Below are 57,503 nucleotides of genomic sequence, written 5' to 3' on the forward strand. Positions count from 1 at the left end.
GCTCAACATATCGGAAAAGGTCTTTAATGCCGGAAAGCGAAGCGGGAACTTGATGCCAAAAACGAATTGACGTATTTTGTCGGAGAAGGATTGCTGCATCTTGGTAGTTGTTGATTCAACCTAAAACTCCTTTAGATACCATCGCAATCTTTTTTTATTTACTTATTTTTATTTAATTTAGGCCATTCCCCAAAGCTGTAGGCGGGAGTGGACGGGTTGACACTTCGGCAAGCTCAGTGCATCGCGTGCAAACTTGGAGTTTTGTGTCCGCCTCAGGCGGATTCAGTACTGGTTGACCCGCCTCCACTGCGTTACGGACGGGTGTGCTCCCCTGTCTGCCGGCAGGCAGGGAAACCCGCCACTGTGCCAAGCGCCAAACCGTTGAGTGCAGTTGGTAATATATCTGACATTCCCCAAAGTTGTATTTTAGCATTTTTTGGGCCTATGGAAACGACAATAACCAGCAAAAATCTTGGTCACTTGGGAATGATGGCCAGCATGATAGACGAACTCGGCATAGGTAATAGATTCGGCGATTATCCAAGATACCCGCGACCGTCACCTTACGGTGGGCGAGGCCGTTAAAGCTATGATTATCAATGGTTCAGGTTTAGGTATAAAATTGATTAGAACTCACAAAGGCGTGGTTTCAAAAAATTTCCTCCGACCATGTTTTTAAACAAATTAGGTGCCTGATACTTAAATCATTAGTAAATTATTATTTTTTGATTTTTTACCTAAAAAAGATTATCATGCATAAAAAAATAAGATTATTAACCTGATGAGTGAACAGGCAAAAAATACTATTTCCGAATCGGAGGGGGTGTGGAATGTTAGGTATATATTTCAAAACCTTACGTGTACCTAAAAACCTCTTTTAGTTCTATTTCCCAATTTGGAAAGGCAGAAGAAACCAATACATCCTCTTCAGAATACACCGTCCGAGCCACAAAAACCCCCCGCCGGTTGCGGTCATACACCAGCACATTACGGTATTCCGGTTGTACCACCCAGTATTCCCGAACACCTACTTCTTCATAAATTGAGAACTTTTCCTTCATCTCGGTACGGGTATTGCCTGGCGACAAAATCTCAATCACCAGATCCGGCGCCCCCAAACAACCCCGATCGTCCAGTTTCTCAGGATCGCAAATCACACATAAATCCGGCTGCAATACGGTCATCACTTCCTGATCGCTCACGGCCTGCCGCCGAATCCGCTTAGACAGCCGAAAATCCGCCCGAAGCACCAACCGTACATCAAACGGCGCGGTATAAGCGCGGCATGTTGTATTTTTCAGGTATTGGTAAAAAATACCAGAGAGATTCATGGAAATGCTTTGGTGCATACGGTTGGGCGCGGGTGACATGCGGTACACATAGCCCCGCAACAATTCTACCCGCTCCTGAAAAGCCCACTTCAGATAATCGGCATAGGTGTATTGCCGCGAAAGGTCTAAGTCATTAATGTCTGTGAGCATCTATTTGATATTTAAATCTTTAGGTACATTCTAACAACAATTGTTCTACCGATTTTTTCAGGGAATTTAAGGGAGTATATCCTCGGGCGAGTACATACCCATTGGGTCCATCAATCCATACGACGGTAGGAAACCCATAAATGCCCATCTTCTTTACGGTTTCAAATTCGGCCTGTGTTTGTTGTAATACCGTTTCTTCTTGCATTTGGTTCACAAACTCATCTCCCATCAAACCCATCGTCTCTGCGAGGGAAACATACATTTCCCACTTGTCCGGATGTCTGCCATCGAAATAAACAGCCCGTTGAAGCGCGTGTGTAAACGGGACAATTTTAGAAGCCTCAAGGGCTTTAAGGGTCGTTAAGGCCAATCCTGGTTTTAATGAGTTTAGTTGCATATCGCCACCTCCCATCATGTCCTTCAGAAATGCCTCGCCGAACAAAACCCCCGTCACCTCCTCCACTTGCCGATAAGCGGTTTTAATAAAAGGTGCTTTTTCATTGATGGTACCCACACGATCGCCTAAAATCATACCGCCGGAAAGAACGTCAAAATCCACACGGCCCTGATAAGCCACAAACAAGGCTTGCATTACAGGCGAAAACCCATAACACCATCCACACAAGGCATCATAGACGTACAATATTTTGGGACGCATCTGGAAACGTACTTGGTTATAAATGGATTTTCCAAACATTCACCAGTCATTTTCTGGTTTGTTCCGAGCCGCAAAACGAACAGAACTGAACTTCAAACATAAACCCCTATTCCGTTTGTATCTTAACGGCTTCACCAAAACAATATACGAATGCTTGCTTCAACCGATACCTCCACTCCCGATAAAGGACTGGCATACAAATGGAAGGTACTTTGGTCGGTGATTTTTGGCCTATTTCTGGTTATCTTAGATCAAACCGTCGTCAATGTTGCTTTCCCTACCTTGCGTAATGAATTTAATGCCCCACTGGAAGACACACAATGGGTGCTGAGCATTTATGTCATGGCGATGGGAATTAGTACGCCCTTGGCTGGTTTTTTGGGGGATCGTTATGGTATGAAGCGGATCTACATTTGGGGCATCGCCTTGTTTGTCATCAGTTCGTTGCTCTGCGGGTTATCCGACTCACTGCCTCTATTAATTGCCGCACGCGCCTTACAAGGCATTGGGGGTGGCTTGGCCCTACCATTAGGATCTGCGCAACTCTTTCGCGCATTCCCACCACACGAACAAGGCTTGGCCCTTGGCCTGTTTGGTATTGCCCTAACCATGGCCCCCGCTTTAGGCCCTATCGTGGGCGGTTGGTTGGTGACGCACGACCTGTGGCGCTGGATATTCTACCTAAATGTGCCGATTGGCATTCTGGGGGTTGTGATTGCCTCGCGATGGCTTAAAGAAACCATACAGGAAAATGCTCCCAAATTAAGTATTCCCAGCCTTATTGCCTCGACGATTGGTTTTGGTGCGCTTTTATATGCCGCTTCCATTGCTGCCGATAAAGGCTGGGCCTCCACGACGGTACTGACGTGGCTTTTACTGGGTTTTGCAGGGCTTGGAGCGCTTTCCTATATCGAACTTAAAGTTTCACGAGAACCTTTATTGGATTTGCGCCTCTTTAAAAATCCAATCTTCTTACGAGCAACCATTATCGGCTACGTCGCAACAGTTGCACTCTTCGGTGCAGAATTCTTGATGCCAATCTATTTACAGGCCCTACGTGGGTACTCTGCATTGGATACTGGTATTTATCTGCTCCCGCTTGCCTTGACTGCTGGCCTGGTGACCGCCATTTCTGGACGCATTTATGACTACATAGGCCCCCGTCCACTGATTGTCGTCGGATATGGCATCATCATGCTTAATACTTGGCATCTGTCCCATATTCAGGTTGATACAACCATTCAGCACATCATGTGGCTCTTGGCCGAACGAGGGATTGGTATTGGTCTTACCGTACAAGCAACGTTTACTGCCGCACTCGGGGTTGCGCCCTTAGAAAAAGTCTCGCGAGCATCTTCACTTATCAATGCTTCCCGAAATGCCATACAAGCCATTGCCGTGGCAATTCTTGCCACCATTCTTGTTAGTGCTGTATCTCCTAAAGTGAAGAACATCCAAGACCAACTCATGCATGGTTCACCGTCGGCACAACAGGATGAGACCTTTAAAGGCGGTGTTTGTACCGAAATGCCTGCTGCGGGGAGCTTTGATGACCCCTTTGCCAACCCATTCGCCTCTGGATTGGGTAAAAAAATGCGTGACCTCCGAAAACAAGCCTGTACCGAAAACCTGCAAGGGCTTAGTGATGCCTACCGTATGACCTTCTATTTCTCCATTTTAGCCTTTATGCTCGGGTTTTTGCTGCCCGGATGGCCTGGAAAATGGACCGGACGGGATGGCATTCGCCCACCTACAGCCGCTTCACATTAGACTTTACCCAATCCCATCATGTACCTTTGTTTGTTTGAAGATGCTTTTTCGGATCATCTTCGCCCCGTATCCGAGACCCGTGCCGTGTATGACATCCGCTTAGGAAGCAGTACGTTGGCACAATACCTTCGCCGCCAATTTCCAGACCTGCATCCTGCCCTTCAGGTGCGACCCTACCTTGCGGGTACCATGACCGACTCCTATCCCGGTGTACCCGTAAACGAACCCCTTTTAGCGGGAACGTTATTTCTAAATGGACGCATTTCGTTCTTACCAGCCGAGGTGATCCAACGTCTCCGGAAAGCAGCCCAGCATGGAGAACCCAAACGGATTTTTATGCAGGATGGATTTGTGGTGGCCGCTTGGTTGCCTAATCCCTCCGATGTGGCTTTAGACCAAAATGCCCTAACGCCTTCGGCATTTCGTGACGCTCCTTTAGAAGCCGTGGAAGGGGTACATTTCCTAAATCGGCTGTGGCATCTATTGGTAGAATTGCCTGAATTTATTACAAGAGGGTTTGTGCAAGCGGGTAATTTTGGCAAGATTCACCCAGCAGCCATATTGGTAGAGCCCGACCATATCTTTGTTGCCGAAGGGGCCAAAGTACATGCAGGAGCCATTCTTGCAGCAGATACCGGACCGATATTTTTAGACCGTGGAGCCGAGGTGTGCGAAGGTGCAGTCGTTAAAGGCCCGTGCTATGTCGGACAACACTCCAGAATTAACATGACAGCGCGGATAGACACCACCGCAATAGGGCCGGGCTGTAAAATTGGCGGCGAAGTTCATGCCGCAACGTTCCAAGCAAATTCCAACAAGGCACACGACGGATATGTTGGTAACAGTTATATCGGACAATGGTGTAACATTGGTGCAGATTCTAATACATCTAACCTAAAAAACGACTACGGAAACATCCGGTTATACAATATCGCCCTACAGCGGTATGAACTTTCTGGACAACAATTTCTCGGAACCATCATGGGCGACCATACCAAATGTGGCATCAACACGATGTTCAATACAGGCACCGTGATTGGTACATGCTGCAACCTGTATGGTGGTGGGTATCAGCGAAATTACGTCTCTTCGTTTTCTTGGGGTAGCCCTGCCGAGATGTATATGCCTTATAAACTTGAAAAAGCCTTGCGTGTGGCAGAGGCGGTTTTTGCCCGCCGAAACAAACGAATGTCTCCTGCCGACCTACACATGCTGCAAACCATCTATCGGATGTACCACGACCTGGCAGCCGATGAAGACCAAGGCCAAAATTGAAGATGCATTTTTGCCAAATAGGACTATCATGAAAGTCTATCATGTCATCCTTTATTTTTTAGTCAGGGGTCAGGTTAAAAAATGTATCCTTGAGCCTAAAACGGCATCGTCCTCAACTTTGCGTGGACCAAGCATTCCTAATTAAACTTTTCCTGCAAACAAAAAGGGCAGAAGCCAAAAAGGGCAACCTTGCCCTTTTCGATAACGTTTGGTAAAAGAGAGTATCCGTTTTCCAAGGGGTTACCAAGTACCCAGCACAAGTTGAATCAAATGGCTATAACGCGGCACCAAGCCCGAAAGACGTCCTGTTTCGATACCATAATAAGCATAGTCTAAGGTCATACCGCCCAGATCCAATCCGCCTCCAAACGACGCATATCCTTGCCCAAAGCCACCCCGAACTTGCAAAAAGCCCAGCAACCGGACTTCCGCCCCAAAATACAGCTTCGATCCAAACGACTGTTGTACCATTGGAGACTGATACCCTTCCACATCTATGGCCGTAGAAACGCCCAACACCTTTGAAAAATTCCGGACATATCCTATTCCTAAACGGTAAGAGAGGCCAGAAGGACGGAGCGTGGCTTGCGCTATATTGCGGTTGAGTTCTGCGGCCTCTTCGTCTCCCTGTACCAATTTGGCATCCGCACTGCTAAAGTCAGACAAGTCGCCCGAAACAACATCATATACCGTAGCACCAACCCTAAGCCCCTGAATACGCTTAGGACGATATAACAAGCCGACATCTGCCGATAGCCCGCCTGCCGATAACGCATAAATGGGTTCATTGCTGGTAAAACCATCCAGCGATTTATCTTTAACCACCACCTGACGATAGGTGTATTTGGCATTGGCGCCTACGGAAAATTCAGGCGAAACGTCTATACTCGCTCCACCAATCCCTATTAAGTCCCCCTGTACAAGCAAGTTAACCTGTGGTACTCCGGCCCCCCCATCTGTAACCTGAACCAACCCTTTACCATCCGAGAAAATACCCATATTTAAGGCCGCTTTTTCCCCTAAACGGATTGCAAAGGCAGGCAAATACAGGTTGGATTCTGAATAGATGCCCCCATTTCGACGGAAGAGATCCAAGGCATCGTCATAAAGTGCTTCTTGCTCTTGATCCGAAAGCGTTTCGATTCCTTGGTCAATGGCTGGCTCAATCCGGTCTTTGTAGAAGGCGGCTATGTCTATCGTATTAATACCCGTTCCGGCCTTTAATCCCAAAATGGTAAAGCGCATCGCCTTTTTACCTAAGGCTTCGCGACCACCAGCCGGATTATAGAAAAAGGCGCTCTCCCGTTTAGGAAGGGCCACCCCCGCCCCACCCATCCCCAGATAGGCGGGCGATGCAACAAAAGAACGGGTATTTTGGGTAAAATTTTGTGCAAATAGATCATTGGTTGGCACAAACAAACAAAACAAGGCCAACAAATATGTTTTTTTCATGAGTATAGAGGATTTACATCCATTTAGCATACTTATAGCAATGGATAGAGTAGAGGAAATCACGAGACTTTTATGGAACCGGAACAGTACATGATGGCTGTACATCGCAGTAAAGACCAGATGTCTATGGCTGACAAGCAATATTCGATTGCAAAGCCTTATTCAGCGCATTATAACCATCTCTTGCAAGGGCAGAAAGCTCAGTGGACGTCGTAGAATTTAATAGGACAGAGCGGGTTTCTAATAGAAAAACAGCCATATCTAAACTATTCATAGATTTTTGGGTCTCGGCAAAAATCTTCTGACACCGCTCCTGTGCATTGGGACCTGTGCCATCATTGGTACAATACCCCAAGTACGTAACATTGGCTTTAGTACTGAAATTATACCAGATAGCACCATTTTGTTCAGCGAATTTTTTCATCTTATTAAATTCCTGAACCGTCACAACCAAACTATACAGCAAAAGGGCTTGTTCAATATTTGCTACTTTTTTACTCTTAAGTGCCGCAAGCAATGAAGCCTGCGCCATACGTGGATTGATATTGACAAATATGGGCGAGAGAATCACCTCCAAAACGCCAAAAAGGTCCTCTTTGGAAAGCTTCTGACTACTCAGGTAGCCATTCAAATCAAAGGGCGTCTTGCCGCCCCCCGGCTTATCGCTACAAAACTCCGCGATACGTAACTTCGAAAGTGGCAATCCACCAGTAAAGCTACCTCCCGGATCACCCGTACTCAGATAATCGGCCAGATTGCGTAAGTCAAAAACGTCTATATCTGCCGCGAGCAAGACGGCATTGGCGTGTTGTACACGGATTTCCCCGTTATCTGGTGCCAAAGACTGTGCTTTTTCCAATACTTTCTGTGCCTCCGCAGGAGTACCTTCCGCAATCAACTGTACTCCATCCGCCAAGAGTTTTTGCGGATCTTCGCTTTTTAAAATTTGCTCAACCTTTTCTTCTACGGTGATTTTACCCGAAAACAGGTTGTATTGGTCGCACCCGGATATGGTAAAGATTAAGGCGAACAACCAAATGACGTGGAAAGCAACTTTGTAAAACATAGCAGACAAATGTTTTAATTAAAAATATTTAGTATATATACAAAATCACATAAACCTATTTAAGATAAGTTTGCTCATGTAATTTCAGTACTAAAAGGTGGTGTATTGAGGTGCTAAAGCCTTAGAGGGAGGGTAATGGCTTTTCCAGCCGCCTTCAAGATGTGTTTGAGGCAACAAAATGAATATACCACTTTCTTGGTCAACCTGAACAGCATCAAAGCATTCTAACATAAAATTATCCTTGTTTCATTTTCGATAATTACACGATTCTTATACCACGCTGTTGGTACACGCTTGGATCAACAGCCATCACTTCTAATCCTAATTTTATCTTTTTAAAAATTTAAACAAATATTCACTCCTTCGATTGCCATGACCCAAATAATGTATTAAATTAGAATTGTAAGCGCTTACACTTTCCTTGACATTTAGTTTTTCACATAGATGAGACGTAATCTACTCCTTTTGGCCTTCCTCCTCAGTTCCCCATTCCAATCCTTTGCTCAAGATGTGCTCCTTCAGGGATTTTATTGGAACACCCATCCGGGCGACCTCTCCAAAAAAAATAGTGGCGGGGTTTGGTGGGATTCCCTCGCTACGGTAGCGCCCCAACTTGCCTCTGCTGGATTTAAAACGGTCTGGATTCCCTCGCCCGCCAAGGGATCCGGGGGGACTGCCGATATGGGCTATGGCATTAACGACTACTACGACTTGGGGAATTTTGGCAATAAAATTTCGGGAGCCTTTCGGACGCGGTTCGGAAACAAGGGCCAACTAATGACGATGATTTCTACCGTCAAAGGGAGTGGCCTGAAGGTGATGGTGGATGTGGTGTTGAACCACCGCTTTGGCGGAGACCCGACCCCTAAAACGCCTCACGTCTGTAATCCGCATCTAAATAGCGACCAGTTCACTATTTTTACCCCTGCCAGTGGGCGTTTCCCCGGAAGACCCGACCACTTCAACCCCACCTTCCCGCATTGCGATGTCAATGGCCCATACCACAACCCCATTTTTGGCCAAGACATCGGATACTTTGCCAACATAGACACTTCGCCCCCTCCTGGTGGCTGGTATTTTGGCCCACATAATGTTGGCACAGTTGCCGATTCCCTCATCACCTGGGGCCGCTGGCTCATGAATGATATTGGCTTCGATGAAATGCGGATTGATGCCGTAAAACACATCGAACCCGGTTTTTTGGCTCCTTTCTTGGTAGAAACCAAAAATGGCGAACAACCTTTTACCGTAGGCGAGTTCTACGATGGCGACAAGGATGCACTAAAGAACTATCTGAACGAGGTAAATACCTTTAATGGGGCTTATGGCTCCAAAGGCAAAAATGCCAAGCTCTCAATGTTTGACTTTAACATGTATTTTGGCCTAAAATCCCTCCTAAACGACGGGTCGGGAGGATATAATACGTGGAACCTCAATACCCTCGGACTCAACTTTAATGGCGTACATGGCGACAATGTGGTAACCTTTATCGAGAACCACGATTTTGACCGAGGCGGCTATAAAGCTGCCCCTGGCCCACAAGACCCAGGGTATAACCCCGACTGTTCTGGACCAGGCTTCTCGTGGTCGGGCAATACATGTCTCCAATATTTTACCCAACCAGATCACGACCCTGTTTTCCGCGACAAGCACATGGGGTACGCCTTTCTGATGTCGCTTCCGCCCCGTCCGATGGTTTTCTGGAAAGACTATTGGTGGTATGGCTTTAAAGACGAGATTGATTGGTTAATGAACCTCCGCCGCACCATGGCCACGGGTTTTGCAACCCCCGTAGCATCCCTTAATCCTTACTTCCCTAATACCGGAAACTACGACAGTAGTAACCACGGTGGTAATATGTTTGCTTTAAAGCGGGATGAAATGATGTTTACCTTGAACGACCGCGCAGACAAGCAAGGCGCTATTTGGGCAGATACCCCCTGGACGAATTTGGAACTAAAAGATTATTCCGATGCCTATATGTTTGAACAAACCTCCAGTTTTGGAGATAAACGTGCGTTTCTAAAGGCTAATGCCCGTAATTACGCATGGTATGCCCCAACCGGACGCTATCCACTACCCAACAATGAAGCCGCACCCAGTTTTACGGTTACAGCTACCGAGGGCGGAAAACTGCACTTTGTGGTACTTCGGGCCTCCGACTTGGCGCAGTTTGAAGTGGGTGGGAGCACCTTACAGGCAGGAGACGAAGTGGCCGTCCTTGGGACAAAAGATGCTTCAGGAAATTCAGGAATTGCCGGATTGGGACGTATCGGTCAAAGCGTGCGTTGGGACGGCGTACACGACTTGCTCATTGAGGTGCTGGGAAATGCCACCGACGACAACAACAATGGCCGTCTAAAAGCCGGAGATGACCTCCGCTTGGTCATCCGCAAACAAAGCAATGGTCAGAAATTTTTGACCCAATCCATCACTTGGTTGCCAGAGTCAACCGACTTTACCTTTAAAGCGAAACGCCCCCATTCTCGTGGGCCAAAATCTTTTGGATTAAAAGTGAACAATGGATCAGGGCAATACAGCATTGGGGGTATTTCCGTAATTTCGGGATTCTCCACCAGCATCGCCACCGCAAAAGAGGCACCACAGGCCATAGATACACAATTGGTGAAGGAAAAAGCCTTACTTTATCCGGCCTATCCTAACCCCTTTAATCCTACCACCACCCTATCGTTTGCACTTGCCACCACACAAAACGTAAGTGTTGAACTGTTTAATGCACTCGGACAACGGGTTCAAACGCTTTATAAGGGTAGTGTTTCTGCCGGAGAACGCCAGAATATACAGGTAAATGCCAGCAATTTGCCCTCCGGAACCTATATCGCACGTCTGGTAACAGCCGACGGTATGGTACGCGCACAATCCTTAATCCTTACGAAATAACCTTCGTAGAAGCCGGAAGTGCCCAAAAGGAAGGGAAAATGTGGGGCTTCCGGCTTTCTTATCTTGTAACCATTTAAGAATTTGCTTAATACATGAACAAGTTATTTACATTCATTTTTTTCTTGCCCGCTTTTGTCTTTTCCCAACCCGTTGTGGATGGTCAGGGAGGTGACCCTTGCTACAAGGTACAAGGTTCTTTTAGCGGGAGCAATGGCGCTTTCGGAGACTGGGGCGCAAAAGAAGTACAGGCTTGTACGCAAAACCAAACCTTGTATGTCTTTGTGAAAGGCGCTGTAAACCCCGCCAACTACCACGATGTTTTGGTCTTTATTAATACCAGCGACAAAACGGGCATTCCGGCAGGTGCAGCAGGTGAAATTCCAGCCGGAAACGATGGTCTTTCCCCTTTTAGTCAATACGCGTTCCCGATCACCAATCCCATTGAGACGGATCATGGCGTGCGGCTGACGGCTGATGCAGCCAATTTAAAAGGATATGTAAGTCATATCAATTATACGGGCACACCAAGTAATCTGGATGTCTATCTGGGTGAGGTAGCCTTTGGTGGTACGGCGGTTACCTATGCCGATATGTCATTTGCATACGTACAAGCCCCCAGCATGAGTGCCGCAACAGGGGGATTCGAGTTCTCGATTCCATACAGCAAACTTGGCGCGGGCGCGGGTGCACAATTCCAACTTTATGTGGTATATGGCAACGAGCAAGGGCAATACGCCATCGCGCCCGGTACCATCCAAACCCCACTCTTTAGCGGAACCGCCACCGCAACCGAGCGCGATGAACTACCCAATACTGCCGCGCTGGAGGTCTATCCCAACCCGTTTAACCCCGAAGCCACTGCCCGCTTTTCAGTGCCAATTACACAACCCGTCGAAGTAGCGCTCTACAATGCCTTGGGTCAGCGCCTCAAAACCCTCTATTCTGGAACCGCGCTTGCCGGGCAAATAATAGAGGCAAAATTACATGGCAACGACTTGCAAAGTGGCGTATATTACCTAAAGATGGCCGGAACCTCTGTTCTAAAAACCCGTGCGGTCTCGTTGCTTAAATAAACCAGTCCGCATTTACTTAATAAATCTAAACACATACTACCATGAAAAAACTCGTTACAACCTTGTGCATGATTTGCCTTTCATCAGTTGGTGTCTTTGCACAAGTCGGTTGGATTGGTAATCATTCTACTTCTACAACAACAGCTCCAGGTGGATCAAGTTTTAATGTGACCTTGAAGTTAGAAGTATGGAAAGGCGGTGTTACCGACCCCGCCGGGCAAGGTGCCGGCATTACCTGTAACGTCCATTGGAGCGGTGGGGTTGTGGTTGGTGGCAGTTGGCCCACGCCTACAACCGTTCCTGCAACTTATTCAGGGGACAATCCTAATAATGATATATACGAAGCGACCGTTACGGTAACAACAAACGGATACTACGAATTTACTGCCAATTGCACCTCTGATTCAATTGTAAAATGGGCTGGTGATTTTAGTACAGCAAATTTCGGTTTTACCATTTCGGGACTTCCTATTTCGTTGGCATCTTTTACCGGAACGGCAACGGAGAATGCAGCCACTCTCAACTGGGTTACGGTAAGCGAGCTAAACAGCGACCACTTTGATGTAGAACACTCGGCCAATGGCAGTGCGTGGAAAAAAGTGGGAACGGTACAAGCTGCTGGCAACAGCATTGACCTGCGCAACTACAGCTATACCGTAGAAGGACTACAAGTGGGCAAGCACAGCTTCCGCCTAAAAAGTGTGGACAAAAACGGGGATGCCCGCTATACGGCCTCGGTACAACTCAATGTGGAAGTACCCGGCCAATATGTCTTGTATCCCGCCTACCCAAACCCCTTCAATCCGGCAACCACCATCACTTTTGCAGTGGCTTCTCGTCAGGCCGTAAAAGCAGAAGTATTTAATGCCTTGGGTCAAAAAGTACGCACCCTCTTTAACGGAACACTTGAAGCCAATGTGCCACACAGCGCACAATTCGATGCCTCTGGCCTCCAAAGCGGTATGTACATTGTGCGCGTTACAGGAGCAAACTTCAAAGCCACCCAAAATGTTACGCTGCTGAAATAAGCGCCCTAAGAAGTCTTCCGGCTATTCTAAACCGGGGGTTGCGACGCGGCCTCCGGTTTTTTTGTGTGTATAACAACCAATGTAACCACACAGGCCTAATATAAATCGAAAAAGTCAACCACATCTGTGATTGACTTTTGGTGTTGGCGGTCCGGACGAGACTCGAACTCGCGACCCCATGCGTGACAGGCATGTATTCTAACCAACTGAACTACCGGACCATTCATTCTTATGAGGACTTTAATATACCAAATTCAGCCAACACTGCGCAAGCATCCCATGAACAAATTATACCGATTAACAAAACGTTCATACTTAAAACGACTCATATTGCACTGCAAGGGCCAATACCGCCATCTGATTATAGGCTGGGTGTGGGCCTGATGCAGCGCCCATATAGCGCCAGTGTGGCCCCAGCAATGTTTCTCGGTGACTACGGTTTGTTACCCCATCGTCCACCAACCATTGAAGCAAAAAGCCTTGTGCATCGTTCTGTCCATATGCAATATTTTCAGCAATTTCGCCAGACCACACCCCAAACCGCTCTGCGCGATTCCACACATGGCTACCATCCTTTCCCCGATGCCCCGTAGCCCCCGACGCCCCTTGGTCTTGTACATGGTGGATAGTGGCTTTCGTGAGACCCAATGCGCGGCGTAAAGGCGGCAAAGGCTTTTGGGCGAATAAAACACCCACCGCTTCTCGGACTGCCGTGGCCCCTTCGACCGTCATAAGGCGGGGTTTTCCTACCAACATCAAAACATTTCCCTTAAAATAAGGCAGCCAAGCCTGAAGTTTCCTACCATATACCGAGGGATTGCTGCGAAGTTGGTTGATCTCGTATAAAAGGGCTTCGTCAAAAGGAATACTCCCCGAAAGGTAGGACCGAGGCGCCACCCCCTTACATTGCGCCAATAACACCCCAACCAATAACCAATACACCCTACACCACAGTAGTGTGTGGGGCATTACATCACCATTTCCATAACAAACCCACCCATATGGATTCTTGAAAAAAAAAGACTTAAACAAATTGTTAAGGTGTTGAGAAAGTGAAAAATATCTTATATCTTCTGGTTTGGAATCTTTCCAATTTTTAACTGCTAACACACACTTATTTTATAAGGGAGGACACAAATGTCAGTACAAGCAAAATACCAAGAGGTTCTTGATTTAGGACAAGCGTTCCAAGCAACCGATGGCAAAGTTGAAGAAGCAAATGGCGTGCTTAAGGTTTGGGGAACCGTAAAGACCCAAGGCCAAAAAGACGCCCTTTGGGATAAAATAAAAGCCATCGGCGGCCAAGCCCCCGGCGATATTCAGGCAGACATCAAAGTTTCTGGTGAAAGCCTCTCGCACGAAGTGGTTTCCGGCGACACACTCGGTAAAATTGCCAAGACCTATCTGGGCAGTGCTGCAAAGTACAAAGAAATTGCTGAGTTCAACAACATCTCGAATCCAGACCTTATTAAAGTAGGTCAGGTAATCCGGATTCCGTAAGCAACTCGCTTTTATTATGGATACCTCTCGATCTTTCGGGAGGTTTTTTTTTGCCGCATACCGTCCTTTGAAGGTAAGAAAAAGGGGCCACAAAGCCCCATTTTTATAAATACATCACGGTACCTCGTCATACCATTGCCTTCGCCGAAATATCCGGATGGGCTTGAACGTATTGCACCAATGTACCAACATACGCTTCCAGCGGTGGACAGGCTATATTGGTCTCCTTCAAATCCCGAACCGTGTTTTCACAGGAATACGTGGTGGGGTGGGTAAAATATTCCACCGCGTCCGTCGTAATACCTGTCAAGTCTTGGGCATAAGGCACATATTCCAAGGCAGACTTTGCAATGACTTTCGGCAAAGAAACCGGTAGCACCCAGCGCTTCGTAGCCCCAGCAAACAGGTCAATTAGTTCAGCAACCGATGGTGGATTTGGATTTGCCAGTTGATATACCTTGTTCAGAGAAGTACTTTGGGCACTCAAGTAAGCAATGGCTTCAATGACAAAGTCTTGCGGTACGATGTTGACAGTATATTGGTTAGTATCTCCGATGACCGGCATTACCGCGACCGAAAGTTGGTTCATCAGGAACCGCATAATGGCATAGGGGCCATCGTATTTCTGCGTTTGACCCGTCTTTGAGTCTCCAACAACAATTCCGGGGCGATAGATAGAGACCGGAAGACCGGCTTTCATCCGACGCTGCACCTCTACTTCGGCAAAATATTTGGTCTCTTCATAAAAATTATTAAAGATTTGCCCTTTTTCGAGGTCGTTTTCGGTGAATACGCCCTCATATCGGCCACTTACGTAGCAAGTACTCACATATTGGAAACGGGTGAGGGCGTCGCATCCCTCAGCAAAATCCAACACATTTCGGGAGCCTTCCACATTCACCCGAAAAGCAAATTCGCGTTTAACACTCAAGTCATAGACCGCTGCAAGGTGATACACCTCTTGTGTTTCCTGTTGTAGTTGGGCATATGCTTCTCCCAACCCCAATCCTGGGCGCGTGATATCGCCTTCTACCAGATGAATACGCCCCAGCCGAGAGGCCTTTTGTCGCTCTAACCCAAAAGCTTTTTGCTCGGCCAAGCCCCGCCAGCGGGGTTGAATCAGGCAAGTGATGGACACTTCTTGTGGGGAACGGTCTAATAGGCGCTCTACCAACGCCGAACCGAGGAAACCGGGGAAACCGGTGAGAAAGATGGTAGGCATGGTTCTATGGATTTAAGGTGAGTGTATCAATTATTTAATGCCAGGCAACCATTTAAAAACCTTGGCTGCCATCGTCATCACATCCGCAAATTGGCTACCGCTCAAAAAGTCTGGCTTTGCAATCGGGGTTAAGCGCTGGACGGCCACAGTTTGACTTTCGGTATATTTTAGCAGCCCCTCGGCCCCGTGTCGCCGACCAATGCCAGACCGTTTCATGCCGCCCATGGGGGCATCTAACGAAGCCCAAGCTGCACCATAAGTTTCATTTACGTTTACGGTTCCGGCTTTTATTTTTCGGGCAATGGTGACGGCTCGGCTGGTATTGCGCGACCAAACCGCCGCATTCAGGCCATAAACAGTGTCATTTGCCAGATCAACGGCTTCATGCTCGGTATCAAATGGGTATAATGCAACGACGGGACCAAAGGTCTCTTCACGAAACAGGTGCATTTCTGGCGTTACGCCTTCCAAAATGGTGGGCGCATAAAAATAGGGTCCAAGATCTATGCGGGGCTTCCCACCTGTTAGCACGGTTGCCCCTTTGTGGACAGCATCTTTTACGTGGGCGTGTACTTTGTCTAATTGCATTTGCGAAATCAACGAGCCCATTTCCACTTCGTGGTTAAAATCAGTACCCAAGCGCAGGGCTTCCGTTTTCTGAATAAAGGCTTTTTTGAAGTCATTATAAATGGAACGGGCCACATAGATGCGCTCAAAAGAGATGCACAACTGGCCTGCATTCCCAAAACTCCCCCTAACGGCACCAGCGGCGGCGGCGGCCACATCGGCATCTTCCAAAACCACCATTGGATTTTTGCCCCCCAGTTCCATCGAACATTTGATCAAGTATTCCCCCGCTTGGGCAGCCACTTTTCGGCCCGTGGCTGTGCTGCCCGTAAACATCAAAAAGTCAGACCCGGCGATGAGGGCTGGACCAATATCCGGGCCAGTTCCAGTTACCACCTGAAACACATCGGTGGGCAAACCTGCTTTTATGAGCAGTTCTAATCCCAGAAGGGCCGTAAAAGAAGTTTGCTCGGCGGGTTTCAGAATGACCGCATTTCCGGCTACAATGGCGGGCAGGGCATCCGAAATTGCAAGCGTTAGCGGGTAATTCCACGGCGCAATAATACCCACCACCCCCACCGGATGATGGTATTCGGTCGTCTCGGTGATAAATGGAATAGCTCCATTGCGGGCAGACGGCGCGAGCAAGTCTGGCGCTACATTTGCATAATATCGGGCATTTAGAGCCACATCAAATATTTCCTCGAAGGCATGAATCCGCGCCTTTCCGGTTTCCAATTGCATGACATCCAACAAGGCTTCTTTGTGGGCGAGGACAAGGTCGTGATACCGACTCAAGACGGCCACCCGCTCCTTCACCGGAACAGTCTCCCAAGCACGTTGCGCCAATTTAGCCCGATGCAACGCTTCTTCCACATCTGCCATGCCACACAAAGGCAAGAGACCCAGTTCTTGTTGATTGATCGGAGAGTGAACCATGAATGTTTCGTGATTCCGCACCCGTCTTACCACCCGATGCGAGAGGTCTGATAGGGTTTGTGCCGTCATGTGTGCGGTCCACAGACTGTTTCGAGGATTCACCTCCGACGTTGTTTCTGGCTTTAATGCAACTTCCATGATGTGTATGAAGATGAAGGACAAAGAACTCCGTAGTGTCTATTTCCGGATAAAAGAAGATACCCATCTATGAAAGCGCTTGCAAGCAAAAACTTAACACCGTTTACTTGAAGATTGTGCGAGATAGGACGGGGAATAAAAAAATACCTACAAAGGAAAAGGCTGGAGCGCTGGACGGTTCGACGTTACCAATCCAACACCCCAACCCTTAACCTGAATATTATACAAAAAGGACGGATAGAATACAAGGTCAGAAGACCCGAACAACACCACGGAGGTATTTTCGCGGGTTCTTTTTCAAGTCAAACATAACTTCATTTAACTTTATGGTCAACGAGTCTATTCGGTTATACAGTTGGGACTGATCGTTCAACAACCGACCAACAGAGCCGTTTCCGGTGGCAATTTGGCCTGTTATGGTGTTTAGGTTGTGGGTGGTCACTTGTAATCCGGCAATCGTTTCTTTTGTGGTTTCAAGGACTCGGTTCATGTTTTGGAGGGCGCGTGCCAGTGAATCGGTTTGGGTATTGGTAAAACGTCGGGCATCAGCCGTCAAATTATTCACATTATTCACCGCCGAATTGGCGCTTCTAGTCGCCACTTCGGCATTGCGCATGATGTTTTCTATGGCCACTTGTTGTGCAGAAACGATTCCCTTAAGGGCTTGTATAGTCGCGGTTAGGCTCAGAATCATTTCATTGGCATTGCCCACCGTTGTATTCACCGCACCATTCGGATCATTCATCATGCGCCCCACATCGTCCATCCGATAATTGGCAGCCAACATCACACTATCCAACTTACTTACGATCCCATTGGCTTTTCCTGCAAGGCTAGCGATCATTTCCGGTTTTTGGATGGGCGTCACATATCCCCCATCCTTCAATATCTCTGCCTGTGGACTTCCCGGCAAAACTTCTAAACGAATGCCCCCGACGCCATCTATCCCTTCCAAGACCACCTTCGAGTCTTTCGGAATGGTGACCTCTTTGTCTATTTGCATCCGCACCACGACTTCACTTTTATCATCCTTAAATTCCAAAGCCGAGACTTTCCCGATCACTATTCCGCGAATTTTAACGGGCGTAGAGACAATGATGCCATCGGCAGCCTTAAAAGAGGTGACCAATTCATACGTTCCTCCCACTGCTGGAAGATTTTGCATAAACCGGAAGCCAATAAAGCCCAATACCGAAAAAACAATGACCATTAAGCCTACTTTCAGTTCGTTGGCGTGTTTCATAGAAGGTGTTTTTTGGAGAACGCCCTTGAGTTGTCAAGCAAATAAGGGCGCATTAAGATTCATTAATACCCAATTTTGTATTCACTTGCTTTCACAAATTCCAGCAAGACCGCATCGGTACTCCGGTGTAGGTCTTCTACCGTACCGAGCCAATGGAGGTTGCCTTTGTGAATAAAGGCTGCCCGATCTGCAATTTTCAGCACGGAGTGCATATCGTGTGTCACCACGATCCCGGTCACGCGCTCTTTTTTAGACAACGTGGCAATGAGGTCATTGATGGTTCCAGAGGTCAGTGGATCAAGGCCAGAGTTCGGCTCGTCGTAGAACACATACTTTGGGTTTAGGGCAATGGCCCGGGCACACGCCACCCGCTTTTGCATTCCACCAGAAAGTTCGGAGATACGTTTATTGCCGGCTTCTGGCAAGGAAACAACCGAGAGACAGTTCATTACCCGATCATAGATTTCGTTTTCTTTCATGCGCGTAAACATACGCAACGGAAAAGCCACATTGTCGAAGGCATTCATCGAGTCAAATAGCGCACCTCCCTGAAAAAGAACCCCAAATTTTTGACGGACCCCACGCAACGTTTTATACGAAACTTGGTTGATGTTCACATCATCAATCCACACATGGCCTTCATCCGGTTTCATCAACCCAATAATATGCTTCATCAAGACACTCTTTCCAGAACCGGAACGCCCGATGATGGCAAATGTCTCCCCTTCATGTATCTCCAACGACACATTGTTCAACACCGTCTTGCCGTCGAATCGCTTGGTGAGGTTTTCAACTACTATCATGTTATAGGGGTTATGCAGGTTAGAGCAACAACTCGGCGAGAAGATAATCAAAAAGCAGTACAAAAATACAACTGGTAACAGCAGCTTGTGTCGTACTGTTACCAACACCTTCTGCACCACCTGAGGTGTAATAGCCTTTCGAGCACGAGATAGAAGTTATCAGGAAGCCGAATACACACGCTTTGATAATCCCAAAAACCGGATCAAAGGCATTAAAGAATTGTCTCGCTCCCTTCAGGAACTCCTGTGCGGGCAGATCTGCCGACGTTTCTCCAGCAATCATTGCCCCCCCAATCCCAACGATAACCGCCGCAATATAAAGCAGGGGAAACATCGAAATCCCTGCCAAAACCCGTGGGACCACCAAAAATCCCACCGAATTTAGCCCCATTGCTTCAAGTGCATCCACCTGTTCGGTCACCCGCATCGTTCCCAACTCGGCAGCAATCCGCGCGCCAATACGTCCAGCCAGCACCAAAGCAGGTAAAACAGCTCCCAGTTCCAAGATAATGGAAGGAGAAACCACCCCCCCAATCACACTGCGTGGAATAAAGGGAGAAACCAACTGATAGGCAGATTGGACCGTCGTTACCGCACCTGTAAAGGCAGCGGTTAGTAATACGATGGGCAAGGAGTCTATCCCAATTTTCACCATCTGGGTGAATAAATTTTGATAGTACGTGCGGATTTCGGTAACAGCTTTTATGGCTTGCCACATTAATAAGCAATAACGGCCTATATCAATAATGGCGTACTGAACTGTATTATTTAAAAATGTGAACATGCGTTCGGTCGCAAGGATAAGGAAGGTCGGTGCAAATCGTTAAACTACAAACAAATTTAAAGCCATCCATAACCCGCAGCCATTCTCAAGTCAATGTTTGTTGAATATCCGCAAAGATTTCGGCTTTCCGTCGCAACAAGAGACACACAAAGGTAAAAAATACGACACCAAGGCCCAAAACGCTGTCCCATATCGTATCTTTAGGACATCATCTTCTCAACAAGTCCTCTTCATGACAACACACATTTCTTTTCGGCTCTTTACTCTATGGTGTGTATGGATGCTTTGTGGTCCTAACACTGCTATGGCACAGGCAGAAACAAACCTTACGTTAATTAATGGAACGGGCAAGGCAATTTCCCGGCTTTATGTCCGGCTATCGGACGAAATGGATTGGGGCAAGAGTATCTTATCCGGAGTACAACGTCTTGCGCCCAACGAAAAACTCATGGTAACCCTCTTCGATTGGGAAGATTGTCAGATAGATGTTCAAGCACGTGGAACAGACCGAAAGATCCTTTACGAAGCCAAAGGGTTAGACATGTGCGCAACAGATACATTTACGTTGGGGAAAACCCAACCTCCACGTATCGTAGTCATACCCTCTACCCCCCATTCGCCCATCACCCGCATCGAGGATCAAACCGGCTCCAAGCTCACCCCTGTACAAGCAACCGCCCTATTGGACGCCCATAATCGGGTACGCATTGCCGAAGGAGTCCCGATTGCAGGCTGGGAGACCACTCTTGCTGATTTTGCACAACAATGGGCCAACCAGTTGGCGCAGAATGGCTGTCGAATGCAACACCGTCCACGCGAAGGAACCTGGAAACAACGCTATGGCGAGAATTTATTTATGCAACAAAGCACGGGTTCTTTAGCAGGGTTCAACTACCAACAAGTCGTACAAGCTTGGGCAGATGAAAAACAGCATTATACCCCCGGTCCGCTTCGAGATTTTAGCAGCTACCCAGACCAGGTAGGGCATTATACCCAAGTCATTTGGGCGACCTCCACGCAACTGGGCTGCGGCGTTTCTACCTGCCAAGTGGGAGGCTGGAACACCTTATTGGTGGTTTGTAACTACAATCCGCCCGGAAATTATATAGGCCAGGACCCACTTTCGCCCCGAAATTAAGGAAGCAAGACATTCTTTTATTCTACACTACGTGCGACCCGAAAACCGACCGCTCCACGATGTGACATCACAAAATGTACCCGATTTGCTGCCCGAATTTTGGCTGGTGGGAAATGCCAAGATCCACCACGTAAAACCCAAGGTGCTTGTGCGTCGGGAGGATCATTAAGCGGGTCCTCTTTGGGTGATCGGCCATAAAACTCATCCTCTAAGCGGTCTTGCACCCATTCTTCCACATTTCCCAGCATGTCGTATAACCCCCACGGATTGGGTGGAAAACTACCAACGGGAGCCGGAGAATGATTGTCCCACTTACTCCCACAACCATCACAATTTGCGCGGTTTTCCACCAGATCGTCTCCCCAATAATACCGGGTTGTGGTTCTGGCACGAGCCGCATATTCCCACTCTGCTTCGGTAGGCAAACGATACCATTTCACTTGTTCCCGCTTATTAAGCCACGTAACAAATGCTTGTGCATCGTTCCACGAAACATAAACCACGGGGTTTCGGCTACCCGTAAAGGTATTGCGCCAAGTCTCCGAACGATTCCCGCGTTCACGACTCGTTTTATAATTCGTTTCGCTGATAAAACGCTGAAAAAGTTCTTGTGTCACCTCATGCTGGCTCAGGTAATAATCTTTCGTGAGGGCAACTTCATGTGCTGGCGTTTCGTTCGCATCGGCATCTGGATCTGAATCTGGACTTCCCATAATAAAAGTCCCTTTGGGAATCAGCGAGAACTTCATTCCTAACTCGTTGGTCCAAGTTTTGATCGTTTTTGCATTATCTACCGACCACGTATCCGACACCGCTTGAGCAAATAATACTCCATTGCCCAATAACAGAAAAAGCAATAACAGAAGCCAATAACACATAATCCCTCTGGTTTAAAGAATCATACACTCCAGAGAATATGGGTAGTTTACCACAACATCAATATTTGTAGAAAAAGATTCCTTTTGTAGAATTTGCTGGTTGCAAGGATTAGACCTTACCCACAATGGACTGGTTTGGTACAACCACAAAATTTTATGAACACCACATCATGACGATCGGTTTGTAGCTTGGGGAAATAGTTAACAGGGCGTCACACAAAAGAGGTTCCTCCTAAACGGCAGAAGAACCCATTATTTTCCAATACAAAACCGAGAAAAAATCTCTCCCAAAATATCCTCGGTGGTAATTTCCCCAGTGATCGCGCCTAATTCGTGAAGTGCCAAGCGTAGGTCTAAAGACAGCCGATCTCCGGAGGCCATTTTTGTTAACAAGAGGTCTTGTGCCGTTTCGACATGTCTCAATGCTTTTGCCAAATGCTGGCGATGCCGTTGGTTTGTGACCACTGCCGAAGCTTCGGCATCAGCCAAACCAACGGTGACCGTTTGCACCAACCTCTTCCGCAATTCTTCCAACGCCGGATCATCCCAATGGGCCGCAGAGAGCCTAAAATCAGCCTCACCCAAACCCCTCTCAGGAGCCAAGTCCGCTTTATTTGCCACTCGTAATACTGGCAACTGCGGTTGGGCTTGTTTTAATGTTGTTAGCAGTGCCGCTTCTTCCTCGTCCAATCCTATAACCGCATCAAACACATACAGCAAAAGATCGGCCGTTCGGATGGAATACTCGGCCCGCCGTACCCCCTCGGCCTCGATCAAGTCTTGAGTTTCCCGCAATCCCGCCGTGTCCACGAACCGGAACAAAAAGCCCATCACCTCCACATCCACTTCAATTTCATCGCGGGTGGTACCGGCAATGGGGCTGACAATGGCCCTATCACGTCCGATCAGCGCATTCAAGAGCGTACTCTTTCCAGCATTGGGCCGACCACCAATCACCACCCGAATGCCATCCCTTAGAAAGGCGCCTACCCGCCACGAATCCAACAATCCAGCCAATAAAATTTGTGCATTTTTTAAGAGCGCTGCCAACCGATCTCGATCAGCAAAGGCCACATCTTCTTCGGCAAAATCCAACTCCAATTCAATCATGGCTACCAATTCCATCAGTTCGGCCCGAAGCGCCATGATCTGTGCCGAGTATCGCCCCTGAAGGTGGTTCAACGATACGCGATGTGCCATCGAAGACGATGCGTGGATTAGGTCTGCTACAGCCTCCGCTTGCGCAAGATCCATTTTCCCATTCAGAAAAGCCCGCTGAGTGAATTCTCCCGGCTCGGCCAAACGGGCTCCTGCTTGCACTAAACGGTGCAAAATGAGTTGCGGTGCAAAATCACCGCCATGACACGTGATTTCCACAATGTCTTCGCCCGTTGCCGACTTTGGCGCACGGAACACCGTCACCACCACTTGGTCTATTTCGTTTCCTTGAATATCCGTTAGATAGCCAAAAAAGGCGGTATGGCCCTTCGCCTGCGCTAAAGACTTCCCACGAAAACACGCGGCGACTATAGACACAGCTTCTGGCCCCGATAAACGGACAATGGACAAGGCGGCTCGCCCACGGGCCGTTGCTATGGCTACGATGGTATCACTTCTTACCACTTGCATATTCGTTTGATTGCTGAGACAATAAAACACCCGTACCTCTACGAGACACGGGTGTTCCGGAAAAACATAATATTTAGTACCCCAAGCTTATTTCTTTTGGGCGGGCGTTTTCGCTTTTGTTGGCTTCGCTTCAATCAATCCAGCTTTCTCCAAGTGCGTATTGACCCACCGCTGTTGAATGACCGAATAGATATTAAAAGCCAAATAATAGAGGTTCAATCCAGAAGAAAGTCCATTAAAGATGACCAACATCATAACGGGCATGATGTACATAAACACCTGCATCCCTGGCTGATCGGGAGTAGAAGTCCCTTGTACCTTCATCTGTACAATCATCGAAATGGTCATCAAGAGCGAAAAACCGGTAATGATATCGCCATACATCGGAATGGCGAAAGGCAAGTGCAGCAATACATCCGGCGCCGAAAGGTCTGTCGCCCACAAGAAGCCCTGCTGGCGAAGTTCAATCGCATTCGGAAAAAAGCGATACATCGCAAAGAGAATCGGCATTTGAAGCAGCATTGGCAAACATCCACCCAAAGGATTGGCCCCCGCCTCTTTGTAGAGTTTCATCATGGCTTCTTGTTGCTTTGCCGGATTGTCTTTGTGCTTTTCCTGTATTTCCTGCATTTTCGGCTGCATGGCTTTCATCTTGGCCATACTCTTCATAGAACTGGCCGTTAAAGGATGCAAGACAATCTTTACAAGCAGTGCAAACAGCAGAATAATGACACCATAATTGGGGATAAAGGTATGTAGGAAACCAAAGACCGGCAAGAAAATGTATAACGAGATGAACCGCAACATCCCGCCCAAAAAGCTGCCAAAATCAATCATCCCATATAAATCAAGGTTATATGGTTCTAAAGTTTCGCGCTCAATGGGACCTAAATACAACTTATAAGAATCCGCTTTTTCTGCCTTCAACGGAGGCATTTCGAAACGGGCGGTGTAGTCCTCGAAGTATTTAGGATTGGTTTTATCCCCAATCATACGACCCGTTAATTCTGCACCTTTTGGGGTTTTGGTCGGGATAATCACACTCGTGAAGAATCGGTTTTTCACAGATACCCAATCCACTTGTCCGGTCATCAGTTTGTTTTGCTCTTTGCCAGCCCCAATATCAAACATCACCAATTCTCCCCCCCAACGGGCATGGGCACTTGCGCCTTCTGCTTCCTGAAATACGCCCTGTTCGGAAAAGGGAATCCCACCATACCACACCAAGTCGTATCCCTGACCGGTCGAGTAGGCAGAAGGATTGGTGGATTCAATGCGATAGCCCACTTCATACGAACCTTTTTTGAACGTATAAATTTGTCGCAGTTCCCCCCCTTTGATGGGTAAGCTGTACACCAATTCGGACTTATCGCCCACCGTCAGTTTATTTCCGGTCAGGTTCTGAGGCTTGAAAAACAAGGATCGGGTCTCTACCGAGCGGTTCCACGGGGTAGAAAACTCTAAGCCCAAGGCGCCCTCTTTCCCCTTATGAACCAATTGAATGGGCGTTTTACGGTTCCACTTCGTAAACTTTTTTAGTTCAAAGGAGCGTAAGGTGCCGCCTTTCGACGAAAATGTAGCTTTGTACAGATCAGATTCTACGGTTACAAGTTCCTCCACACCACTTTGCACTTCGGTTAGAACAGAGTCAATATCTGCAGCCTTGGCCATTGGTTCTGGTTCATCACGTTCAATGGTTTGGGCTTGTTCCTGCTTGGGTTTGGCGGCTTCTTTTGCAGGTGGTTGTGGAGACGGCATAAAAAACACCATCCACACAATCATGATCACGCTGCTCAGCACCACCGCAAGTATCGTATTGCGATCCACGATGTAGGTATTTGGGTTAAAAAAATCGGATGAAATTAAAGATACTCAATCGTCCTTCGGTGGGTTGCAGACGTCCACCTGCTTCACCGGGATTACATCCTTCAAGGCTCGCTGGAGCCGTTTAAGCACCACAGGCATGTCGGTGGGGATGCGCTTTGCGGCCTCGGAAAGGCTCCCCCGGTACAACACCATCATCACCAACATGAAGCCTTCGGAGGGCATTTCGGAGGGCCAAAGCTTTCGGTTTAGCCGAAAAGCCTCGCGCAAATGCCGTTTAATGTGGTTCCGATCAATTGCCTTACGTATTCCACGGGCCATTGTGAAGCCCGCCTGAAACGGAAGTCGGCTGTCCGCCGTTTCAAGGGCGACCAGCCGATACAATATCCGTATGCTGCCAGCAGCTACGGTTAAGCCTCCCTGTTCGTTACGGGAGTAAAGGGACTGAATCCACTTTTTACGCTTTAACCGAATATCGCGGGGCAGCCCAAGGGGCTTCATACTTATCTAAAGAATACAGGATTGGGAGCAAACTCGCCAAACGGGGTTACTTACCGCTCATAGAATCAGAAACCGTCAGGCGGTGACGGCCTTGTGCACGGCGGCGGGCCAGCAATTTACGGCCATTTTTGCTCGCCATCCGGGCGCGGAATCCATGTTTATTTACGCGCTTGCGGCGGCTCGGTTGGTACGTACGCTTCATCGTCGTCTAAATAATTGGTAGAATGATGTTAGATTTCTTTACAGAATTGTGAAGATACAAATTTTTTCCAACAAATCAACACAAGGTCTTGACATTCACAAAAAGTCAGCGTAGTTTTCAGTTCGTACTAAAAACAGTATCTCTCAAAGAAGCGGGAGTAGCTCAGTGGTAGAGCATCAGCTTCCCAAGCTGAGGGTCGCGGGTTCGAGTCCCGTTTCCCGCTCCATTGTTTCTTTTCTATTTTGGGCGATTAGCTCAGCCGGTTCAGAGCACCTGCCTTACAAGCAGGGGGTCGGCGGTTCGAATCCGTCATCGCCCACAAACGACTTCAATTTTCGGAGTCGTTTTTTTTGGCTGCTTTTCCTGTATTTTCTGCCTACTACCTGTTATGGCTCCCTTATAAATCTTTTTCATACGGCCTAAACCCTTTTTTCCATGCAGATACATGATCTTTCCACCCCAGCCCTACTGATTGATGTCCGGCGGCTTGAATCCAATATTTCCCAGATGCAGTCCAAAGCGGATATACAAGGCGTTTCGCTCCGTCCGCACACCAAAACCCATAAATCGGTGGCTATCGCCCATAAGCAAGTGGCTGCCGGAGCCAAGGGACTAACCATTGCCAAAGTAGGTGAGGCCGAAGTTTTTGCAAAGGCCGGGTTTAACGATTTGCGGATTGCCTATCCGGTTATAGGAACCGAAAAACATGCACGTATTCTTCGGTTGATGCAAGAGGGGGTACGCATCTCTTTTTGTGTGGATACAACCGAAGGGGCGCAATCTGCATCGGACTTTTACGCTGCACATGGGGCGCAAGCCGAAGTTTTGATTGAGGTAGATGTGAACTACGGCCGGACAGGTATTCCTTGGAACCGCCTCGATAGCCTCGATTTTGTGCGTTTGGTCAATAAATTACCCGGATTGCGGCTCAGCGGTATTTTATGTCATGCCGGACAGTCGTATCACGGGCCGGAACACGAGGCAGAACCTTTAGACGCGGCGTTAGCGAGGGTTGCCCGAGAAGAACGGGGGATGATGCTTTCTTTTGCTACGCGAATGGGCGAAGCAGGGTTGGTCACCCCAGACGCCTTAGAGATCAGCATTGGCTCTACACCTTCCGTCAAGCACTTCCAGCAACAGCAACGTCAGGGCTTCCGCATCACCGAAATTCGTCCCGGAAACTATGTTTTCAACGATGGAACCCAGGTATCACTCGGCACGGTACGTACCACCGATTGTGCCCTTACCGTGCTTACAACCGTTGTTTCACGGCAACGCTCGCGACGTGGCAAGGATAAGTTATTCTTAGACGCCGGAAAAAAAATTCTTACCTCGGATATGCGGTTTGGTGCCGGTGACTACGGGCAACTCCTCTACAACCCCGAAAAAATGTTGCCCCAGCCGCATACCCGCATAACGTCTCTATCCGAGGAACATGCGTGGGTGCAGGTGGCTGGAGGCGCAACCCTAAACGTGGGAGACCGTGTGCGCCTTTTGCCCAATCATGCTTGTGTGGTGGTACACACACAGCCACAACTTTTTGCGGTGGAGGGCGACGAAGTGGTGGCGGTTTGGAAAACCGATGCCCGCGACGGAGGACACTGAGATTCAATGGAAAAGCGTGGAACAGTGAAATTTTCCTTCTTTCACTGTTAAGCCATTGGGAATAAGAATCGTCTCCATTGAAAAGAACATGGGTGTACCTGATAGATCTCGTGTAATGCTTTAAATCCAATATCCTTCACCTTTCTAATTTTCAAAACCATGCGAAAAACAATTCTTGCAGACTTGGTGCCTCTGGCCTTACAAGCAACCGAACAGACCCTTTGCACTGGAGGCGCTGAACGCAAAGCCTTAACAAGACGTCCTTTGCCTAAAATGTATGGCCGTCGTCTCCCGATTACCACGATGATGGTGGGAGAAGAAGAGATGGCCACTACGTTGGCGATTGGTGAAGAGGGCGATCCTCCCAAAGCGACCACGATGATGGTGGGAGAAGAGTCTTAAATTCCGGGCCTACCGACCTATTCGGTGGGCCTTTTTATTGGCTTTTGCAATGATAGGTTTGTTTGGTGGGACGAAGGATCCCAATATTGCCTCCCTTTATCAGGTACTACAGGAGGCAGATGTGCCTTTTTTACCCATTTTGGTAGGTCAAGAAGCTATTCCAGAAGTAATCTGGGACCTCTCTGCCGATCGGCTCATTCTGGATGGCCAAGAAGTCCGACCGACGGCACTTTTCCATCGGTTCGATGTTTTTGCCTCATTTGGAGCATCGCAGGCACCTCTTGTACGCCGTGCGCAAGCGTGGCACGAACTATTTTATGGCTGGGCATTGGCACATGAGGACGTGGTACTGTTTAACCGGAATCACCAACGGACCAACAAATTGGCCGTACTGATAAAAGCGGCTGCATTAGGGCTACAACCGCCCTATTCTGTGGCCACCAACCAAACGGCCTTGCTCGACAAGTTAGAAGGTGTGGGCTATATTTCAAAACCCATCCCCGGCGGCGACCAAACCCGCCTCTTATCCGAAGCCCTACAAGACCGCTTGATACACGAAATTCCTATGACCATACAACCCCGCTTGGTACAACCTGAATTACGTATTTATGGCATACGGGGGGTTTGGGCCGCATTCTGGATGAAAACTGAGTCTTTGGACTACCGCGTACAACAAGATGTAGAGGTCATCCAAACCGGTCCACCAGCGGATTTGGTGGAAAAATTGACCCAGTTGATGGCATGTATGCACTTAGACTTTGCTGCCGCCGACTTCAAGACCGATCCAGAATCGGGTGAACTACGCTTTTTGGAAATCAACTCCTCTCCTATGTTTGCCCGCTTCGACCTCGCTTCGGGTTCTGCCATCAGTAAAGCAATTGTGCAGGGGATGCTGGGAGATTCGGTCAAGAGTTACCGATTTTATTCTTAACAGCGTTCCAAAGGCATCAATTCTCACCGCATTCTTTTGTACCTTTTGACGACGATATTTCCGTATTTTGAAGACCTACTTGTACACAGACAGGTTTGCAAACAGACAGGTTTTTCGATGAGTGACTTAAACATCCGCACCACCCAAAACATTTCCATACATTACAAAGCCGCGAGTGTTGGTGAACGCATTGGGGCGTTTATCATAGATTATCTTATTCAAATCATTTATCTTTTGGGTATTTTTACAGCCATGTTTAGAGGTATTGGGGATCCACCCAGATGGATGATCATCCTATTTTTGCTGCCCCCCGTATTGTATCCCCTTCTTACAGAGTATTTTTTGGGTGGGCAAACATTTGGCAAAAAAATTGTACGAATCAAAGTGGTACGCTTAGATGGCCGCGAACCAACATTGGGGAATTTTTTGCTACGGTGGTTATTGGGTTTTGTGGAAAATTATGCTTCTCAAGGGTCATTAACGCTTTTGACTATGCTATTTAACCGCAAGGGTCAACGAATGGGCGACATGGCCGCCGGCACTACGGTTGTCCGCGTCCCAAAAGACATTACGTTTGCTGAAACCATTTTTGAAGAAGTAGAAACAATCTATTCACCAGTATTCCCGGATGCGGCACTTCTGACAGATCAGGAAGCAGGCATCATTCGAGAGGTTTTAAAACTTTCTGAAAATAAGTTTGCGGATAATGCACCTCTTTTGGTTTTAAAAACCCGTAGAAAAGTAGAGAAAAAACTGGGCTACCAATCATCTATGGAACACATAGCGTTTTTGGAGACCATACTTAAAGACTATAATCACCTACAGGGACGGGTGGAAGAATGAACTCGTTACGAACCGTCGGGCGGGTTGTAGCCCGGAGCATTTGTAGTCGTCGGTAGGGATGAGAACTGAATGATTGAATTTATGCTTTCTTTTGAAAATAGAATTGCACGTCAGAAGCGGATTCAAAATCGTTGGTTGGCGGGGCATCGTCGTCTTTCTGGATGGCGGATTGGTGTTTTTTTGGGAACCGTTGCGCTGGCATATGGCTTGTGGGCCTATAATTACAGCGCTGCGGGGGTTTTGGTGGGTTTGTCTGGAGCGGCAGTATTTGGCCTTTTGGCGCGTCGGCACAAGCAGGTAGAGGCCGCTATTCGGCGCTCACGAATGCACACAACCCTCTTAGAAGATCGCCTTGCACGCATTCGTCTGGATTGGAAAAACATTCCGACCACCGACCCTCTTCCGGTAACGACAGATCACCCCTTTGCACACGATCTGAATTTGGTAGGCCCACGTTCGCTGCTCACGTTGCTCAATACCACTACCGCGCCCAAATCCTTAGAATGGCTACAAAACCATTTGCTTACCGAGGTGCCAGACCTTGAACAAACACAGCGTAACCAGCGTTGGATTAAAGACTTAGCGACACGCTCCCACTTTCGTGAGCGCTTACGCTTGGTGGGTACTTTAGCCCTCCATAGCCAAAAAGAACCGCTTCCGGACTCCGAGAAAATCTTACAACCTGTGACGGATCTGTCCAAATTATGGCAAGGACTGTTGCCGATGTTGGGACTTTCGGCCCTGAATCTTGTCTTATTCGTTCTGTTGCCAGCATTTTGGATAGGAGGGGTTTTTATCTATTGGTTTATTTATATCCTTCATTTTCAAAAACTTAAGAACACCTTTGATGCGGCTTTGGACGTAGAACGATACGTACAGCGTATCAGCGATCCTTTTTTGTTTTTAGAAACTGTTCGGGTTCCTGCCCAAGCACCACTATTGGAAATATTGGATGTTTTTAGAAACACAACATCTCGGCCCTCTTTCCACCTAAAAACCCTACGCCACATAGCAACCGCCATTTCTTATACCCGAAATGAGTTTTTATTTGTCTTGCTGAATACATTGGTGCCGTGGCAATATATATGTACTTGGTTGCTGGAGCGCGAAAAAGCAAAGTTGGGTATGATGCTTCATCGTTGGATAGAAGCCCACGCACAGGTAGAAGGATTATCGGCGTTGGCCAACTTTGCACAAGACCATGTGGGAGTCGTTTTTCCAGAAATCCATTCTGAAAAGCCTATTTTGGAGGCACAAGAATTGGGGCATCCAATGATCCCACCTCAAAACCGCATTACAAATAATTTCACCCATGCACATCCACAAGAAATTGGGCTTATAACAGGCTCCAATATGTCGGGAAAAAGTACTTTCCTGCGAACCATAGGGATTAACTTGGTATTGGCCTATGCCGGAACAGCGGTGAATGCCCGCCAAATGCGCCTCGGTGGATTCCGCTTATTTACCTGTTTGAATGTTTCGGACTCGGTGAATGACGGGATTTCCTACTTCTATGCGGAAGTGAAGCGCCTAAAGATCTTGCTGGATGCGGCCCAACAGACGGAAAACAAACCTCTTTTTTATCTGATTGACGAAATCTTCCGTGGAACCAACAACCGTGAACGTTTAGCTGGAAGCCGAAGTTATGTAAAAGGCCTAGCCCAAACGCCAGGTGGTGGGCTGATTTCTACGCATGACTTAGACCTGATTAAGTTGGAAGATGAACTGACGCATTTGCGGAATTTGCACTTCCGCGAAGAAATTACAGACGGCAAAATGACTTTTGATTACCGTCTCCGGCCTGGCCCCTGCCCAACGACGAATGCCTTGCGCGTGATGGCCTATGCGGGGCTTCCAGTTGAACAATAAAAAAAGGCCACGACGGAGAATCGCGGCCTTTATATAAGGCAACATTGCGTTAGGCGTAAATTCCTCTCAGGCGAAGTGCCCGTGCTACCTTGTCTATCGCCATCACATACGCACCAATGCGGAGCGAGATATCGTATTTAGCAGCCGTCTGATACACATCATGGAATGCTTCTTCCATTTTTCGGTCTAAACGACGGTTTACCCGTTCCTTAGACCAGAAGTATCCTTGACGATCCTGCACCCACTCGAAGTACGAAACCGTAACCCCGCCAGCATTGGCCAGAATGTCTGGGATCACCATAATGCCTTTATCATGCAAGATTTTATCTGCATGGGCAACGGTGGGGCCGTTTGCACCTTCCACAATGATTTTCGCTTTGACCTTCTCGGCGATCGGAACGGTAATCTGGTTTTCTTTGGCTGCGGGTACCAAAACGTCCACATCCAAGGTGAGTAAGGTTTCGTTGTCTATGGGTGTAGCTTCCGGATAACCTGCCAAAGAATTGCGGTTATTTTTGGAATACGCAATCATCGCCTCGATGTCTAAGCCATTTTCATTGTAGTACCCTCCGGAAACATCACTTACGGCTACAATTTTGCATCCCTGCATTTGGAGCAATTTTGCTGTTACCGATCCCACATTGCCAAATCCCTGTACGGCAACCGTGGCTTGATTCGGTCGAAGGCCCAATTTTTCCATACCTGCCAAGGTGCAGGTCATTACTCCCCGCCCTGTGGCCTCCACACGCCCTTGCGACCCCCCCAACACAATGGGTTTTCCCGTTACTACGGCAGTTTCGGTACGGCGCATATGCATGGAATAGGTATCCACGATCCAAGCCATAATTTGTTCATTGGTGTTCATATCGGGTGCTGGAATATCCCGGTCTGGCCCGAATACATCAATCAGATTGGCGGTATAACGCCTTGTGAGTCGTTCCAGCTCGCCCGGACTCATCTTGGACGGATCGCACCGCACTCCCCCCTTAGCGCCACCAAATGGAACAGAGACCACGGCACATTTCCAAGTCATCCAAGCCGCCAACGCTTTTACCTCGTCCACATGAACGTCGGGGGCAAATCGGATACCGCCCTTTCCAGGTCCCATCGTATCGCTATGAATGACACGTATGCCCTCAAACACTTTCAATTCGCCAGAATCCATCACAACCGGGACTGCGGTGATGTGTACCCGTGCGGGTGTACTGAGGAATTCAAACATTCCGGAATCCAGTTCTAGAATATCGGAAGCTACTTTAAAGCGAGCCATCATGGCCTCGAAAGGGTTTTCGGATTCCACTTTCATCGCAATCTCGTGTTGCAAAGAGACCGCATAGACGTTTTTCTCGAAAGACATTTTTTTTGCGTATTAGGTCAGATTAAAGGGTCAATGTTGGTGGGTTTGAGTTGGTGTATATTGTTTAGACCATTAAAAAACCACCAAACATTACAATATCGGAAAGGAGGAATCGCATTCCAAGAACGGAAGCGCTTTTCATATATTAGCCATGACACTTAAACTTCCGATCAGAAAATAGCACGCTTTTCGTTTGCTTTTTACTGATTTCTGAACGATCCTATTTGCTCCATTATATATGCTATGATGACCATCTTCCCACCTGCCTCCAAAAGCCTGATTAAGCAAATTATTGCGCTTCAGCAGAAGAAATTTCGTAAACGCGATGGCCTGTTTGTGGTAGAAGGAATGCGTTCTGTGCAGTCCGCGCTCGCAATCGAAAAGGACGAGTTGGCCTTCTTGCTCATCTCCGAAGGAACAACCCCAACACCCAAACTGCTGACCGCTTGCCGCAGAAAGTCGGTTGAGGTGTATATTGCTCATGCTTCCGACTTTGCCAAATGCTCGGATGTGGTACAGGCACAAGGGGTTTTGGCCGTCGCAAAGATCCCTAAAACCTTACCGGAAACCCTCCCCAAATACCGCCGCATCCTAGCCTTAAACGGAATTCAAGATCCGGGCAACGTGGGCACACTCATCCGAACGGCGGCTTGGTTTGGTATTGAAGCCATCGTAGCCGATGGGGCCACCGCCGACTTTTTCCAGCCGAAAGTGGTGCGTGCCACAATGGGCGGTCTCTGGGATGTTCAGCTGTTCCAAGTTCCTTCGTTAATTGAAGCCCTTACGCCTTTGAAGCGACAAGGATTTCGGCTTTATGCGGCAGATCTTGCCGGAACACCCATAGAAGCATGGCAACCCCAAACGCCATCGGTATTAATTGCTGGTTCAGAAGCACATGGGCTCGCCACAGAGGTCCGTACTATTTGCAATGAAATGGTGTATATTTCAGGTGCCGGAAATAGTGGGGTAGAATCCCTTAATGTGGCCGTTGCAACAAGCATTCTCGCGGCACGCTGGGCTATCACACCTATGGCTTCCCCCTTCCCTTAATAGTCAAGTCCTATGGAAATTTCGAGCATTCATGGTTTTACAATAGAACAGGGGGTTTTGACCCTTGAAAAAACAGCCCAAAAGCAGTGGGGTGAAAACCAGCTCAAAATTGGCATTCCAAAAGAAACCGTTGCCGAAGAACGAAGGGTAGCGGTAACCCCCGAAGGCGTTGAAACCCTCATCAATGCAGGCCATGCTGTATTTGTGGAAAAAGGCGCAGGGGAAGCCGCACGTTTTGGAGACGACCTCTACCTCCTCGCGGGGGCGCAATTGGCCAATTCTGCCGCCGACCTTTACGCACAGGCCGAATTAATTGCCAAAATGTTCCCACCCACCGGAGAGGAATTGGCACTGTTACAAGATCGCCAGATTTTGATCTCGGCCCTACACTTGGGAAGTGCAACCGCTGGACTTATTCAGAAGTTGATGACACAACGCATAACGGCTATTGGATTCGAGTTTATCCGAGATCCGGACGGCACCTTTCCCATTGTACGGATGATGCACGAAATAACGGGGGCACTCTCCATTCAATTGGCTACCCGTTTCCTTGAAAGTACTTCTGCCGGACGCGGCCTAATCTTGGGCGGAATTTCCGGCATCCCCCCTGCGACAGTTGTTATTCTGGGTTCGGGCATCATCGGAGAGTGGGCGGCTCGCACGGCATTAGGATATGGAGCCAATGTCATGGTCTTAGACACCGAACTCGGCCCCCTAAGACAAATAGAGCACTTCCTGAGCCGCAACGTGACGACAGCAATGGCAACCCCTCAATATCTTCGCCGAGCCATACGCAGTGCCGATGTGGTGATTGGTGCAAAAATGAAACACGGCCAACGCTCTCCAGTACTCATCACCGAAGAAATGGTGGCCGAGATGCGTCCGGGATCGGTGGTGATAGACCTTATGATGGACCAAGGAGGGTGTATTGAAACGAGTCGTCCTACCACCTTTTCTCATCCCACCTTTGTCCAACACGGCGTCATCCATTGTTGCATTCCTAATCTCCCTTCTGCTGTCGCACGTACGTCTTCCATCGCGTTGTCTAACGTATTGGTACCCTACTTGCTCGATATCGGCGAACAAGGCAGCATCAACAATGCGCTATGGTATAACACCAGTTTGCGTAATGGTACCTATGTATATAGAAGCCACCTCACCAAAAAAAGCCTCGCAGCCATGTTTAATATGCCTCATCGGGACATTGAACTTTTGATTGCGTCTGGTATTTAACCACAGACGGCCTGGGCTTGGACGTGTTCGAAAATCGTCTAAAGAATGGCTTCCCCTGATCACTTTTGCGGTCTTCTTCGGCGTAAGAGGGTGACATCGGGCGAAATACCCCGGTATAACCACATCATAACCGCAAACATCTATGAAACACTTCTATCTTCTTATCTTATTATTTATACTTACCTTATCCACCCAAGCACAGCCCAGCGATGCCGAGATTCGCGCAAAGCTTACAGATGCCAACACTCTTTCTGTTAAACTGTTGGGCACAGGTGTCCGCTCTTGGAACGATGCCTTCGGAAATTGGGAATGGCGACGTGGTGCAGAAGTCCTCAAGAAATCAACCCAATACGGAGGCTTGAAAGTCATGCTTTATGGCACTGCCATTTACCAATATACAGGCGCCGGAAAATACGCTTGGAAGCAGTTCTACGTAGGCCAAACCAAATACGACGGTTTACCAGACCCCAAAGAGGACGAAATCATGGCCATGATCAATGCCGATCGTGCCAAGTTTTTCGGGTATTATTATGGAAAAATTGTGGCCTTGAAAGAAGGTCCAACATTGATTCCAACGTTTAATTGGGAAACACCCATGCGTGTCGTATTCAACATGAAAGTGGTCTCCGAGCAAATTGCTTCCAACACCAAATTAGAAACCGTAGAGCAACTGTACGAAGTACGATTTTACCGCGACGAAATGACCCAACCGTGGCAGAGAATGATCTCGTCTTTTGGTGAGCGTAAAATCCTGAGTTCTCGCGAGCTAAATGCCGACGAAGTTCGCAGAATGCCTACCTTGGCCGTGATAGAGGCCAACCGACAAATCAATGAACGCATGTCGATCCTGCCTCAAGTCACGATTCCAGCCTTCAAAGATGCCAACGAAGCCGCAACCTTTGTCTATCGCCAGATTCGGGAAGGAACCCCTGAATCGGTTGAAGCGCTCTTACGGAAAATGATGGGATCGTATTATTATCAGGAGGGGAGCACCACTTTGTTAAATGGACATGGCGAGGAAACCTTACAACGTGTGATCGAAAAGGCCTTTAAAGGGATACACAAATTTAGCAATCAATATTGCGCCAATCCGGTCGTGGATGTAAATCGCACCCGATCCAGCCGCAACCGTGTTTATTTTATGGGGGTTGTAAACAATCTGGCCTCGCAAATTGCTTTCGAGATTCAAGGAGGGAAATATGTAGATGGTGTCAAAACTGGTCAGGAATGGAAAATAACAGATATACAGATCTATTTGCGGGACGATCAAGAGGTAAGAGATTTCATTGGCTCTTTTTCGGATTGGAAAAAACTATGTCCAAATGACAAATAAGAACAACATTACTTGGCTACATCAAAGGCTTTCTGGCATAACTGAAAGCCTTTTTTATGCCTTTACGAACAATAAATTTGCAAAATCCGGCACTTCATTTACACTCTTTATTAATTCCTCGCCTTCATCAATCCAATAACAAACATAGCCTTTTTCAACAAAATAAGCAAAAACTTCTTTTTTTGTTTCAGACCTCACTTCAATCATAAATATACATCTATCTAAAACAAAACTTAACCCTTTCAACACCTCTAATTCAAAACCTTCAACATCAATTTTAACAAAGTTAGGCATTCCATAATCCTGAATAACTGAATCAAGACTTTTCACAGCAACGTCCATTTTATGGCCTTTATAATGCGCTCCCACCATTTCTTTCAAAAAAGAACCTGCCCTACCACCCGTTTCCGTATCCCGATAGAAGATCATGGATGTATCTTCTCTTCCGATCCCAATATTGAGGCATGTAACATTTTCACAATGATTTAGGGCGGCGTTTAACTGAAGAAATGCAAAATTTTTATAATCCGGTTCCAATGCAACGACAGCGCCTTTTGGAACCCATTCAGAGAAAGACATGGCATATTGCCCAATGTTGGCACCAATATCAAAAACAAGATCAGATGGGGAGAGGTAAGACTTTATGATTGCCTTTATTTTAGGTTCATAATTTACTTCCATATTAAACCAGAAGGTAAGGTGCTGATTCTTTTCATAGAACAAATATTTTCGACTGTCCTTTATAGGCTTACCTACAATTTTAAGTGCATGAAATTTTTTTGCATATACCGAGAGAAGCTTATAAAAAAATTGTCGCATATATTTTTACTATAACTTAATTCATGACAAAATAGATATTTTATTAAAAAATACCACTTACCAAACCCATACTAAAAATTATTAATAAATTACAACAGATCAATACTAACGATGATACAGTAATTCCACCATTGTTTGACCGACCTGTTTTAGGCTTTCAGGGCTACATTTATCGGGTGTATCCTGTATCGTATGCCAATATTTATACTCAAAGTCTATCAAATCCACCACAGGAATTCCACGTCTTAAAAAGGGGATATGATCGTCTGTTACCGCTTGTCCATCTTCCCGCACAAAAGCCCTTGCTCCAGCCCTTTCAGCGGCGGCATACACTTTTTCCATCACATCCGGCGCGTTGGTAATAGAAAATTTTTCATAAGGAATCCGAAGATTTTTATCACCAATCATGTCTAATAAAACGCCATATTCTGGTGTATAGTCGGAATTCATCTCTACAAATTTTTGTGCGCCAATAGAAAAAGGATTGCGGCCATCAGGGTTTTCATCATGGTCATAATCACCCAGATCCTCCATGTCCGTCAACAAAATATCCACGCCCAATTCCAAAGGATTTTCGTGCAGGATACGTGCCAATTCTAGCAACACCGCCACCCCCGAAGCCCCATCATTTGCCCCAGGTACGGGCTTGTTTCTCTTGGTGGGATCAGGGTCTTGGTCTGCGAAGGGCCGCGTATCCCAATGGGCGAGTAATAAAATACGGCGGGTGGCTTTTAGATTAAACGAGGCGACAAGGTTTGTCCCCCGCCAAACGTTGGTTGTGTCTTTCCGGTCGCGCCATTCGAACGATTGGGGTGTTACTTGCTCGGCAAGCGGCGTAAGTATTTGTTTATAATAGGCTAATGCTTTTTCGTGACCAGACGTTCCAGCAATTCGGGGTCCGAATGCCACCTGCTTCACCACGTGCGTAAAAGCGCGGCCACCATCAAAGTTGGGGCGTGAATAGGTATTCATCCATTGTTGTATGAAATAAAACGCAATTATCAACACAACCACCCCTAAAAGCGTCCATCTTAGTCCTCCTTTAGGGAGAGTCGAATGTTTGGACTTTTGGGGCATAGATCGCTTGGCGGCCATTTCGTCTGTGTGATTAAACTAAAAAAGATGGATAGAATTTCCCTCCAACCATCTTTAATGTACATCTTTTCAAAACTTTTTATTGAGGTCGGCCATAAATTAATTCTTTTGTCGTGGCCGAGCCATGAATACCAATACGGTATTGGGTTTTTGACCCCGGATGGTGAGTTTTCGCCCGGAAATTTTATATGTTTTTTCACCGTCCAATATTTCCAAGAAGCGATTTTCCAATCTACTGGCTTCGTCGCAGTACATTTTTGTGGACATCAAAGGGCCAATTTTTAGGACACGAGCTGTGGCTTTGAGGTCGCCACCAAAGACGTTACAACCGCCATTCCCACCTATACTTTTTAGTGAAGGATCAACTTGGAGAAAGATTTTTTGTCCCGATACCCTTGCGTTTCCTTGCGCATCGGATAGCTGAACCAGTACCCATTGATAGCGCTTTAATGCGGCTCTAGACGTTATTTCTTTGGGCTTGGAGGGCTTTAGTAGGGTTTTCCGGCTTGAATTTTGGGCTTGTGTCCAGAGGCCCGTTCCCAGCATAGAGAAGGCAACCAGCAAGACAAAATGGATTTTTGTGGTCTTCATAACACGCTTCGGTTTCTTTGGTTAAAAAGAGGCTATCTTTCCAGGAAAGCCAATATCTATCCAAGAATTAATCAAAAAGGATGCCTAATGTCTTTGCCGTTGTCAAACCCACCCATTATCCAAGTGGAGCACATGTTCCTTACGCGCAGCCGGAAACGTATCCTGGAAAACATTCACTGGCGGGTAGAATCTGGAGACCATTGGGTGATTTTAGGGCCTAATGGCGCTGGGAAAACCTCCCTTCTGCACGCATTGGCAGGATATATGCCACCAACTTCAGGAAAGATTGAGGTGCTGGGGAAAACTTTTGGTCGTACCGATTGGCGGGCACTACGCACACACATTGGATTGGTGAGTGCCGGGCTGATCCCGAGGATCAGAGAAAACGAAATGGCACTAGACGTTGTGGTGAGCGGGAAGTATGCGCAACTTAACCTATGGACAGATCCTACGCCCATAGATATCGAAAAGGCCCGTTTTTTGATGGCGCAAACGGAAATTCTGCATCTTGAAAACCAAGCGTGGGGGTTCCTTTCTCAGGGTGAGCGCCAACGGGTACTCATTGCCCGCGCCCGTATGGCCCAACCTGCACTCTTGATTTTAGACGAACCTTGCGCAGGTCTCGATCCCGTGGCCCGGGTTCGGTTTCTGGCTTTTGTAGAAAAACTCCTCCACCAACCCGATGCACCAGCCGTGGTTTTGGTGACCCATCACATAGAGGAAATTACCCCTTCTTTTACCCATGCCCTCATTTTGGGGACCGGACACGTGATCGCCGCAGGTACTCTAACCGACGTCCTTACCAGTACACATCTGACGGCTGCATTTGGCACGTCGGTACAGTTATGGACCGATTCCGACGGGTATCGTCTCAGGATTTCGCCCTGATCTTGGCGTTTCGGAAACAAAAGCGCCGTTACACGGTTTGAAGAGGCCAATTTCAACAGACAACGCCCGGCAACTTGTCGCAAGCGCTGCGTCCACCCGATACATCCCCAGCATCATGAACCGAAGCATTGAACTCATGGCCCCGGCGGGGTCTTACGAAGCCTTGTGGGCTGCCATCAAAGGCGGTTGCGATTCCGTTTACTTTGGTGTGGAACAATTAAATATGCGGGCACGGTCGTCCAATAACTTTACGTTAGAGGACCTAAAGCAGATTGCACAGATTGGCCAAGAGCATGAGATCCGCACCTATCTTACCCTAAATACGATTCTTTATGACCATGATATTTCGCTCATGCGGAATATCGTACAAACCGCCAAAGACAGTGGAATTACGGCCATTATCGCCGCAGACCATGCCGTGATGAATTACGCGAAGAAGATCGGGATGGAAATTCATATTTCTACGCAGGCCAATGTTTCAAACATAGACACCGTGGAGTTTTATGCAAACTTTGCGGATGTGGTGGTGCTGGCGCGCGAATTGAGCCTCAAACAAGTGGCCGACATCAGCCGCGAGATCAAACGGCGCGATATTACCGGACCTTCGGGAGAATTGGTGCAGTTGGAAATTTTTGCGCATGGTGCACTGTGTATGGCCATTTCTGGAAAATGTTACCTCAGCCTGCACTCCCATTTTGCCTCGGCCAATCGAGGTGCCTGTATTCAAAATTGTCGCCGGAGCTACATTGTCACCGATAAAGAAGAGGGCATGCAATTCGAGGTGGACAATGAATACATTATGTCTGCCCAAGATTTGTGTACCATAGATTTTATAGACAAAATTTTGGACGCGGGCGTTCGGGTGCTCAAATTGGAAGGCCGTGGCCGCGCACCCGACTACGTTTATACCGTCACCAAAGCCTATAATGAGGCCATTAATGCTTATTTAGACGGTACTTATACCCGCGAGAAAATTGATGGCTGGATGGAAGCATTGGCTACGGTGTACAACCGTGGTTTTTGGGATGGATATTATTTGGGTCGTAAAATGGGCGAGTGGTCGGATGTACCCGGCTCCAAAGCAGCCAAGCAAAAGGTTTTTGTGGCCAAAGGACTTAACTACTTCCCCAAGATACAAATTGCGGAATTTATCTGCGAATCCAGTAGCCTTTCCGTGGGCGACGAAATGATTATTACAGGCCCCACCAGTGGCTACTTCCAGTTCATCGTCTCGGAGCTAAGAGTCAACAACGAACCCGTAGAAAAGGTCAAAAAAGGCGATGTATTTACGCTTCCGGTAGAAGGCAAAATCCGACCTTCGGATCGGTTGTACAAATTGGCTCCCGTCAAAGCATGATTCGCATTATTCATCAACGCGCCAAGTGCATCGGCTGTAATGCCTGTGTAGAGGCGGCGGACTATCGCTGGCGCGTATCCCACAAAGACGGCAAATGTACCCTTGTAGGGGGCGAGGAACGCAATGGCGGCTTCTACACAGTAGTGGTGGATGACCACGAGTGGGAAGAAAACGAACTCGCCGCCAAGAATTGTCCGGTGAAGATTATCAAACTCCACCGGATTTAACGCTTATCCACGCCAGAGTTTATACGCCAACAATACCCAACCGGCAATCATGGCCACGCCACCTAATGGAGTCACCATACCCAAACGCGGAAAGTTACCCAAAACCAATACATACAAACTTCCCGAGAACAAGGCAATACCAGCAATAAAAAGCCATCCCACCAATGTAAGGTCCACTTGTACAGACCGCATCATCCAACCCAACAACAAAAGCGCAAGTGCATGATACATCTGGTACCGTACCCCAATCTCGAAAACCTGTAGGCGTTCTGGGGTCACCATGTTCTTCAGGCCATGCGCACCAAAAGCACCTGCGGCAACGGCGATGCCGGCCAATAATGCGCCAACAACCAAGAATATTTTGCTGATATTCATGTTTTTATTTGGTTTATACGTGGTGATACGGCTCGCCTTTGAGGATGGTCATGGCACGATATAACTGCTCCAAAAAAACCAACCGAACCAATTGATGAGAAAACGTCATTTCTGAGAGCGAAATTTGAAATTGTGCCCGACGATAAATGTCTTCCGAGAACCCATATGCCCCACCAATCAACATGACCATACGGTGTACCGACTGGTTCATTTGCCCTTCCATCCATTTTGCAAAAGCCACCGAACCAAACGTTTTACCTTTTTCGTCCAACAATACCAAGACATCGCGCTTATCTAGCCGATCCAATACCAATACTGATTCGGCTTCTTTCAGTTGGGCCACACCTAGGTTCTTTGCCTGTTTTACATCCGGCAGAACCGTAACCTCGAACGGTACATAGTGCCCTAATCGTTTTTCATAGACGGCCATCCCTTCTTCCAAGTACCGTTCGGCGGTTTTCCCGATCATCCATAAGGCAATTTTCATGGGAAGATGAAGTTTTATGGGTAAATTGTGTTGCTGTCTGAATTTCCGCTTTTATTATAGTGGGTATGGTTAATTTCTAAAAACCAACCTGCCTTTCGTATAACGTTCGTCTTTTTTTCGATGATTGCACATTATTTCACCCTAAAAGCGTTGGCCATAGAATGGCAAGACCAATTTAATAATGCGGTCTTGGGCGATGTCTATTCGCAGAGCAAGGGTGAACTGGTATTGGCAATAGGTACGCCACAAGGGGACTACGCACTTCGGGCCCAGGCCAACACAGGCAGAACAGGGGTTTTTATGACTGAAGGATATAACCGCGCCAAACGAAATGTCCTCACCCGTTTTGAGCCAGCCATTGGCCGGAGCATCACCAAAATCACGGTAGCAGACCGTGACCGCTTCCTTTTGATCCACTTAGACAACCACTTACAAATCCAGATGCGGCTATTTGGACCACAGGCCAATGTTTTTTTGTTAGATGCGGATGGACACGTTATAGATGCCTTCAAAGCGGCGCATAAGTGGATCGGGCAACCACCTCCGGCCATGCGTCCGGCTGAAGAAGTCGTGTCCTTTGAAACCTTTACCAAGCGCTGGGAAGCAGCTTCTGGAAGCAAAACGTGGGTACAACAGTTGCGCCGTACCGTACCTTTCCTCAACGAACTCCTTTCAACCGAAGTATTATATCGGCTCGAAGGTACATGGCCCCATGCATCCTCAGTGAAGGCACTTTTTGAGACCTCACACTCCCTTTTGACAGAGCTGTCTCGACCAAAACCCCGTCTTTACTGGGAGGGCGAGCGTTTGGTGGCGTTTTCACTGATCCCCCTTGCTCATTTGTCAGCCTTTCGGGAGGAGTCTTTCCCCACAACCGATGCCGCTGTACGGGTATATTGGCGAAGATTCCTCGGCCAACACACATTCCAGCGCCTGCATGATCCGCTGCAAAAAGCCTTAGAGAATGCGGCAGAACAAACACGCTTCCGGTCGCAACAAATGGCACACGAACTGACGCAGCCCAGTCGGGCAGACCGGTATGAAAAATGGGCCCACCTGCTTATGGCACAAGGCTCCCCCATTCCGAATGGCCAAACGGAGGTGCATCTTTCCGACTTATTTGATCCCGGTTCTTTGGAGGTAGTCCCACTCGACCCCAAAAAAAATGGGGTAGAAAATGCCCAGCACTATTATGATAAAGCACGCAAAACCCGACAATCTCGCCTCTATGCCGAAGAACGTTGGCTGGAGACAGAAGCCCTCTTGGAAACCATTTTGGGATTGATACAAACATTGGCGCAACTAAGAACTGCCCAATCCGTCGAGCACTTTCAGGTCCAATATGCAGAAGTATTGACCAAATTGATTGGACATCAACACCTTGGACAGGAAATACAGCCATTTAGGCGTTTTCAAATTGCCGGATACGAGGTTTGGGTTGGTCGGAATGCACGCGAAAACGATTTACTGACGTTCAAAAATGCCCAAAAACATGATTTATGGCTCCATGCACGGGGCGTTTCCGGATCACATGTATTGCTCAGACGGTCTTCCAAAACCCAAGTTCCACCCAAAAGTGTAATAGAGCAGACAGCAGCCATTGCGGCTTATTTTAGCCAAGCCAAAAACAGCTCTTTGGCTCCCGTCATTTATACGGAGCGAAAGTTTGTCCGAAAAGCCAGGAAAGGTGCTCCTGGCGCGGTTATCGTGGAGCGTGAACAGGTTTTATTAGTGGTACCTGCTTTGCCGAAACACGCAATTTAGACAATAAAAGCAAGAGCCTTGGTGCTAAATTTCGTATCTTGCTTTCTTGGGCCGTTTTTAGGCACACCGTACGTTTTCTTGATAACATGAGTGAAATTTTTCATTTTGTTAAAGCAGGCTTTCGAAACCCTTTGCATGTAGGTGCATTGATGCCGAGTTCTCCCGCTTTAGCCCGTGCTATGGTCGAAGGCTTGGAGATTAAACCGGGCCAAACGGTATTGGAATTAGGCCCCGGCACGGGGTCTCTGACACAAGCCCTGAATGACCGACTTCCCCAGGCCACCTGTTATTTGGGCATTGAGCGCGATCCGCACTTTGTGACATTGTTACAAAAACGATTTCCACATCTTCGTTTTGTAGCGGGAGATGCTGTCAATGCCGTTCATATCTCGAATGAACATGCAGAAGGACCCATTAAGTATATTATTTCAGGCCTGCCCTTTGCCACCTTGCCTGCACCGGTGCGGGCGGCCATCTTGGAAAACCTGACCCACCTGCTGACGCCGGGCAGTGTGTTCAGAACATTTCAATACCTTCATGCTTCCCGGATACCACAAGCAATGGCGTTTCGACAATACATGAATGACCGATATGGACATGCAAAGCGCAGTCCGGTAGTCCTCCGGAATATTCCGCCAGCCTATACCTATACGTGGCATATACCACATTCCTAATTCCAGATGGACACTTCGTTTGCAACCGCCACCGTTTTTTTTTATTATGCCTATCGTGCAATCGTTTTACGTAAAACCTTCATTCCAATGTGCCTTTAACGGGTAGGCATTGCTTACCATCAGAACACTTTCCCATGCCACCCCTGCCACTTCATATCCCTTCTATCTTCATCTTTACCACGTTGCTTACGTTCTGGTTTGTATTTCGGGCCATCCGAAATGCGGGCTACACCAGTACGCGGGATATGGCTCCTCGGTTTGTAATACTGGCACTCGTCTGGCTTGTAGGTCAAGCCATTTTGGGGCTTACAGGATTTTACACCGATACCTCTGGAATTCCCCCACGCGCCATTTGGCTTATTTTACCACCGATTTTGGTCATTATTGCCTTATTTATGGCCTCGAAACAGTTTGTGGAACGTGTGTCGGCAGAGACCCTTACCTACCTACACCTTGTCCGAGTACCTATTGAAATTGGTTTATTCTGGTTGTCACAACAAAAACTAATACCAGAAGAGATGACTTTCTCCGGTCATAATTTCGACATTATAATGGGCTTAACCTCACCAATTATTGCCTATTTTGGCTATACCCAGACCCGTTTATTTAAGCCATTTTTATTGGGTTGGAATGTGATTGGGCTGGTTTTCCTGCTCATCATTGTGGTACATGGTATTTTGGCCCTGCCCTCTGTTCTGCAAATGTACGCCTTTGAACAACCAAACCGAGCGATGTTGTATTTTCCTTTTTTGTGGCTGCCGTCTTTTATTGTACCCAGCGTTTTATTTGCCCATTTGGCGTGTATTCGCCAGTTGATTAAATGATTTGCAACCTCTTATGCTTGTTGATAGACAACCTCTACGTATTGCAGGTCTCTCATCGGAAAACAATTTCTTCCACCCCTCCGCCTTCGAGTTCTTCATTCAGGCGTTGTAGCCATTCTTTTCTGCGCATGTAAAGTTCTTGCCGCCATGCTGGCGAAATGATTCGAACAAAAAGGCGCTTATCTTTGAGCCAAACGGCGTCGGTTACCCCATTAATCTGCGGCCCGACAAGTGTGGCCCACGTTTCGATCACCTTTGCGGTTTCCATACGTTCGCGCATTCCCCACTTATCAATAAGAGAAGAGAGCACCAAGCCTAATTTTTGCGGTTTATTACCAGACATTTTTCCCCTAAAAAGATTGAGGAGAAGCAACGCTCCGTTCAAGCCCTTCTCTGACCAAGTTGGACAGGAAGTTCCATTCTGAAGACATCTCCGGAAACCGAAACAGCAGAAAAACAATCAGTACCAACGTAAAAATACCCACCCCACCCAAAACCAACATCCAAGTTGGCTTCTTAATGATATAGGCAAAATCATACGCAATCTGAAAAAAAGCGAGTATGTTTAAGACAGCCCAAAACACCAACAAATAGAGCGGTGGATACATGCTGGAAGTTCCCCAAATATTAAAAGTAACCATCGAAGCAAGCATCAAAAGGACCATAGGCCATTGCGCCCATACCGTAACCATGAGTGTTTTTTGCGGCGTGATGTTATGCTGCCCAACGTATCGGGCGAATCCATACAAACCCAATGCAATAACTACCATTACAAACGCAAAAACCAACATCGCCAATAAGGAAAAACTCCAAGGCAAACGTAGTGCCGCAAGCACAATAAACTGTGGTAAGGAAGGGAGTTCTTGTACAAAATATCCAAATGCGGCGTAGGGGCGTAAGGCGTAGAAAATAATCACGCTCGAAAGTCCGGCACAAAGCCCAAATGCCACAATCAGGAGCGCATTGGTTCCGGTATGTGCATCCCTTGAGCGGAGCAGATATTCCTGGTAAGAATCATGCGCCATAAAAAAACGTGGCAAAATATCTTGCAAGCGGTACGAAAGGATATAAGCGATTACAATAAGCGCAATGATGATCCATCCCAAGATGATCATCCATACCTGATCTTGTTCTAACGGCGTACCCGCTTTAAACGCAAAAACGGTTTGTTTGCCCGTAAAAATTCCTTTCATCACCTCGTAACCAGGTCTTGGCTTTCCATCAGCCCCCAGAACTCCATACCCCAAGTTATGGTCTGTAGTGGCACTTTGGGCAAACATCGAACCGGGGACATCTTTCCACCGGTAAACAAAGATCACTTTCAAGGGTACTTGTGGTACAAATAAGAGTTTATTTAGTTTATTCTCCAGGTACCTCGCCTGTGCCTCGGGGCTATTTTGTACTTTATAACCTTCTCGCTTCTCACGAGAAACCCCCATCCCCAAGACCACCCCCATGGGCTTGCCACCTGTTTGCTGGTTCATCTGGCGGGCAAGTAATACAGGGTCGTCTCGATCTACTGCTTTGACCAAAACAAAGTCCACCGAAGGGAAGGCCTGATCCCGTTTTGTAAACGAAGTGGTGTAATACCCTTGTGTAAAAGGCGCTCCTTTTGTCCGAATCACATTCATCAGGCCAGAAAAATAGGTCATCGCAGCCGGATCACTGGTATCACAATTTTGCGCCAAGCCAAAATATCGGGCAGAGCGGTATTTTTTTGACTTTTCGATATTCTTGGACAAGGTCTTGATGGCATAAGGCAGCGCTTGCCGGAGCTCATTCACCGAGAGGTCGGAAAACGGCAACTCCTGAAAAAACACCATCCCCATCGAGTCTGCCAACGCAAAAAGGGTATCACGCCACACCAAGCGTGTACGCAATGCCCGCACACCAATTTTATGCAGCGCCTTCAGCTCGGTGAGGGCCTCTTTTTCGGTTTTGGGAATATCCCAAACCAAACCCTTCAAAGGTTTTTCTTGGGCCATTACAGGGCGGAATATGCCACAAAAAACGGCCAAAACGAATATAGGAATTAGGTATCGCATACCGGAAAATAAAGCAGTACCAAGAGGTTCGATCTGTTTGGCTGATTTTTTTTATTTGACGATTCCCCAAATCTGAAAAAAGTAAAATCTTCGCAGTATTTGGCGTTTACCAACCGAAAAAACCTATTTTGGGCTTTGATAAACCATGATCATTCTTTCAAAGATTTCCAACATACAGATGAAGCGCCTGAATGCTGCTATTTTAAATGCCCGAACAGGGCAGATTTTATTTTCGCTCCCCTTCTTTCTTTTTGGCGTGAAGCACCTATTGGCTGCGCCGCAGATTGGCGGGATCATGCCTGAATGGGTTCCTTTTGATTTGGCATTGGTGTACTTGACCGGCGTAAGTCAAATTGCAGCCGCCATTAGTATATACATACAAAAATACACCCGCCCAGCCATGACCATGCTGGTTATCTTGCTCTCCCTCTATATTTTCATCATACATTTACCCGGTGTATGGGCGGGTGGAGAAGAAGCTTTTGGATACCTGACCGCGCTTCTTAAAGATTTAGGGCTCGCAGGGGGGGCCATGTTGCTCGGTTCTGGCATTCAGGAACCAGAAGCCGATTCCTCGAAAGCATCCATTCTTTAAAGTGGGGCCCGACGAAGCCGCTCAAGATAATCTATCAATAGTAAGTGCTCGGCATTAGATAAGATACCAGATAAGCGATCAATGATTCGGTCGTGCGGTTCCTGAACAGCTTCTACCAAAGCCCGCCCAGAATCGGTCAAATGAACCTCTACAATGCGCTTATCGTGCTCGGCCCGCTTTCGAAGAATCCACAACTGCTTTTCTAACCGGTCTAATAATCTTGTAACATCCGGTGTCCGGTCAATCAGGTTTTCACCAATCTGAGAAACCGTAACATGCGCTGGATACTGCTTATACAGATACAACAAGACTTTATACTGCGCCAATGTAATCTGATAAGGCGCCAATCCTTTGGTGAGTTCGTTCATCATCCAATTGGCGGTTGCAATTAGATTGTCAATGGCCAATTGTCCAGGGGCGTACAAATCTTGTGCCGAGTATAACATGTCTGGCAAATGCGGAAGTTGTATAAAATATGGGCTTTATCACCCAACGGAACAGTAGCCTTTAGTTTATGCCAGCAGGAGGCATAGAAACCGCCTCTATGCTCAAGGTAATGGGTTGGATGGGTAATAAAAATGAAAAGGTTGAACCTTTACCCAAAGTACTTTCAACATCCAAATGGCTTTTATGGGCCTCGAGGATATGTTTTACAATGGCCAGCCCCAATCCTGTCCCGCCTTGGTCTCGTGAACGGCTTTTGTCCACACGATAAAATCGCTCGGTGATGCGGCCTAAATGCGCTGGTGCAATCCCCAACCCATCATCCGTAACCGAAATATACACATCTTTTGTCCCTACCCTCCGGGCGGTCACTTCAATTCGTCCACCTGAACGGTTATATTTGATGGCATTGGTCAATAAGTTTGCCAATACTTGGCGTATGCGGTCGCGATCGGCTTTTACGAGGCTCAAGTTTTCCGGAATAAAAATGAATAGTTGAACCTCGTTGCGTTCCAGTAACGGCTCCAACTCGTCTGCCACTTCTTGAACCAGTAATTTAAGTTCAAATGAATGGATATTCATCTTCAACTCGCCTGTCTCAATCATCGAGATGGCCGCAAGGTCTTCAACAAGGTTGTTCAGCCGTTCGGCATTACGCAAGATTTTTTCTACAAAGGCATGATTTACAGACTCGTCTTCGAGAGCACCGTCCAGTAAAGTTTCTGCGAACCCCTGAACCGCAAAAATAGGCGTTTTCAGTTCATGCGAAACATCGCCCAAAAACTCACGCCGATAATTTTCCAGTTGCTTTAGTCGGTTAATCTCTGTTTGCATGGTATGACCAATCCGGTAAACTTGCCGAACGAGTTCATCTAAGGCATCTCCATGTGGGGGTTTGGTGCTGTCTATACCTTCAAAATTACGCTTACGAATCCTTCGGAGGGTTGAATGGGCTAATTCAATTCGGCTGGTGAGAAAAAAACGTGCCGCAAAATACGAGGCCAATCCCATCGCCGGTATAGACAAGAGGATTAGTAGTTGGAAACTAATGACCTCGCGAACAAGATAACCCACAGCCACCAATGTGGCCATTAGTGCCGCCGCTATAAAGGCCATTTTCAAGGCCAACTCGTCTATGGGAAATTTCGTCCGGCCTGTTTCGGGCATAAAGCTATTGTTTAAACCGATATCCAACCCCTTTTACCGTCTCTATATATTCTTCGCCCAGTTTTTCACGAATTTTGCGCACATGCACATCCACCGTCCGATCCACCACAAACACTTCGCTCCCCCAAACTTGGTTCAGAATTTCCTGTCGGGAATAAACTTTTCCGGGATGTGTTATCAGAAAATACAACAACTCAAATTCTTTTCTGGGCAGGCGGATTTCTTCTTCGCGCCTCCCTTCTACGGTACGGAGTACCAGATACCGCTCCCGATCCACCCGAATATCAAACATGGAGGCCACTTCAATTTCGGGTGCGGCTTCGGGTTGGGTTCTTCTCAAGAGCGTGCGCAGTCTGCTTATAAAGAGGTGTGTTGAAACGGGTTTAGGCAAATAATCGTCCGCGCCCGCTTCCAACCCCAAGATTTCGTCATTTTCTGTGGTTCTGGCCGTAAGCATAAGAATAGGAATCTGTGCAAAAGCCATATCATTTCGAATTCTTTTGCATGTTTCTACGCCATCCATACGAGGCATCATTACATCCAACACAACCAGATCTGGGCGGGTTTCACGTAATTTTTGCAAGGCTTCTTGGCCATCCTCGGCCCAGAATACTTCAAAGCCTTCGCGCTCTAAGCGGTAACGCAACAACTGGAGAAGGTCAGGCTCGTCGTCAACCAATAAAATGCGGGGCATAGTAGCAAGTATATTCGGCTCCAAAGAGCAAGTACAAGGTTTGGATTTTCGCCGTAGGTACATTGGGTACGCTTTTGGACGGATTGTGCCCTTGGTCGTACCTCCGACATCGGCTTCATCCCAAAGTACAATGAAGCGCCGCCATATCCAACTGATTCAGTTAACCATTTTCTCGCAAAGCCAGCCGGATGAGTTCTTGTGCCGAAGTCAATTCCGGATGCGCTCGAAGTACCACCCGCAATTTCTTTTCGGCAAGGGCACGGGAAAGCCCCAATGCCTCTAATGCAGCCAGTGCGTCTGCTCGTGCGGCTGTCTTTTCGGGCGAAGCACTTGGCAAAGAAGTAGTTGCGGGCAGGTCTAAAGCAGCAAATTTATCTTTTAGCTCAACAATCATTCGCTCGGCTGTTTTTTTTCCCACACCCGGAATTTTGGTCAGTAGTCCTGCATCACCCGATAGCATGGCTTCTTGCAGTTCGCCCGGATTCATGGCCGAAAGTACCGCCAACCCCATTTTAGGCCCAATGCCAGAAACGCTGATCAATCGCTCAAAAACAGAACGTTCGCTTTCGGTAGCAAAGCCATAGAGCGCAACGGTATCGGTATTATTATTGATGTAATAATGAATAAAAAGCCGAGTCACCTGCCCCGTTTCCGGAAGCTTCTGAAAAGAAGAGGCCGGAATCAGCACACGATAACCCACACCCTGAATATCAACAATTGCTTCTGTAGGTTTTTTGACCACCAGCAATCCATTTAAATATGTAATCATTTTTATTTAAAAAGCAAGTTGGGCAAGTTATTCATAATACTGTGTCAATTTTTCCCGTACCACCATCAAATCTTCCATTCCGGTTAAGTCTGGAACAGGCTCAGCCACCAAAATCGTCTGGACAGATTTGGGGTGTGTTTGTGCAAGCAGCCGGATTGCGGCAGGTAGTTCTTTTTCGTTGCGCGTGGGGCTATATGGGACCTTTGTGAGGAAGGGTAAAACGTCGGGTGCAAATAAAGCATAGGCGTTCATGCTCACCCCAAACCCAGCTTCTCGGTATGCTTGCGCCGCCTCTTCATCCGGTTTTTCTATCAAATCGGTCAGATACCCTTCCGAGTCCGTTTTAATGATGGCCAAATTCCGATAGCGGTCTTCTGGCAACCCCAAAGCCTCGAAGGTATAAGCAGGCAGAACCTGCGGGTAGGGCGAATTAGCCAAAAGATACAAAACTTTACGGGAGTACAGATTATCGGCATTGCAGACCAAAAACCGTTCCGTTTGCCAGTCGGGTGTTTGCACTAATGCCTGCAAGACTGCATCGGCGGTTCCCGAAGGCTTTATTCTTTCGGGGGCGATGTATTGAATTGCAAACCGGAAAATCAACCCTGCAAATCGGCCCTCTGTTTGCATCGAACGGATATGGGGCTGTGTAACCATGTCCATTGGATTGAGGACCAGTAAAACCTCTTGAATGCCCGCCGCTGCAACTTCTGCTAACAGAAATTCCAGGAAAGGACGTCCATCCACACCCACACCAATCATACTCTTCGGACGTAAGCGGGCTTGCTCAATCAGTTCAGGCGGAATATTGCCCCCAGCAGGTATTTTTTTCATCCTGCTCGACATTCCCGCCGCCATGATCATTAGTCGTGTGGTCATGGTTACATTGCCATGCCACCATCAACATGTAGCACATGACCCGTAATATAACGGGAAGCATCCGAGGCAAGAAACAATACTGCGGCGGCAATATCATCCGGCTTACCCAACGCACCCAGCGGAATGCTTTTTAACAGGGCTTCTTTCACCTGGTCTCCCAGCACATGCGTCATATCGGTTTCAATGAAGCCTGGTGCAATCACATTTACCCGTACATGCCGCCCGCCTAATTCTTTCGCCATGCTCTTGGAAAACCCAATGATTCCGGCTTTTGAGGCAGCATAATTGGCCTGTCCAGCATTTCCCATCACCCCAACCACCGACGACAGATTGATGATGCTGCCGGATCGTTGCTTCATCATGGGCCGATAAGCGGCTTTTGTAAAATTGAAAATACTTTTCAGATTGGTGGTCAGTACCACATCCCAATCGGCTTCGCTCATGCGTAACAACAAATTATCTTTGGTAATCCCTGCATTATTCACCAAGACGTCCAACCGCCCCCAAGTCTTCACCATTTCATTCACTACCTGTTCCGAAGCTGCCAAATCTGCCGCATCACTTTGGTATGCAAGAACTTGCCCCCCCTGCTCGCGGAGTGTCTCACAAAGGGCATCTGCCTCGCTTGTAGCAGAACGATACGTAAAGGCGGTTTTGGCGCCAGCAGCCACACATGCCTCAACGATTGAGCGGCCAATGCCGCGCGATCCACCTGTTATCAAAACAACTTTTCCTGAAAGATCTAATTGCATGAATTTATTTTTTGGTTATTAGGATCCTTTTCGCAAGATTTTTTTCCAAAAACCACCCGACTGTTCTCGCAAAGGCTCACCCCGAAGGTGTTTCCAGATGTCTTCTGCAAAGGCTTCGGCTGTTTTGTACCGATCTTCCGGCTTTTTCTCCAGAGCTTTGTTCAGAATAAATTCCAGATCACCTGTCAGCCGATGTTTTAGGCGTTCCACGGTCGTTCTACGGCTTTTGGTAATTTCTTCGGGTGAAAGTACGATTGTTTGCTTACGCCCTTGGTCTAACTTCACCACTTTCTCAATCACCGAACTTGGCCTTGTGGGTGGTTCCTCCAAAATAATCCGGGCCATCTCAAATTTAGAGACCACCTTTCCCAAACTATAAGGGCGGTGACCTGTGATGAGTTCGTAGAGCAATACCCCAAGTTGATATACATCCGCCGCCGGACTAATTTCTCGTCCAGCGATTTGCTCCGGACTGGCATATTCTGGGGTCAACAGCCGTAGTTCGGTCTGGGTTACAGAAAAAGAAAGGTTATATCGTTTAGGGTCCAAGACCTTTGCAATGCCAAAATCCAATAATTTGACTTCACCCAAATCATTAATCAAAATATTCCCAGGCTTCAGGTCTCGGTGGATCACTTGGTTCTGATGCGCAAACCCGACTGCCTCCAACACGGGTAGAAATACCTGCAACCGCTCGTCCACCCGAAGCCGTAGGTCGTCACAATGTGTATTGATCGGTTTACCCTTAATATATTCCATCACAAAAAAAGGCTGACCTTCTGCTGTCACCCCTGCATCAATAAGACGTGCAATATTTGGATGGTTTAGCGCACCCAAGACAGTGCGTTCTGTTCTAAAACGACGGATCATATGATCCGTGTCCATCCCACGACGTACAATTTTCAGGGCAACCCGCCTGGTTACTGCCCCGTGTTCTTCGGCCAAAAAAACGGCCCCCATCCCCCCATGCCCAAGCAATTTCTGAACAAAATATCGTCCAATCTGACGCCCCACCCAGTCTTTCCCTTCCAACTCCGTTTCCAACTGCCCCAATAGTGGTTCAAAAAACTCGGAACCAGATTCACCAAATGCGTCGTGCGCCTGAGAAGCCACCTGTAATAAATTAAACACTTCGGTATAAAGTACCTCGTTACCCACACAAGCCTTTCTCAACCATTCTGCCCGTATATGGTTGGGTTGTTCGAGTGCTTCCATAAATAAGTCTTGTATCCGTTCCAGATCTTGCATTGGCCCAATTTGGCTTATTGGTCTTCGGTCATGTGCTGATAGAGCCATGTCCGGGCAAATTGCCAGTCACGCTTTACGGTTGGAACCGATACACCCAGTACCGTTCCCACTTCTTCATTGGTTAGACCGCCAAAAAATTTATATTCCACCACCTTAGACATTCGTTCGTTTACGGAAGCCAATTTCTCTAATGCCTGATCAAGATTGAGCAATTCTTGTGCACGGTCTTCAACAGCAATGTTCACATCATCCAAACTGAGGGCCACATTGGCGCCACCACGTTTTGCAGCACTGCGCGAGCGGGCATAATCTACCAGAATATGCCGCATGGCCACACTGGAAAGGGCAAAAAAATGACTCCGGTCATTAATATGAGACTGCGACTGGTCTATGAGCTTCATATAAGCCTCGTGAACGAGCGCCGTCGTATTAAGCGTTTCGCCCATCCGGTTACGGGCAAGACGGTGATGAGCAATGGCACGAAGTTCATCATAAACCAATGGAAAAACTTCATTTAGCGCTTTCTGATCGCCTTCGCTGATTTGTTTGAGCAATTGCGTCAGGTTTTTGTTCTGAGCCATGAGATTCGGAGTGGCTATTGCCAGATTATGATATTGTGATAGGTAAACCGTTTTTGAAAGGTAAGACAAAAAACGGCCTGTACAAGTTCATTAAAAAAGTTTTTGTTCCTATGATCCTTTTTTACCGCCTGCTTCGTTTATGTGTCTGAAAGCGAAAAAGTTCTTGCGTGCGCGAGGTTGTTTCTCCATCTTTGGCACATGGCGAAATACATTTCCTCGCAAATTGGCTGGTAAACCGTAGGGCAATCATTTCTAACACGAACTTCTCTATACCAAACCGCAGCCTACGCGCACGCAAGTTCAATGATAGATCAATATTCTTTGTATAAGGTCAGCCTCGCCAAAAAAGCGGGGCTACCTTTTTTGATTTAATCCCTATTCAGACGCCGAGGGATCAACATAACGAAGAGGTTTTCGGGTAAAACGGACAAATAAAGCCGAAACCCTGTACAGCTATAGAGCCTTTCAGCCGTTGGGCACCCTTTAATCTGAAGTGGATGTTTCTTCTCGAATTTGATATTGCTCATTCCCTTCGAGCGTGGGTTTAAGCAGCATTTCCCCCAAGAGTCCGGTCATGAAAGACTGCGCCCCCAACAGCATCAATAACATGGCCAGCATCAGCAAAGGACGGTCTCCGATAGGTTGAAGCCAAAATATTTTTTCAACACTGAGCCAAGCCCCAATCAGAAAACCAATAAAAAAGGCAAGCAAGCCAAGCCCTCCAAAAAAATGCATCGGGCGTATTGCAAATCGTGTAAGAAAAGACAGGGTGATCAAATCCAAAAATCCTCTGAGGCCACGTTCCCAGCCAAATTTGGTGTGCCCAAATTTCCTTGCCCGATGATTAACCACTTTTTCACCAATTCTGGTAAACCCTTCCCATTTTGCCAGTAAGGGTATATACCGATGTAGCTCGCCATATACTTTAACCATTTTCACCACTTCAACCCGATATGCCTTTAATCCACAATTAAAATCATGCAACGGAATACCCGAAACCAAACGGGTTCCGTAGTTATACAGCTTACTTGGTATTGTTTTTCCCAAGGGATCGTTACGCTTTTTTTTCCAACCACTAACCAAATCCAAACCATTTTCTAACATTTGAATCATTTCCGGAACTTCGGCAGGATCGTCCTGTAAATCCGCATCCATTGTTACAACATAGTTCCCTGTTGCTCGTGCAAAACCAACTGACAAAGCCGCACTCTTGCCATAATTGCGTGCAAACCGAACCCCTTTAAATCGGGCGTCCTTTGATTGTAACTGAGAGATAACTGCCCAAGAATCGTCTTTCGAGCCGTCATCTATGATCCAAGCTTCAAAATGAAGTTTATTCGTTTCACAGACGGATCGGATTTGATCCACCAATTCTGGCAGGGATTCCGCTTCGTCTTTTGCAGGAATCACGATAGATACATGAGGCTTCATACCGTTGAGGGATGATGGACGGGGCCGATTTCGGAGGCCACTCGCTGTATTTCCAAAAGGAGCGCTTTCAGGTCTTCCTCGGTGGTTTCGGGGTGCATCAGTGTAAGCCGGAGCCAAAACTGTTTTTTGACCGTAGTTTGAACCAAGTAAAAAGCACCAGATTCAATGATCCTCTTTCGAATTTCCCGATTGAGGGCTTCAATATCTTGGGGCAAAACACGATCAGGCGCATACCTAAAACATACAATATTGGTTTCTGGTTGTGTGCAAAGCCTAAAATCTGGATTTTCCTGTACCAACCCGGCAAATTGTTGTGCCAAGTAATGGAGTTTTTCCACCTGTTGGGAAAAAAAGGTGGTTCCATAACGCTGATACAAAACATATGCCCTCAGCACCATCATATTTTTAGTGCATTCCAAAGTCCGTCTTCCTAAGTTAAACCACTCTGGGGACTGGGTTTGCTCCAACAAATAATCGGCCCGTTGTGCAAAAGTACGAAAAGCATCTGCTCCCTTTCGATAGACCAAGGCCGTCGTGAGACCGGGAGTACCCAAGAGTTTATGAAAATCCATCACCACCGAGTCTGCACGTTCAATCCCCCTCAAAAGTGGTTTGTATTGATCCGAAAAAGCCACCGCAGCGCCGTGTGCGCCATCTACATGAAACCATAACTCGTGTTTTTCTGCAAAATCGGCCAATTCATTTAACGGATCGAAGGAGCCAGTAGAAGTACTGCCTGCGCTTCCCACCAGTGCGATCACTTTCTTACCAGAAGCGAGCGCTTCTTCGTAAGCCGAACGCAAAGAAGCCGTCTTCATTTGCATCCGGCCATTGGTTGGAATACGGATAATACCAGCACTCCCCCAGCCCATAATCCGGACCGCACGATCCACACAATAATGGGCTTCCTCCGAGACCAACAAGGCAAGAGGTTCTTTTGCGCCCTCCTCCCACACATCCCAAGGTATTTTTACCGCACGGGCTGTTAGGAGCGCCGTTAGGTTTGCAAGAGTCCCGCCAGATGTCAAAAATCCACCCGCCTGAGGACTAAAACCTAACGCTTGTGCCAAAACTTCTATGAGAATTTGCTCTTGTGCAGTAG

Annotated in this window: 56 protein-coding genes and 3 tRNA genes (1 of these 59 running past the window's edge); 24 read left to right on the top strand and 35 right to left on the bottom strand. The window is 47.5% G+C overall.

All coding sequences use genetic code 11. From position 1 onward, the window contains the following. Positions 1-172: 172 nt before the first annotated feature. From JNN12_05655 to JNN12_05665, 3 genes are all read right to left on the bottom strand, one after another. A complete protein-coding gene (locus JNN12_05655) occupies positions 173-433 on the bottom strand; it encodes a hypothetical protein (GenBank protein MBL7977808.1) in 261 nt (86 codons plus the stop codon). Positions 434-854: 421 nt separating this feature from the next. Next, the gene (locus JNN12_05660) at positions 855-1,481 is read right to left on the bottom strand and encodes a Uma2 family endonuclease (GenBank protein MBL7977809.1); all 627 of its coding nucleotides are present in this window, start codon (positions 1,479-1,481) and stop codon (positions 855-857) included. Positions 1,482-1,500: 19 nt separating this feature from the next. Continuing rightward, positions 1,501-2,139 (bottom strand): DsbA family protein, encoded by a 639-nt coding sequence (locus tag JNN12_05665; protein MBL7977810.1) that lies wholly within the window; start codon positions 2,137-2,139, stop codon positions 1,501-1,503. Between the two features lie 150 nt (positions 2,140-2,289). On the opposite strand from JNN12_05665, the gene JNN12_05670 reads away from it, so the two are divergent. Together JNN12_05670 and JNN12_05675 are read left to right on the top strand one after the other, a co-directional pair. Continuing rightward, positions 2,290-3,909 carry a DHA2 family efflux MFS transporter permease subunit gene (locus JNN12_05670; protein ID MBL7977811.1) on the top strand — a complete coding sequence of 540 codons (1,620 nt, stop codon included), beginning with the start codon at positions 2,290-2,292 and terminating at the stop codon, positions 3,907-3,909. 18 nt (positions 3,910-3,927) lie between these two features. After that, positions 3,928-5,184, top strand: a complete 1,257-nt coding sequence (locus JNN12_05675; protein MBL7977812.1) for a hypothetical protein — start codon at positions 3,928-3,930, stop codon at positions 5,182-5,184. A gap of 240 nt (positions 5,185-5,424) precedes the next feature. On the opposite strand, the gene JNN12_05680 is transcribed toward JNN12_05675, so the two are convergent. Both JNN12_05680 and JNN12_05685 read right to left on the bottom strand, forming a co-directional pair. Then, positions 5,425-6,636 (bottom strand): hypothetical protein, encoded by a 1,212-nt coding sequence (locus JNN12_05680; GenBank protein ID MBL7977813.1) that lies wholly within the window; start codon positions 6,634-6,636, stop codon positions 5,425-5,427. Positions 6,637-6,760: 124 nt separating this feature from the next. Continuing rightward, the gene (locus tag JNN12_05685) at positions 6,761-7,702 is read right to left on the bottom strand and encodes a tetratricopeptide repeat protein (GenBank protein ID MBL7977814.1); all 942 of its coding nucleotides are present in this window, start codon (positions 7,700-7,702) and stop codon (positions 6,761-6,763) included. A gap of 444 nt (positions 7,703-8,146) precedes the next feature. On the opposite strand from JNN12_05685, the gene JNN12_05690 reads away from it, so the two are divergent. The 3 genes from JNN12_05690 (at position 8,147) to JNN12_05700 (ending at position 12,704) form a co-directional block, all read left to right on the top strand. Next, positions 8,147-10,603 (top strand): T9SS type A sorting domain-containing protein, encoded by a 2,457-nt coding sequence (locus tag JNN12_05690; protein ID MBL7977815.1) that lies wholly within the window; start codon positions 8,147-8,149, stop codon positions 10,601-10,603. A gap of 92 nt (positions 10,604-10,695) precedes the next feature. Continuing rightward, entirely contained in the window at positions 10,696-11,676 is a 981-nt protein-coding gene (locus JNN12_05695; protein MBL7977816.1) for a T9SS type A sorting domain-containing protein, read from the top strand. A 41-nt stretch (positions 11,677-11,717) separates the two neighbouring features. Beyond that, positions 11,718-12,704 (top strand): T9SS type A sorting domain-containing protein, encoded by a 987-nt coding sequence (locus tag JNN12_05700; protein MBL7977817.1) that lies wholly within the window; start codon positions 11,718-11,720, stop codon positions 12,702-12,704. 144 nt (positions 12,705-12,848) lie between these two features. Here JNN12_05700 and JNN12_05705 read toward each other — a convergent pair. Further along, positions 12,849-12,925, bottom strand: a tRNA-Asp gene (locus JNN12_05705). Positions 12,926-13,019: 94 nt separating this feature from the next. Next, positions 13,020-13,673 carry a CAP domain-containing protein gene (locus tag JNN12_05710; protein ID MBL7977818.1) on the bottom strand — a complete coding sequence of 218 codons (654 nt, stop codon included), beginning with the start codon at positions 13,671-13,673 and terminating at the stop codon, positions 13,020-13,022. Between the two features lie 168 nt (positions 13,674-13,841). Here JNN12_05710 and JNN12_05715 point away from each other — a divergent pair, with 168 nt between their 5' ends. After that, positions 13,842-14,204, top strand: a complete 363-nt coding sequence (locus JNN12_05715) for a LysM peptidoglycan-binding domain-containing protein (GenBank protein MBL7977819.1) — start codon at positions 13,842-13,844, stop codon at positions 14,202-14,204. A 127-nt stretch (positions 14,205-14,331) separates the two neighbouring features. On the opposite strand, the gene JNN12_05720 is transcribed toward JNN12_05715, so the two are convergent. From JNN12_05720 to JNN12_05740, 5 genes are all read right to left on the bottom strand, one after another. Then, complete coding sequence (locus JNN12_05720) at positions 14,332-15,426, bottom strand: SDR family oxidoreductase (GenBank protein ID MBL7977820.1); 1,095 nt, start codon at positions 15,424-15,426, stop codon at positions 14,332-14,334. Positions 15,427-15,456: 30 nt separating this feature from the next. Then, entirely contained in the window at positions 15,457-17,070 is a 1,614-nt protein-coding gene (locus tag JNN12_05725) for a succinate-semialdehyde dehydrogenase (NADP(+)) (GenBank protein ID MBL7977821.1), read from the bottom strand. Positions 17,071-17,320: 250 nt separating this feature from the next. Next, positions 17,321-18,313, bottom strand: coding sequence for an MCE family protein (locus JNN12_05730; GenBank protein MBL7977822.1), 993 nt, complete (start codon positions 18,311-18,313; stop codon positions 17,321-17,323). Between the two features lie 62 nt (positions 18,314-18,375). Continuing rightward, on the bottom strand, positions 18,376-19,116 hold the full coding sequence (locus tag JNN12_05735; protein MBL7977823.1) for an ABC transporter ATP-binding protein: 741 nt from the start codon (positions 19,114-19,116) through the stop codon (positions 18,376-18,378). A gap of 19 nt (positions 19,117-19,135) precedes the next feature. After that, positions 19,136-19,900: an ABC transporter permease gene (locus tag JNN12_05740; protein MBL7977824.1), complete on the bottom strand. Its 765-nt coding sequence runs from the start codon at positions 19,898-19,900 to the stop codon at positions 19,136-19,138. Positions 19,901-20,132: 232 nt separating this feature from the next. Here JNN12_05740 and JNN12_05745 point away from each other — a divergent pair, with 232 nt between their 5' ends. Continuing rightward, positions 20,133-21,038, top strand: coding sequence for a hypothetical protein (locus tag JNN12_05745; GenBank protein ID MBL7977825.1), 906 nt, complete (start codon positions 20,133-20,135; stop codon positions 21,036-21,038). Between the two features lie 17 nt (positions 21,039-21,055). On the opposite strand, the gene JNN12_05750 is transcribed toward JNN12_05745, so the two are convergent. The 5 genes from JNN12_05750 to rpmH all read right to left on the bottom strand — a co-directional run bounded on the left by JNN12_05750 (position 21,056) and on the right by rpmH (position 26,072). Next, on the bottom strand, positions 21,056-21,916 hold the full coding sequence (locus tag JNN12_05750; protein MBL7977826.1) for a formylglycine-generating enzyme family protein: 861 nt from the start codon (positions 21,914-21,916) through the stop codon (positions 21,056-21,058). A gap of 252 nt (positions 21,917-22,168) precedes the next feature. After that, a complete protein-coding gene (gene mnmE, locus JNN12_05755; GenBank protein ID MBL7977827.1) occupies positions 22,169-23,539 on the bottom strand; it encodes a tRNA uridine-5-carboxymethylaminomethyl(34) synthesis GTPase MnmE in 1,371 nt (456 codons plus the stop codon). 93 nt (positions 23,540-23,632) lie between these two features. Then, positions 23,633-25,372: a membrane protein insertase YidC gene (yidC, locus tag JNN12_05760; protein MBL7977828.1), complete on the bottom strand. Its 1,740-nt coding sequence runs from the start codon at positions 25,370-25,372 to the stop codon at positions 23,633-23,635. A 45-nt stretch (positions 25,373-25,417) separates the two neighbouring features. Beyond that, positions 25,418-25,870 (bottom strand): ribonuclease P protein component, encoded by a 453-nt coding sequence (locus JNN12_05765; GenBank protein ID MBL7977829.1) that lies wholly within the window; start codon positions 25,868-25,870, stop codon positions 25,418-25,420. A 46-nt stretch (positions 25,871-25,916) separates the two neighbouring features. Continuing rightward, positions 25,917-26,072 carry a 50S ribosomal protein L34 gene (gene rpmH, locus JNN12_05770; GenBank protein MBL7977830.1) on the bottom strand — a complete coding sequence of 52 codons (156 nt, stop codon included), beginning with the start codon at positions 26,070-26,072 and terminating at the stop codon, positions 25,917-25,919. 151 nt (positions 26,073-26,223) lie between these two features. Between rpmH and JNN12_05775 the strand changes: the two genes are divergently transcribed. The 7 genes from JNN12_05775 (at position 26,224) to JNN12_05805 (ending at position 31,722) form a co-directional block, all read left to right on the top strand. Beyond that, a tRNA-Gly gene (locus tag JNN12_05775) sits at positions 26,224-26,298 on the top strand. Between the two features lie 18 nt (positions 26,299-26,316). Beyond that, positions 26,317-26,391, top strand: a tRNA-Val gene (locus JNN12_05780). 116 nt (positions 26,392-26,507) lie between these two features. Beyond that, complete coding sequence (locus tag JNN12_05785; protein ID MBL7977831.1) at positions 26,508-27,677, top strand: alanine racemase; 1,170 nt, start codon at positions 26,508-26,510, stop codon at positions 27,675-27,677. A 159-nt stretch (positions 27,678-27,836) separates the two neighbouring features. After that, positions 27,837-28,079, top strand: coding sequence for a hypothetical protein (locus tag JNN12_05790; GenBank protein ID MBL7977832.1), 243 nt, complete (start codon positions 27,837-27,839; stop codon positions 28,077-28,079). Positions 28,080-28,128: 49 nt separating this feature from the next. Further along, positions 28,129-29,010: a hypothetical protein gene (locus JNN12_05795; protein MBL7977833.1), complete on the top strand. Its 882-nt coding sequence runs from the start codon at positions 28,129-28,131 to the stop codon at positions 29,008-29,010. 117 nt (positions 29,011-29,127) lie between these two features. Then, positions 29,128-29,853 carry an RDD family protein gene (locus tag JNN12_05800; GenBank protein ID MBL7977834.1) on the top strand — a complete coding sequence of 242 codons (726 nt, stop codon included), beginning with the start codon at positions 29,128-29,130 and terminating at the stop codon, positions 29,851-29,853. 81 nt (positions 29,854-29,934) lie between these two features. Further along, positions 29,935-31,722 carry a hypothetical protein gene (locus tag JNN12_05805; GenBank protein ID MBL7977835.1) on the top strand — a complete coding sequence of 596 codons (1,788 nt, stop codon included), beginning with the start codon at positions 29,935-29,937 and terminating at the stop codon, positions 31,720-31,722. Positions 31,723-31,771: 49 nt separating this feature from the next. On the opposite strand, the gene JNN12_05810 is transcribed toward JNN12_05805, so the two are convergent. Continuing rightward, entirely contained in the window at positions 31,772-33,079 is a 1,308-nt protein-coding gene (locus JNN12_05810; GenBank protein ID MBL7977836.1) for a Glu/Leu/Phe/Val dehydrogenase, read from the bottom strand. Positions 33,080-33,322: 243 nt separating this feature from the next. On the opposite strand from JNN12_05810, the gene JNN12_05815 reads away from it, so the two are divergent. From JNN12_05815 to JNN12_05825, 3 genes are all read left to right on the top strand, one after another. Continuing rightward, positions 33,323-34,129 carry an RNA methyltransferase gene (locus JNN12_05815; GenBank protein MBL7977837.1) on the top strand — a complete coding sequence of 269 codons (807 nt, stop codon included), beginning with the start codon at positions 33,323-33,325 and terminating at the stop codon, positions 34,127-34,129. Positions 34,130-34,141: 12 nt separating this feature from the next. Then, positions 34,142-35,362: an alanine dehydrogenase gene (locus JNN12_05820; protein ID MBL7977838.1), complete on the top strand. Its 1,221-nt coding sequence runs from the start codon at positions 34,142-34,144 to the stop codon at positions 35,360-35,362. Between the two features lie 142 nt (positions 35,363-35,504). Further along, positions 35,505-36,695, top strand: a complete 1,191-nt coding sequence (locus tag JNN12_05825; protein MBL7977839.1) for a hypothetical protein — start codon at positions 35,505-35,507, stop codon at positions 36,693-36,695. 54 nt (positions 36,696-36,749) lie between these two features. On the opposite strand, the gene JNN12_05830 is transcribed toward JNN12_05825, so the two are convergent. The 3 genes from JNN12_05830 to JNN12_05840 form a co-directional block, all read right to left on the bottom strand. Continuing rightward, a complete protein-coding gene (locus JNN12_05830; GenBank protein MBL7977840.1) occupies positions 36,750-37,514 on the bottom strand; it encodes an FkbM family methyltransferase in 765 nt (254 codons plus the stop codon). Between the two features lie 105 nt (positions 37,515-37,619). Beyond that, positions 37,620-38,609, bottom strand: a complete 990-nt coding sequence (locus JNN12_05835; GenBank protein MBL7977841.1) for a M28 family peptidase — start codon at positions 38,607-38,609, stop codon at positions 37,620-37,622. A 99-nt stretch (positions 38,610-38,708) separates the two neighbouring features. Further along, positions 38,709-39,200 carry an META domain-containing protein gene (locus tag JNN12_05840; GenBank protein MBL7977842.1) on the bottom strand — a complete coding sequence of 164 codons (492 nt, stop codon included), beginning with the start codon at positions 39,198-39,200 and terminating at the stop codon, positions 38,709-38,711. An 87-nt stretch (positions 39,201-39,287) separates the two neighbouring features. On the opposite strand from JNN12_05840, the gene JNN12_05845 reads away from it, so the two are divergent. The 3 genes from JNN12_05845 to JNN12_05855 all read left to right on the top strand — a co-directional run bounded on the left by JNN12_05845 (position 39,288) and on the right by JNN12_05855 (position 41,672). Further along, positions 39,288-40,088, top strand: a complete 801-nt coding sequence (locus tag JNN12_05845; GenBank protein MBL7977843.1) for an ABC transporter ATP-binding protein — start codon at positions 39,288-39,290, stop codon at positions 40,086-40,088. 136 nt (positions 40,089-40,224) lie between these two features. After that, positions 40,225-41,445, top strand: a complete 1,221-nt coding sequence (locus JNN12_05850; protein MBL7977844.1) for a U32 family peptidase — start codon at positions 40,225-40,227, stop codon at positions 41,443-41,445. Next, positions 41,442-41,672, top strand: coding sequence for a ferredoxin (locus tag JNN12_05855; protein MBL7977845.1), 231 nt, complete (start codon positions 41,442-41,444; stop codon positions 41,670-41,672). Before JNN12_05850 ends, JNN12_05855 begins: the two co-directional genes overlap by 4 nt. A gap of 3 nt (positions 41,673-41,675) precedes the next feature. Here the strand turns inward: JNN12_05855 and JNN12_05860 are convergent, their stop codons facing one another. Both JNN12_05860 and rlmH read right to left on the bottom strand, forming a co-directional pair. Continuing rightward, complete coding sequence (locus tag JNN12_05860; GenBank protein ID MBL7977846.1) at positions 41,676-42,047, bottom strand: DUF423 domain-containing protein; 372 nt, start codon at positions 42,045-42,047, stop codon at positions 41,676-41,678. Between the two features lie 13 nt (positions 42,048-42,060). Further along, positions 42,061-42,534 (bottom strand): 23S rRNA (pseudouridine(1915)-N(3))-methyltransferase RlmH, encoded by a 474-nt coding sequence (gene rlmH, locus JNN12_05865; GenBank protein ID MBL7977847.1) that lies wholly within the window; start codon positions 42,532-42,534, stop codon positions 42,061-42,063. Positions 42,535-42,654: 120 nt separating this feature from the next. Between rlmH and JNN12_05870 the strand changes: the two genes are divergently transcribed. From JNN12_05870 to JNN12_05880, 3 genes are all read left to right on the top strand, one after another. Beyond that, a complete protein-coding gene (locus JNN12_05870; GenBank protein ID MBL7977848.1) occupies positions 42,655-44,298 on the top strand; it encodes a DUF814 domain-containing protein in 1,644 nt (547 codons plus the stop codon). Positions 44,299-44,384: 86 nt separating this feature from the next. After that, a complete protein-coding gene (locus tag JNN12_05875) occupies positions 44,385-44,972 on the top strand; it encodes a methyltransferase domain-containing protein (protein MBL7977849.1) in 588 nt (195 codons plus the stop codon). A 134-nt stretch (positions 44,973-45,106) separates the two neighbouring features. Beyond that, entirely contained in the window at positions 45,107-45,796 is a 690-nt protein-coding gene (locus JNN12_05880) for a hypothetical protein (GenBank protein ID MBL7977850.1), read from the top strand. Between the two features lie 52 nt (positions 45,797-45,848). Here the strand turns inward: JNN12_05880 and JNN12_05885 are convergent, their stop codons facing one another. Both JNN12_05885 and JNN12_05890 read right to left on the bottom strand, forming a co-directional pair. Further along, entirely contained in the window at positions 45,849-46,139 is a 291-nt protein-coding gene (locus tag JNN12_05885; GenBank protein ID MBL7977851.1) for a DUF721 domain-containing protein, read from the bottom strand. Positions 46,140-46,146: 7 nt separating this feature from the next. Next, on the bottom strand, positions 46,147-47,841 hold the full coding sequence (locus tag JNN12_05890) for a hypothetical protein (protein ID MBL7977852.1): 1,695 nt from the start codon (positions 47,839-47,841) through the stop codon (positions 46,147-46,149). A 145-nt stretch (positions 47,842-47,986) separates the two neighbouring features. On the opposite strand from JNN12_05890, the gene JNN12_05895 reads away from it, so the two are divergent. Beyond that, positions 47,987-48,436: a hypothetical protein gene (locus tag JNN12_05895; protein ID MBL7977853.1), complete on the top strand. Its 450-nt coding sequence runs from the start codon at positions 47,987-47,989 to the stop codon at positions 48,434-48,436. Here the strand turns inward: JNN12_05895 and JNN12_05900 are convergent. From JNN12_05900 to JNN12_05945, 10 genes are all read right to left on the bottom strand, one after another. Continuing rightward, positions 48,433-48,891: a MarR family transcriptional regulator gene (locus JNN12_05900; protein ID MBL7977854.1), complete on the bottom strand. Its 459-nt coding sequence runs from the start codon at positions 48,889-48,891 to the stop codon at positions 48,433-48,435. The genes JNN12_05895 and JNN12_05900 overlap by 4 nt on opposite strands. Before the next feature lie 52 nt (positions 48,892-48,943). Beyond that, a complete protein-coding gene (locus tag JNN12_05905; protein MBL7977855.1) occupies positions 48,944-50,047 on the bottom strand; it encodes a histidine kinase in 1,104 nt (367 codons plus the stop codon). Positions 50,048-50,051: 4 nt separating this feature from the next. Beyond that, positions 50,052-50,741, bottom strand: a complete 690-nt coding sequence (locus JNN12_05910) for a response regulator transcription factor (GenBank protein ID MBL7977856.1) — start codon at positions 50,739-50,741, stop codon at positions 50,052-50,054. A gap of 160 nt (positions 50,742-50,901) precedes the next feature. Continuing rightward, positions 50,902-51,510, bottom strand: a complete 609-nt coding sequence (ruvA, locus tag JNN12_05915) for a Holliday junction branch migration protein RuvA (protein MBL7977857.1) — start codon at positions 51,508-51,510, stop codon at positions 50,902-50,904. A 27-nt stretch (positions 51,511-51,537) separates the two neighbouring features. Further along, positions 51,538-52,389 (bottom strand): NTP transferase domain-containing protein, encoded by an 852-nt coding sequence (locus JNN12_05920; GenBank protein ID MBL7977858.1) that lies wholly within the window; start codon positions 52,387-52,389, stop codon positions 51,538-51,540. A gap of 2 nt (positions 52,390-52,391) precedes the next feature. Continuing rightward, positions 52,392-53,141 (bottom strand): 3-oxoacyl-[acyl-carrier-protein] reductase, encoded by a 750-nt coding sequence (gene fabG / locus JNN12_05925; GenBank protein ID MBL7977859.1) that lies wholly within the window; start codon positions 53,139-53,141, stop codon positions 52,392-52,394. 18 nt (positions 53,142-53,159) lie between these two features. Next, on the bottom strand, positions 53,160-54,389 hold the full coding sequence (locus JNN12_05930) for a serine/threonine protein kinase (GenBank protein ID MBL7977860.1): 1,230 nt from the start codon (positions 54,387-54,389) through the stop codon (positions 53,160-53,162). A gap of 14 nt (positions 54,390-54,403) precedes the next feature. Then, entirely contained in the window at positions 54,404-54,970 is a 567-nt protein-coding gene (locus tag JNN12_05935; GenBank protein MBL7977861.1) for a sigma-70 family RNA polymerase sigma factor, read from the bottom strand. A gap of 483 nt (positions 54,971-55,453) precedes the next feature. Continuing rightward, entirely contained in the window at positions 55,454-56,401 is a 948-nt protein-coding gene (locus JNN12_05940) for a glycosyltransferase family 2 protein (GenBank protein MBL7977862.1), read from the bottom strand. Beyond that, positions 56,398-57,503, bottom strand: partial view of an aminotransferase class I/II-fold pyridoxal phosphate-dependent enzyme gene (locus tag JNN12_05945; protein ID MBL7977863.1) — the 3' portion only. 343 nt of this gene lie beyond the right edge of the window; only the last 1,106 of its 1,449 coding nucleotides appear in the window; its start codon lies beyond the right edge, outside the window; its stop codon occupies positions 56,398-56,400. Before JNN12_05945 ends, JNN12_05940 begins: the two co-directional genes overlap by 4 nt.

The organism is Bacteroidetes Order II. bacterium (genome assembly GCA_016788705.1).
Lineage (GTDB): Bacteria > Bacteroidota > Rhodothermia > Rhodothermales > UBA2364 > UBA2364.

What these genes read in the sequence shown, in the direction of transcription:
- JNN12_05790 (MBL7977832.1), top strand. Translation starts at nt 27,837, where the DNA reads ATGCGAAAAACAATTCTTGCAGACTTGGTGCCTCTGGCCTTACAAGCA.
- JNN12_05720 (MBL7977820.1), bottom strand. Translation starts at nt 15,426, where the DNA reads ATGCCTACCATCTTTCTCACCGGTTTCCCCGGTTTCCTCGGTTCGGCG.
- JNN12_05710 (MBL7977818.1), bottom strand. Translation starts at nt 13,673, where the DNA reads ATGCCCCACACACTACTGTGGTGTAGGGTGTATTGGTTATTGGTTGGG.
- JNN12_05690 (MBL7977815.1), top strand. Translation starts at nt 8,147, where the DNA reads ATGAGACGTAATCTACTCCTTTTGGCCTTCCTCCTCAGTTCCCCATTC.
- JNN12_05700 (MBL7977817.1), top strand. Translation starts at nt 11,718, where the DNA reads ATGAAAAAACTCGTTACAACCTTGTGCATGATTTGCCTTTCATCAGTT.
- ruvA (MBL7977857.1), bottom strand. Translation starts at nt 51,510, where the DNA reads ATGATTACATATTTAAATGGATTGCTGGTGGTCAAAAAACCTACAGAA.
- JNN12_05750 (MBL7977826.1), bottom strand. Translation starts at nt 21,916, where the DNA reads ATGTGTTATTGGCTTCTGTTATTGCTTTTTCTGTTATTGGGCAATGGA.
- JNN12_05785 (MBL7977831.1), top strand. Translation starts at nt 26,508, where the DNA reads ATGCAGATACATGATCTTTCCACCCCAGCCCTACTGATTGATGTCCGG.
- JNN12_05680 (MBL7977813.1), bottom strand. Translation starts at nt 6,636, where the DNA reads ATGAAAAAAACATATTTGTTGGCCTTGTTTTGTTTGTTTGTGCCAACC.
- JNN12_05815 (MBL7977837.1), top strand. Translation starts at nt 33,323, where the DNA reads ATGATGACCATCTTCCCACCTGCCTCCAAAAGCCTGATTAAGCAAATT.
- JNN12_05765 (MBL7977829.1), bottom strand. Translation starts at nt 25,870, where the DNA reads ATGAAGCCCCTTGGGCTGCCCCGCGATATTCGGTTAAAGCGTAAAAAG.
- JNN12_05740 (MBL7977824.1), bottom strand. Translation starts at nt 19,900, where the DNA reads ATGTTCACATTTTTAAATAATACAGTTCAGTACGCCATTATTGATATA.
- JNN12_05660 (MBL7977809.1), bottom strand. Translation starts at nt 1,481, where the DNA reads ATGCTCACAGACATTAATGACTTAGACCTTTCGCGGCAATACACCTAT.
- JNN12_05880 (MBL7977850.1), top strand. Translation starts at nt 45,107, where the DNA reads ATGCCACCCCTGCCACTTCATATCCCTTCTATCTTCATCTTTACCACG.
- JNN12_05910 (MBL7977856.1), bottom strand. Translation starts at nt 50,741, where the DNA reads ATGCCCCGCATTTTATTGGTTGACGACGAGCCTGACCTTCTCCAGTTG.
- JNN12_05855 (MBL7977845.1), top strand. Translation starts at nt 41,442, where the DNA reads ATGATTCGCATTATTCATCAACGCGCCAAGTGCATCGGCTGTAATGCC.
- JNN12_05695 (MBL7977816.1), top strand. Translation starts at nt 10,696, where the DNA reads ATGAACAAGTTATTTACATTCATTTTTTTCTTGCCCGCTTTTGTCTTT.
- JNN12_05670 (MBL7977811.1), top strand. Translation starts at nt 2,290, where the DNA reads ATGCTTGCTTCAACCGATACCTCCACTCCCGATAAAGGACTGGCATAC.
- JNN12_05810 (MBL7977836.1), bottom strand. Translation starts at nt 33,079, where the DNA reads ATGTCTTTCGAGAAAAACGTCTATGCGGTCTCTTTGCAACACGAGATT.
- JNN12_05840 (MBL7977842.1), bottom strand. Translation starts at nt 39,200, where the DNA reads ATGAAGACCACAAAAATCCATTTTGTCTTGCTGGTTGCCTTCTCTATG.
- JNN12_05860 (MBL7977846.1), bottom strand. Translation starts at nt 42,047, where the DNA reads ATGAATATCAGCAAAATATTCTTGGTTGTTGGCGCATTATTGGCCGGC.
- rpmH (MBL7977830.1), bottom strand. Translation starts at nt 26,072, where the DNA reads ATGAAGCGTACGTACCAACCGAGCCGCCGCAAGCGCGTAAATAAACAT.
- JNN12_05800 (MBL7977834.1), top strand. Translation starts at nt 29,128, where the DNA reads ATGAGTGACTTAAACATCCGCACCACCCAAAACATTTCCATACATTAC.
- JNN12_05835 (MBL7977841.1), bottom strand. Translation starts at nt 38,609, where the DNA reads ATGGCCGCCAAGCGATCTATGCCCCAAAAGTCCAAACATTCGACTCTC.
- JNN12_05875 (MBL7977849.1), top strand. Translation starts at nt 44,385, where the DNA reads ATGAGTGAAATTTTTCATTTTGTTAAAGCAGGCTTTCGAAACCCTTTG.
- fabG (MBL7977859.1), bottom strand. Translation starts at nt 53,141, where the DNA reads ATGCAATTAGATCTTTCAGGAAAAGTTGTTTTGATAACAGGTGGATCG.
- JNN12_05895 (MBL7977853.1), top strand. Translation starts at nt 47,987, where the DNA reads ATGATCATTCTTTCAAAGATTTCCAACATACAGATGAAGCGCCTGAAT.
- JNN12_05850 (MBL7977844.1), top strand. Translation starts at nt 40,225, where the DNA reads ATGGCCCCGGCGGGGTCTTACGAAGCCTTGTGGGCTGCCATCAAAGGC.
- JNN12_05830 (MBL7977840.1), bottom strand. Translation starts at nt 37,514, where the DNA reads ATGCGACAATTTTTTTATAAGCTTCTCTCGGTATATGCAAAAAAATTT.
- JNN12_05715 (MBL7977819.1), top strand. Translation starts at nt 13,842, where the DNA reads ATGTCAGTACAAGCAAAATACCAAGAGGTTCTTGATTTAGGACAAGCG.
- rlmH (MBL7977847.1), bottom strand. Translation starts at nt 42,534, where the DNA reads ATGAAAATTGCCTTATGGATGATCGGGAAAACCGCCGAACGGTACTTG.
- JNN12_05745 (MBL7977825.1), top strand. Translation starts at nt 20,133, where the DNA reads ATGACAACACACATTTCTTTTCGGCTCTTTACTCTATGGTGTGTATGG.
- JNN12_05905 (MBL7977855.1), bottom strand. Translation starts at nt 50,047, where the DNA reads ATGCCCGAAACAGGCCGGACGAAATTTCCCATAGACGAGTTGGCCTTG.
- JNN12_05735 (MBL7977823.1), bottom strand. Translation starts at nt 19,116, where the DNA reads ATGATAGTAGTTGAAAACCTCACCAAGCGATTCGACGGCAAGACGGTG.
- JNN12_05920 (MBL7977858.1), bottom strand. Translation starts at nt 52,389, where the DNA reads ATGACCACACGACTAATGATCATGGCGGCGGGAATGTCGAGCAGGATG.
- JNN12_05820 (MBL7977838.1), top strand. Translation starts at nt 34,142, where the DNA reads ATGGAAATTTCGAGCATTCATGGTTTTACAATAGAACAGGGGGTTTTG.
- JNN12_05845 (MBL7977843.1), top strand. Translation starts at nt 39,288, where the DNA reads ATGTCTTTGCCGTTGTCAAACCCACCCATTATCCAAGTGGAGCACATG.
- JNN12_05685 (MBL7977814.1), bottom strand. Translation starts at nt 7,702, where the DNA reads ATGTTTTACAAAGTTGCTTTCCACGTCATTTGGTTGTTCGCCTTAATC.
- JNN12_05795 (MBL7977833.1), top strand. Translation starts at nt 28,129, where the DNA reads ATGATAGGTTTGTTTGGTGGGACGAAGGATCCCAATATTGCCTCCCTT.
- JNN12_05730 (MBL7977822.1), bottom strand. Translation starts at nt 18,313, where the DNA reads ATGAAACACGCCAACGAACTGAAAGTAGGCTTAATGGTCATTGTTTTT.
- JNN12_05935 (MBL7977861.1), bottom strand. Translation starts at nt 54,970, where the DNA reads ATGGCTCAGAACAAAAACCTGACGCAATTGCTCAAACAAATCAGCGAA.
- JNN12_05665 (MBL7977810.1), bottom strand. Translation starts at nt 2,139, where the DNA reads ATGCGTCCCAAAATATTGTACGTCTATGATGCCTTGTGTGGATGGTGT.
- JNN12_05870 (MBL7977848.1), top strand. Translation starts at nt 42,655, where the DNA reads ATGATTGCACATTATTTCACCCTAAAAGCGTTGGCCATAGAATGGCAA.
- JNN12_05655 (MBL7977808.1), bottom strand. Translation starts at nt 433, where the DNA reads ATGCTAAAATACAACTTTGGGGAATGTCAGATATATTACCAACTGCAC.
- JNN12_05805 (MBL7977835.1), top strand. Translation starts at nt 29,935, where the DNA reads ATGCTTTCTTTTGAAAATAGAATTGCACGTCAGAAGCGGATTCAAAAT.
- JNN12_05725 (MBL7977821.1), bottom strand. Translation starts at nt 17,070, where the DNA reads ATGGAAGTTGCATTAAAGCCAGAAACAACGTCGGAGGTGAATCCTCGA.
- JNN12_05825 (MBL7977839.1), top strand. Translation starts at nt 35,505, where the DNA reads ATGAAACACTTCTATCTTCTTATCTTATTATTTATACTTACCTTATCC.
- JNN12_05890 (MBL7977852.1), bottom strand. Translation starts at nt 47,841, where the DNA reads ATGCGATACCTAATTCCTATATTCGTTTTGGCCGTTTTTTGTGGCATA.
- JNN12_05885 (MBL7977851.1), bottom strand. Translation starts at nt 46,139, where the DNA reads ATGTCTGGTAATAAACCGCAAAAATTAGGCTTGGTGCTCTCTTCTCTT.
- JNN12_05940 (MBL7977862.1), bottom strand. Translation starts at nt 56,401, where the DNA reads ATGAAGCCTCATGTATCTATCGTGATTCCTGCAAAAGACGAAGCGGAA.
- JNN12_05675 (MBL7977812.1), top strand. Translation starts at nt 3,928, where the DNA reads ATGTACCTTTGTTTGTTTGAAGATGCTTTTTCGGATCATCTTCGCCCC.
- JNN12_05930 (MBL7977860.1), bottom strand. Translation starts at nt 54,389, where the DNA reads ATGCAAGATCTGGAACGGATACAAGACTTATTTATGGAAGCACTCGAA.